The 51,847-nt window shown below is 40.8% G+C and carries 45 protein-coding genes, 5 tRNA genes and 1 pseudogene; 28 read left to right on the top strand and 23 right to left on the bottom strand.

The window, feature by feature from the left end; genetic code table 11:
* The 8 genes from rsxC to AN393_RS15550 form a co-directional block, all read right to left on the bottom strand.
* Window positions 1-1,922: electron transport complex subunit RsxC (rsxC, locus tag AN393_RS15585; RefSeq protein ID WP_055018570.1), on the bottom strand; the 1,922-nt coding region annotated here is incomplete at its 3' end.
* Window positions 1,923-1,930: 8 nt separating this feature from the next.
* Window positions 1,931-2,485: an electron transport complex subunit RsxB gene (gene rsxB, locus AN393_RS15580; RefSeq protein WP_004589479.1), complete on the bottom strand. Its 555-nt coding sequence runs from the start codon at window positions 2,483-2,485 to the stop codon at window positions 1,931-1,933.
* A 1-nt stretch (window position 2,486) separates the two neighbouring features.
* Window positions 2,487-3,068: an electron transport complex subunit RsxA gene (rsxA, locus tag AN393_RS15575; protein WP_004589478.1), complete on the bottom strand. Its 582-nt coding sequence runs from the start codon at window positions 3,066-3,068 to the stop codon at window positions 2,487-2,489.
* 212 nt (window positions 3,069-3,280) lie between these two features.
* A complete protein-coding gene (locus AN393_RS15570; RefSeq protein ID WP_055018569.1) occupies window positions 3,281-5,224 on the bottom strand; it encodes an EAL domain-containing protein in 1,944 nt (647 codons plus the stop codon).
* A 148-nt stretch (window positions 5,225-5,372) separates the two neighbouring features.
* Window positions 5,373-5,449 (bottom strand) — tRNA-Asn (locus tag AN393_RS15565).
* A gap of 26 nt (window positions 5,450-5,475) precedes the next feature.
* Window positions 5,476-5,552, bottom strand: a tRNA-Asn gene (locus AN393_RS15560).
* 21 nt (window positions 5,553-5,573) lie between these two features.
* Window positions 5,574-5,650 (bottom strand) — tRNA-Asn (locus AN393_RS15555).
* A gap of 21 nt (window positions 5,651-5,671) precedes the next feature.
* Window positions 5,672-5,748: transfer RNA gene (locus tag AN393_RS15550), tRNA-Asn, on the bottom strand.
* 1,060 nt (window positions 5,749-6,808) lie between these two features.
* On the opposite strand from AN393_RS15550, the gene AN393_RS15545 reads away from it, so the two are divergent.
* The 5 genes from AN393_RS15545 (at window position 6,809) to AN393_RS15525 (ending at window position 12,928) form a co-directional block, all read left to right on the top strand.
* Window positions 6,809-8,179 (top strand): MATE family efflux transporter, encoded by a 1,371-nt coding sequence (locus tag AN393_RS15545; protein ID WP_055018568.1) that lies wholly within the window; start codon window positions 6,809-6,811, stop codon window positions 8,177-8,179.
* Between the two features lie 4 nt (window positions 8,180-8,183).
* Window positions 8,184-10,178 carry an excinuclease ABC subunit UvrB gene (gene uvrB, locus AN393_RS15540; protein ID WP_055018567.1) on the top strand — a complete coding sequence of 665 codons (1,995 nt, stop codon included), beginning with the start codon at window positions 8,184-8,186 and terminating at the stop codon, window positions 10,176-10,178.
* Window positions 10,179-11,117, top strand: coding sequence for a class I SAM-dependent methyltransferase (locus AN393_RS15535; protein ID WP_055016301.1), 939 nt, complete (start codon window positions 10,179-10,181; stop codon window positions 11,115-11,117).
* Entirely contained in the window at window positions 11,118-11,789 is a 672-nt protein-coding gene (locus tag AN393_RS15530; RefSeq protein WP_055018566.1) for a tRNA (adenine(22)-N(1))-methyltransferase TrmK, read from the top strand.
* 101 nt (window positions 11,790-11,890) lie between these two features.
* Window positions 11,891-12,928: a hypothetical protein gene (locus AN393_RS15525; RefSeq protein ID WP_055016299.1), complete on the top strand. Its 1,038-nt coding sequence runs from the start codon at window positions 11,891-11,893 to the stop codon at window positions 12,926-12,928.
* Here the strand turns inward: AN393_RS15525 and AN393_RS15520 are convergent.
* Window positions 12,925-13,167, bottom strand: coding sequence for a hypothetical protein (locus AN393_RS15520; RefSeq protein WP_055018565.1), 243 nt, complete (start codon window positions 13,165-13,167; stop codon window positions 12,925-12,927). The two genes, AN393_RS15525 and AN393_RS15520, sit on opposite strands and share 4 nt — an antisense overlap.
* 196 nt (window positions 13,168-13,363) lie before the next feature.
* On the opposite strand from AN393_RS15520, the gene AN393_RS15515 reads away from it, so the two are divergent.
* Window positions 13,364-13,813, top strand: coding sequence for an isoprenylcysteine carboxylmethyltransferase family protein (locus tag AN393_RS15515; protein WP_055016298.1), 450 nt, complete (start codon window positions 13,364-13,366; stop codon window positions 13,811-13,813).
* A gap of 70 nt (window positions 13,814-13,883) precedes the next feature.
* Here the strand turns inward: AN393_RS15515 and queC are convergent, their stop codons facing one another.
* Window positions 13,884-14,540: a 7-cyano-7-deazaguanine synthase QueC gene (gene queC / locus AN393_RS15510; RefSeq protein WP_055016297.1), complete on the bottom strand. Its 657-nt coding sequence runs from the start codon at window positions 14,538-14,540 to the stop codon at window positions 13,884-13,886.
* 145 nt (window positions 14,541-14,685) lie between these two features.
* Here queC and queE point away from each other — a divergent pair, with 145 nt between their 5' ends.
* Window positions 14,686-15,351, top strand: a complete 666-nt coding sequence (queE, locus tag AN393_RS15505) for a 7-carboxy-7-deazaguanine synthase QueE (RefSeq protein WP_055016296.1) — start codon at window positions 14,686-14,688, stop codon at window positions 15,349-15,351.
* Window positions 15,352-15,613: 262 nt separating this feature from the next.
* Here the strand turns inward: queE and AN393_RS15500 are convergent, their stop codons facing one another.
* Window positions 15,614-16,168: a hypothetical protein gene (locus AN393_RS15500; RefSeq protein ID WP_055018564.1), complete on the bottom strand. Its 555-nt coding sequence runs from the start codon at window positions 16,166-16,168 to the stop codon at window positions 15,614-15,616.
* Between the two features lie 569 nt (window positions 16,169-16,737).
* Here AN393_RS15500 and AN393_RS15490 point away from each other — a divergent pair.
* The 3 genes and pseudogenes from AN393_RS15490 (at window position 16,738) to AN393_RS15485 (ending at window position 18,067) form a co-directional block, all read left to right on the top strand.
* Complete coding sequence (locus AN393_RS15490; RefSeq protein ID WP_055018562.1) at window positions 16,738-17,271, top strand: GNAT family N-acetyltransferase; 534 nt, start codon at window positions 16,738-16,740, stop codon at window positions 17,269-17,271.
* Between the two features lie 139 nt (window positions 17,272-17,410).
* Window positions 17,411-17,491 (top strand): annotated as a pseudogene (locus AN393_RS20685) (twin-arginine translocation signal domain-containing protein); the annotation flags it as partial.
* A gap of 78 nt (window positions 17,492-17,569) precedes the next feature.
* Window positions 17,570-18,067, top strand: coding sequence for a lactoylglutathione lyase family protein (locus AN393_RS15485; RefSeq protein ID WP_055018571.1), 498 nt, complete (start codon window positions 17,570-17,572; stop codon window positions 18,065-18,067).
* Between the two features lie 95 nt (window positions 18,068-18,162).
* On the opposite strand, the gene bcp is transcribed toward AN393_RS15485, so the two are convergent.
* Both bcp and AN393_RS15475 read right to left on the bottom strand, forming a co-directional pair.
* Window positions 18,163-18,642, bottom strand: coding sequence for a thioredoxin-dependent thiol peroxidase (bcp, locus tag AN393_RS15480; protein WP_055016293.1), 480 nt, complete (start codon window positions 18,640-18,642; stop codon window positions 18,163-18,165).
* A gap of 10 nt (window positions 18,643-18,652) precedes the next feature.
* On the bottom strand, window positions 18,653-19,189 hold the full coding sequence (locus tag AN393_RS15475; protein WP_055018561.1) for a glycine cleavage system protein R: 537 nt from the start codon (window positions 19,187-19,189) through the stop codon (window positions 18,653-18,655).
* 360 nt (window positions 19,190-19,549) lie between these two features.
* Here AN393_RS15475 and bamC point away from each other — a divergent pair, with 360 nt between their 5' ends.
* Complete coding sequence (bamC, locus tag AN393_RS15470) at window positions 19,550-20,608, top strand: outer membrane protein assembly factor BamC (RefSeq protein ID WP_055016291.1); 1,059 nt, start codon at window positions 19,550-19,552, stop codon at window positions 20,606-20,608.
* Window positions 20,609-20,678: 70 nt separating this feature from the next.
* A complete protein-coding gene (locus AN393_RS15465) occupies window positions 20,679-22,049 on the top strand; it encodes a YjiH family protein (RefSeq protein WP_055016290.1) in 1,371 nt (456 codons plus the stop codon).
* A gap of 120 nt (window positions 22,050-22,169) precedes the next feature.
* Here the strand turns inward: AN393_RS15465 and AN393_RS15460 are convergent, their stop codons facing one another.
* Window positions 22,170-22,706, bottom strand: coding sequence for an acyloxyacyl hydrolase (locus AN393_RS15460; RefSeq protein ID WP_055016289.1), 537 nt, complete (start codon window positions 22,704-22,706; stop codon window positions 22,170-22,172).
* A gap of 246 nt (window positions 22,707-22,952) precedes the next feature.
* On the opposite strand from AN393_RS15460, the gene AN393_RS15455 reads away from it, so the two are divergent.
* Window positions 22,953-23,546 (top strand): phospholipid-binding protein MlaC, encoded by a 594-nt coding sequence (locus AN393_RS15455; RefSeq protein ID WP_004589167.1) that lies wholly within the window; start codon window positions 22,953-22,955, stop codon window positions 23,544-23,546.
* A gap of 209 nt (window positions 23,547-23,755) precedes the next feature.
* A complete protein-coding gene (locus AN393_RS15450; RefSeq protein ID WP_055018560.1) occupies window positions 23,756-25,093 on the top strand; it encodes an ankyrin repeat domain-containing protein in 1,338 nt (445 codons plus the stop codon).
* Window positions 25,094-25,206: 113 nt separating this feature from the next.
* Here AN393_RS15450 and AN393_RS15445 read toward each other — a convergent pair whose 3' ends face one another.
* Genes AN393_RS15445 through AN393_RS15425 form a run of 5 tightly spaced genes read right to left on the bottom strand, consistent with a single transcriptional unit; the run spans window position 25,207 to window position 28,727 of the window.
* Window positions 25,207-25,650: a DUF2069 domain-containing protein gene (locus AN393_RS15445; RefSeq protein WP_055018559.1), complete on the bottom strand. Its 444-nt coding sequence runs from the start codon at window positions 25,648-25,650 to the stop codon at window positions 25,207-25,209.
* Entirely contained in the window at window positions 25,647-26,201 is a 555-nt protein-coding gene (wrbA, locus tag AN393_RS15440; RefSeq protein ID WP_055016286.1) for an NAD(P)H:quinone oxidoreductase, read from the bottom strand. The genes AN393_RS15445 and wrbA overlap by 4 nt, the downstream gene beginning before the upstream one ends.
* Entirely contained in the window at window positions 26,201-26,548 is a 348-nt protein-coding gene (gene arsC / locus AN393_RS15435; protein WP_055016285.1) for an arsenate reductase (glutaredoxin), read from the bottom strand. The genes wrbA and arsC overlap by 1 nt, the downstream gene beginning before the upstream one ends.
* A 54-nt stretch (window positions 26,549-26,602) precedes the next feature.
* Window positions 26,603-28,060 carry a M48 family metalloprotease gene (locus tag AN393_RS15430; RefSeq protein ID WP_055016284.1) on the bottom strand — a complete coding sequence of 486 codons (1,458 nt, stop codon included), beginning with the start codon at window positions 28,058-28,060 and terminating at the stop codon, window positions 26,603-26,605.
* Window position 28,061: 1 nt separating this feature from the next.
* Window positions 28,062-28,727, bottom strand: a complete 666-nt coding sequence (locus AN393_RS15425) for a hypothetical protein (protein ID WP_055016283.1) — start codon at window positions 28,725-28,727, stop codon at window positions 28,062-28,064.
* Window positions 28,728-28,874: 147 nt separating this feature from the next.
* Between AN393_RS15425 and AN393_RS20585 the strand changes: the two genes are divergently transcribed.
* The 11 genes from AN393_RS20585 to AN393_RS15370 all read left to right on the top strand — a co-directional run bounded on the left by AN393_RS20585 (window position 28,875) and on the right by AN393_RS15370 (window position 43,902).
* A complete protein-coding gene (locus AN393_RS20585) occupies window positions 28,875-29,093 on the top strand; it encodes a hypothetical protein (RefSeq protein ID WP_055016282.1) in 219 nt (72 codons plus the stop codon).
* Window positions 29,086-30,162, top strand: a complete 1,077-nt coding sequence (locus tag AN393_RS15415) for an AI-2E family transporter (RefSeq protein WP_055016281.1) — start codon at window positions 29,086-29,088, stop codon at window positions 30,160-30,162. Before AN393_RS20585 ends, AN393_RS15415 begins: the two co-directional genes overlap by 8 nt.
* A gap of 126 nt (window positions 30,163-30,288) precedes the next feature.
* Complete coding sequence (locus AN393_RS15410) at window positions 30,289-32,514, top strand: aminotransferase class V-fold PLP-dependent enzyme (protein ID WP_055018558.1); 2,226 nt, start codon at window positions 30,289-30,291, stop codon at window positions 32,512-32,514.
* Between the two features lie 340 nt (window positions 32,515-32,854).
* Entirely contained in the window at window positions 32,855-34,501 is a 1,647-nt protein-coding gene (gene pgi / locus AN393_RS15405; protein ID WP_055018557.1) for a glucose-6-phosphate isomerase, read from the top strand.
* A gap of 267 nt (window positions 34,502-34,768) precedes the next feature.
* Entirely contained in the window at window positions 34,769-36,241 is a 1,473-nt protein-coding gene (gene zwf, locus AN393_RS15400) for a glucose-6-phosphate dehydrogenase (RefSeq protein WP_055016278.1), read from the top strand.
* A 3-nt stretch (window positions 36,242-36,244) separates the two neighbouring features.
* Window positions 36,245-36,955, top strand: coding sequence for a 6-phosphogluconolactonase (pgl, locus tag AN393_RS15395; RefSeq protein ID WP_055018556.1), 711 nt, complete (start codon window positions 36,245-36,247; stop codon window positions 36,953-36,955).
* A gap of 338 nt (window positions 36,956-37,293) precedes the next feature.
* Window positions 37,294-38,001, top strand: coding sequence for a SapC family protein (locus tag AN393_RS15390; protein ID WP_055018555.1), 708 nt, complete (start codon window positions 37,294-37,296; stop codon window positions 37,999-38,001).
* A 124-nt stretch (window positions 38,002-38,125) separates the two neighbouring features.
* Window positions 38,126-39,160: an isoaspartyl peptidase/L-asparaginase family protein gene (locus AN393_RS15385; RefSeq protein ID WP_055016275.1), complete on the top strand. Its 1,035-nt coding sequence runs from the start codon at window positions 38,126-38,128 to the stop codon at window positions 39,158-39,160.
* Window positions 39,161-39,253: 93 nt separating this feature from the next.
* Window positions 39,254-43,141 (top strand): ATP-dependent RNA helicase HrpA, encoded by a 3,888-nt coding sequence (gene hrpA / locus AN393_RS15380; RefSeq protein ID WP_055018554.1) that lies wholly within the window; start codon window positions 39,254-39,256, stop codon window positions 43,139-43,141.
* Window positions 43,142-43,215: 74 nt separating this feature from the next.
* A complete protein-coding gene (locus tag AN393_RS15375; RefSeq protein ID WP_055016273.1) occupies window positions 43,216-43,596 on the top strand; it encodes a PleD family two-component system response regulator in 381 nt (126 codons plus the stop codon).
* A gap of 9 nt (window positions 43,597-43,605) precedes the next feature.
* On the top strand, window positions 43,606-43,902 hold the full coding sequence (locus tag AN393_RS15370; protein ID WP_055016272.1) for a PilZ domain-containing protein: 297 nt from the start codon (window positions 43,606-43,608) through the stop codon (window positions 43,900-43,902).
* A 97-nt stretch (window positions 43,903-43,999) separates the two neighbouring features.
* On the opposite strand, the gene AN393_RS15365 is transcribed toward AN393_RS15370, so the two are convergent.
* On the bottom strand, window positions 44,000-45,190 hold the full coding sequence (locus tag AN393_RS15365) for a class I SAM-dependent methyltransferase (protein ID WP_055016271.1): 1,191 nt from the start codon (window positions 45,188-45,190) through the stop codon (window positions 44,000-44,002).
* A 139-nt stretch (window positions 45,191-45,329) separates the two neighbouring features.
* Between AN393_RS15365 and AN393_RS15360 the strand changes: the two genes are divergently transcribed.
* Together AN393_RS15360 and AN393_RS15355 are read left to right on the top strand one after the other, a co-directional pair.
* Window positions 45,330-45,986 carry an HD domain-containing protein gene (locus AN393_RS15360; RefSeq protein ID WP_055018553.1) on the top strand — a complete coding sequence of 219 codons (657 nt, stop codon included), beginning with the start codon at window positions 45,330-45,332 and terminating at the stop codon, window positions 45,984-45,986.
* A gap of 1 nt (window position 45,987) precedes the next feature.
* Entirely contained in the window at window positions 45,988-46,416 is a 429-nt protein-coding gene (locus AN393_RS15355; RefSeq protein WP_055018552.1) for a VOC family protein, read from the top strand.
* Here AN393_RS15355 and AN393_RS15350 read toward each other — a convergent pair.
* Together AN393_RS15350 and AN393_RS15345 are read right to left on the bottom strand one after the other, a co-directional pair.
* On the bottom strand, window positions 46,413-47,408 hold the full coding sequence (locus AN393_RS15350; protein ID WP_055018551.1) for a two-component system response regulator: 996 nt from the start codon (window positions 47,406-47,408) through the stop codon (window positions 46,413-46,415). The genes AN393_RS15355 and AN393_RS15350 overlap by 4 nt on opposite strands.
* A 9-nt stretch (window positions 47,409-47,417) precedes the next feature.
* Window positions 47,418-50,750, bottom strand: a complete 3,333-nt coding sequence (locus AN393_RS15345) for an MHYT domain-containing protein (protein WP_055018550.1) — start codon at window positions 50,748-50,750, stop codon at window positions 47,418-47,420.
* A 298-nt stretch (window positions 50,751-51,048) separates the two neighbouring features.
* Here AN393_RS15345 and AN393_RS15340 point away from each other — a divergent pair, with 298 nt between their 5' ends.
* A complete protein-coding gene (locus AN393_RS15340; RefSeq protein ID WP_082422757.1) occupies window positions 51,049-51,699 on the top strand; it encodes a M48 family metallopeptidase in 651 nt (216 codons plus the stop codon).
* A gap of 62 nt (window positions 51,700-51,761) precedes the next feature.
* Here AN393_RS15340 and AN393_RS15335 read toward each other — a convergent pair.
* A tRNA-Tyr gene (locus AN393_RS15335) sits at window positions 51,762-51,846 on the bottom strand.
* Window position 51,847 lies beyond the last annotated feature (1 nt).

The following is a 51,847-nucleotide window of genomic DNA, read 5'->3' as shown; positions in this document are numbered from 1 at the left end:
TCATCAGCTGGGGCGATTGCTTCATCGTTTTTTGGCTCAGCGCTTTGCTCTGCTTGCGCCGCTTTTTTCGCTTTAGCACGGGCAATAGCAGCAGCTACCGCAGCCTTTTTGTCATCAGCTGGGGCGATTGCTTCATCGTTTTGTGGCTCAGCGCTTTGCTTAGCTTGCGCCGCTTTTTTCGCTTTAGCACGGGCAATAGCAGCAGCTACGGCTGATTTTTTATCATCAGGTGCTGATGATGACTCGCCCTCGGCAGCTTTTTGTTCTTTATATTTACGCGCTTTTTCTTTACGCAGTGCGCGCTCTTTAGCTACTTCACTGTTATCTGGCTCTAGCTCTTCACCTTGCTGTTTTTTCGCTTTGGCGCGGGCTATTGCAGCGGCTACAGCTGATTTTTCATCGCCATCGGATGATTTGCTCTTAACGCGGGCAAGAGCATCTGCTACTTTTTGTTTTTCATCTGGTGTTTTGGCCGCTGGTTTACGTTTATGGCGATTTTGACGTTCTTGTTGCTCGCGCTCTAGGCGCTCTTTACGGGCGTCAAAGCGCTCTTTTGCTCTATCGGCTTTAATTTTTTCGGCTTGCTGCTCTTTTATTTCTACTTTTGCTACGCGGTAATATTGCACCAATGGAATTTCGCTTGGGCATACATACGCACACGCGCCACATTCAATACAATCAAATAGGTTGTGTTCTTGTAATTTGTCGTATTCTTTTGATTTTGCAAACCATTGTAATTGCTGTGGTAATAACGAAGCAGGGCAGGCATCTGCACAGGCACTACAACGTATACAGGCTTTTTCAGGGCCAGGCTCTGCCAGCTCTTTATGATCGGGCGCTAAAATACAGTTGGTGGTTTTAATTACCCCAATACGCACAGTCGGTAAGGTAAAGCCCATCATTGGCCCGCCCATTACAACGCGCTGCTGGGGTACGGGTGAAAAACCTTGGCAATCTAGCAGGTGCTTAACTTCGGTGCCTAGTAATGCCCATACATTACCTGCATTATGAATGGTGTTACCTGTTACTGTAACAACGCGTTCAATAAGCGGTTTACCTTCGTATACGGCTTGTTGTACAGCAAACAAAGTACCGGTATTGTGCACTAAAATACCAATATCGGCCGGAATACCGCCGCTAGGTACTTCACGGTTTGTGAGTAATTTAATTAATTGTTTTTCGCCACCCGAAGGGTAAACAGTAGGCACTGTTTGAATGACAATATTGGCGTTGTGCTCTGCGGCACTTTTCATAGCTGCAATGGCTTCGGGTTTGTTATCTTCTATACCAACAATACACAGTGTCGGGTTTAGAATTTGTTGCATTAGCTCAATGCCTTGCACTACTTGCTTGGCATGTTCACGCATTAATACATCGTCGGCCGTTATGTAAGGTTCACACTCAACCGCATTAACAATTAAAAACTCAATAGGTTGCTTTATATCGGCTTTTACATAAGTAGGAAAGCCTGCTCCACCCATACCACTTATACCTGCTTGATGAATAATATCGACTAATTCATCGTGGCTAAGCTCACTTGGGTTAGGGGTAGGAGTCAGTTCGCACCATTGATCCTTGCCATCAGGCTCAATAATAATACTTAGCTCAGGTAGAGCCGATGGATGCGCCGAAGGCACAGGGCTAATATCTGTTATAGTGCCAGAGCTGGGCGCATGTACAGGCACAGACCAATTCGCAACAGGCACGGTAAGTGCTTGACCTTTTAATACCTGTTGGCCTTTTTCTACAATTAACTTACCGTTAGCACCTATGTGCTGTTTAATTGGTACAACTAACTTATCTGGCAGAGGGAGCCTAGCAATACGCGCACTGTTAGAGAGTGTTTTTTGTTGTGGTGGATGCACGCCGCCCGGGAATGCCCAAACGGTGCCTTTTTTAATTTGTTCAAGTAACTTTTCCACTCAAACCTCTAATCTATTTGCGTGACAGGAATAGCATCAAGTTGCCATTTCCAGTTTTGTTTTGTTTCGGCTACAGGCAGCATATCAATGCAATCTACAGGGCAGGGCTCTACACACAAATCGCAGCCGGTACACTCTTCAATTAATACAGTGTGCATTTGGCGTGTTGCACCAACAATGGCATCAACAGGGCATGCCTGGATACACTTAGTACAGCCTATGCACTCGTCTTCGCGAATATAGGCCACTGTTTTGATCGGCTCTGCTTGCTCACCACCGGCAAGCGGTTTAGGCTCAACGCCCATTAAATCGGCCAGCTTTTTAACCGTTGCTTCACCGCCTGGCGGGCATTTATTAATTTCATCTCCGTTGGCAATTGCCTCAGCATAAGGGCGACAGCCCGGATAGCCACACTGGCCACACTGAGTTTGTGGTAAAATGGTATCTATTTGCTCAACAATTGGGTCGCCTTCTACGCGAAAGCGAATAGCTGCAAAGCCTAAAATAAGTCCAAAAACAAGCGCTAGCGAGCCAAGCGCTATCAAGGCATACATTAAGGTCATATTAAAACTTCACTAATCCGGTAAAACCCATAAACGCCATTGACATTAAGCCGGCGGTTATCATGGCTATTGAGGCGCCTTTAAACGGGGTGGGAACATCTGCAGCAGCAAGGCGTTCGCGCAGCGCTGCAAATAATACAAGTACTAATGAAAAGCCAACGGCTGCGCCAAAACCATACACCGCGGATTGTAAAAAGGTGTGATCTTCTTTTATGTTAAGAAGCGCAACACCTAATACCGCACAGTTAGTGGTGATCAGCGGCAAAAATATACCTAATAAACGGTATAAAGTAGGGCTAGTTTTACGCACAACCATTTCGGTAAATTGTACCACAACGGCAATCACTAAAATAAAGCTCATGGTACGTAAAAATTCGATGTCTAGCGGCGCTAAAATATATTGATTAACTAAATAGCTTGTAACAGAGGCAAGAGTAAGCACAAACGTGGTTGCTAAAGACATGCCAATTGCGGTATCAAGCTTGCCTGATACACCCATAAATGGACATAAGCCTAAAAATTGTACTAATACAAAGTTATTAACTAGAACGGTTCCAATCAATAACAAGACATATTCTGTCATGTGTGCCTCGCGCTATTAAAATCCCGTGTATTATCCTTTTTTCTGCCCCGATAAACAACATATGCGAGTCGTTATCAGTTAAATAAACACGGTAAAATAATTAAGCGATCACAAAGCTGTAAAATTTATGTGATTTTAAAGTAAGTGAAAAATTAAACAGTTAAAACACAAAAAGAGCAACATGTGCTCTTTTTATGTTTTTTAAGCAGGGCTTAAATGTCTTTTGGTTTTTCTATGTAATAACCTTGCACGCCATCTAGGCATAAGGTTTCTACTATGTGTTTTTCTTCTTGGCTTTCAACGCCCTCTGCAAACACACTCACACCAATACGGTGAGCTAAATCAACCATTAGGCGCATAAAGTATTGATTGTTTTTATCATCTTCTAGGCCGCGCGTGTAACTAGCATCCATTTTAATAAAGTCGGGTTTTAAATCACGGAAAAACTTAAACGAGGTTAATCCTACACCAAAGCGTTCAACCGTTACGCGGGCCCCTACGCGGTGTACCATATCAATAAAGCGTTTACTGGCTTTAATATTTTGCTGTAGGCCAAACTCACTTACTTCAAATACTAATTTAGAGGCTATATGCGTATCTTTTAATAAGCGGCGTTCTAACCAAATAACAAATTGGTCGTTATGTGCGCTTGAGGCGGTCACGTTCAGGCCAAAAAACTTTTCAGACAGGTTGCGGCTTTTAATTTTTTCAAGTGACGAGTCAATAATTAAGCGGTCAATTTCTATGGCCATGTCGAGCTTTTCAGCCATGGCTAAAAATGAGGCCGTAGGAAGCACTTGGTTATCTTCGGTTTTAAAACGTACTTGTATCTCTGCATAAGCCTTAATGCTTTTACCCAGCGGCATAATATTTTGCATTACTAAGTGAACACGTTTTGATTCAATTACTTCGTTAATCACTTTGCGCCAGTTTTGGTTACCAAACCCAGCACTTACATTATTGACTAAATCGGTTTCGCGCTGCACATGCCAAGCATTTACCTGCTTAGATTGCGCCATGCTCATTGCGTTATCTACAACCGATAATAGCTCGCCCAGCGGTTTGCCTTTTTCGTAGCCCACAATGCCCGTATTAGCCACAGAGCTGAGCTCTTGATTTTGCTGGTATTGGGTAAAGCGCGATTGCAGGTTTTCACCAAAACGCTCTGCTTCTTTAAGTGGGGTATTAGGTAATACTACGGCAAAGTCTGAGCTATTTAGCCTAAATACTTGGCTACCTGTGTAGGTACCACTTATATGTTTAATTATATCGGCCACACCTTTAACGTAGTCATCACCTTTTTGATAGCCACGGCTTTGGTTTATCGATTGCAGCTCACTACAGCGCACAAGCGCTAGCGAGCCAAAGGTACTGCGCTCACTGTTTTCGATGTGCTTTTCGTAATATTCAACAAACATATTACGGTTGCCTAATTCGGTAATCACATCTTTGTAGGCTTCTTGCTTAATGCTTAGGGCAGCGTTTTGAATATCATCATTTTTATTTTTTAAAAAATGCGAAAGGCGATTAAAGCTAGGGACTAAATCTTTACCTAGCTTTTTCATTTTACTGGCATCGAGCGCGGTGTTTAAGTCGTCACCAATTTGATTTTGGTTAATGTAAATGTCTATTACATCGGCAACGGTCATGCTGATATTTTTATTTAAGCTATGAAAAATAGACTTCATTAATATGATAGGAATAATCACTAACAACGCTGAGATAAAAATAACAATAAACAGTGAAGTTTGAAGTTGCTGTGCTAAACGCTCTATGTTGAGAGTAAATTCTACTTTTATGTCTGCGGCGTCGTTAACTGCAAATTGCGGGCGAACTGAATTAAAGCTAGATTGAATAAACTCAGCAAACATGGGAAGTTGGGTAGGGGAGTTAACTGAAAATACTTCAGCCCCTTGGTAGTCTCTTAGTATAAAGTTTGAAAACGTTTTACCATCGGCAATCGCTTTTTTTATACTTTCAGGCGAAATCTCGTCGCTTGTTAAGCTGTTAATGTAGTGTGTTACACTGGTTTGTGCCGAAGTTTGTGCTTCACTTACTGCATTATTAAAGCTTACAGATATGAAGTAGCTTCCAGCCGCAACACATACAAGCCAAGACAGGATTTGTATAAAAATAAGTTTTTTAAAGCCAGCCATGTTATCAATCTTTTAATAGTTCAAAAGGAAAGGAATCAAGTCCTTGATCATTCAACTAATAGCAACACATTAGAATAGAGATTATGTTTTAGTTATAAAGCAGAAGAGTAGTGGAAAATTACTGAAATGTCTATGAAATTCTTATGATTGGCTCCCCCTCCCCGACTCGAACGGGGGACCTGCGGATTAACAGTCCGTCGCTCTAACCAACTGAGCTAAGGGGGAACAAATAGAGATGTAATTTTATGATTTGGCTCCCCCTCCCCGACTCGAACGGGGGACCTGCGGATTAACAGTCCGTCGCTCTAACCAACTGAGCTAAGGGGGAACTACATCATAAACATAAACTTGGCTCCCCCTCCCCGACTCGAACGGGGGACCTGCGGATTAACAGTCCGTCGCTCTAACCAACTGAGCTAAGGGGGAAACGTTTATGATTGAAAAACTTGGCTCCCCCTCCCCGACTCGAACGGGGGACCTGCGGATTAACAGTCCGTCGCTCTAACCAACTGAGCTAAGGGGGAAGCGTCATGCCTTTCAACGGGGCGAAATATTAATGATGGAGCCGCAAAGTGTCAACATATAAAAGTCATAAATTTAAAAAAGTGGTTTATTCGTTGTTTTTATGTTCGATCTGCGCATTTTATAACTCTATTTATGCAAATCATAGAGATAAATCTTTATTTAAACTTACATCAATACGAAAAAACAGCGCTCATGAATTAGTCATTGTTTAATTTATGTGTAAAAAATGCCAGTGAAGTAAAAGTTATCGCAGCTAATTAGTAAATTTGTATTTAATCCTATTGTCATAAAACCAAGTATAAATTTAGCTAGCAGAAGTTTTTTAGAAATCCAGTAATGGGTTTTTCTTCTACTGCAGTGTTTTAACATAGCCAATCGAGTAAACACGTTTCTCAGTAGTTTATTTTGAAAAGCTACACAAAAACAAAATTATCAATAAGTTGATAAACAATTAGCTAAGATAAATAAGTGATATATGGAAGCATCCGAGGCAAAATTTTGCTTATCTTAATTTTTTGTTTGCAAGCATTGATAAGTTTTTAACTTTAGCATTTAGCAAAAGGTAAGCTAAAGCTAAATTATAGTCAGCGTGCAAGCCTTTATAAATGCGGGCTGGACTGAGTTATCCACGGTTTCTGTGGATAACTCTGTTTATGAAACTTTAAGAACAGTGTTCCGACCAGAGTTTATGGGCACTACAACGATTTCAAGCTTTTAAATCAATTTTTTTATTACATTTAAAAACATAGGCTTATAAATACATACTGAATTACCATGCGGTGATGAGTAAATTAATTTATTGCAATAATGATTAATACTGTGCTGTGTAAAAATTCAGCGAATTAGCAGGGGGTAATGTTAAAAAAGTGATAAAAATGTTCACTTATTGTTTTTTAGCGCTCTAAGAGTGTATTTATCTACAAATGCTTAAAAGTTCGACTTTACCTAATTTCTATATTGCTGCTTTATTAATAGTACAAAATCCATTGATAAATCCGTGGCTTGAATTGCTATGATGCTTTAAAATGGCAAGCTCAGTAAAAGAGGCTTATTTATTCCATGCGCGAAACTTCACATTCTCAGTCACGCCCAGATTTACTTAACGATCCCATCTTGCCTACATTAAAGAAAATGACCATTCCGATGATCTTTGGCATGATCACACTAATGATGTTCAACATTGTTGATACATTTTTTATTAGTATGTTGGGCACAGAGCCGCTTGCGGCGGTAAGCTTTACGTTTCCGGTAACCTTTACGGTAATAAGCCTGGCCATAGGCTTAGGTATTGGCACATCAGCGGTGATAGCTAAAGCTTTGGGCAGTAATAAAATAGAAGAGGCGCGTTTTGATGCCAGTGTGTCGCTTATTGTGGCGTTACTATTAGTTATTTTACTTTCGTTTGTTGGATATTTACTAATCGACCCAATATTCACTTTATTAGGGGCCGGACAATTAGTGCTGCCACTTATTCATGAGTATATGAATATTTGGTTTATTGGCAGCGTATTTTTAATTACCCCCATGATAGGTAATTCGGTATTACGAGCCAGTGGCGATACTAAAACCCCTAGTATAGTAATGGGTGGGGCAGGGCTTATTAATGCCATACTCGATCCTATTTTAATATTTGGCTGGGGCCCAGTACCGGCTTTAGGCATTCAAGGTGCCGCTATTGCCAGTGTTATCGCTTGGGGCGTTGCTGTTGTTATTATTCTATACGTGTTGGGGATAAAAAAACGACTATTGAGCTTAAAAGCGGGTAATCAAACAGCGCTAAGTGCAATAACAAAAGTGCTTAAAATCGGCTTACCCGCAGCGGGGGCTAACATGCTTACCCCAGTGGCAATGGCTGTAATGACCGCACTCGTTGCTAATCATGGACCCGAAGCGGTTGCCGCTTTTGGTGTGGGCAGCCGTATTGAATCAATTACCTGTATTTTAGTGCTGGCCTTATCGATGACGTTGCCTCCTTTTGTTAGCCAAAACTTTGGGGCGGGTAAATTAGGTCGCGTAAAAGAGGCGTACATTGGTACGTTAAAATTTGTGATGATATGGCAATTTGCTAATTATATTTTACTCATTGCGCTTTCAGGGGTAATAAGCCAATTATTTGGTAAAGAGCAAGCTGTAATTGATGTTATTAAACTCTTTATATACACCATACCGCTAAGTTATGGTTTTCAAGGGGTGATCATTTTATCAAATTCATCGTTTAATGCTTTACACAAACCGATGAATGCATTGTTTTTAAGTATTATTCGTTTGTTTGTTTTTTACCTGCCTTTTGCTTATATAGGCAGTATGCTAGGTGGCTTAATTGGTTTATTTATAGGCGCCGCAATCGGTAATGTATTCACAGGGTTAGTCGCGTACAAATGGTTTGTAAAAGAGCTAGATGCAATATGCAGTAACACGGTAACGGAGTAAATAAATGAGTGATCACTTTGAGCTAAAGTCACAATTTAAACCCGCGGGCGATCAACCCACAGCGATTAAACAGCTTGAAGAAGGCTTAGAAGCCGGGCTTGCGCATCAAACCTTACTCGGTGCCACAGGTACAGGTAAAACATTTACCATGGCCAATATTATTAGCGATTTAAATCGCCCAACAATAATAATGGCGCATAATAAAACACTAGCCGCGCAGTTGTATGGAGAAATGAAAGAGTTTTTTCCTAATAATGCAGTTGAGTATTTTGTATCTTACTACGATTACTACCAGCCAGAAGCCTACGTGGTTGCCAGCGATACATTTATAGAAAAAGACGCCTCTATTAATGAGCACATAGAGCAAATGCGCCTAAGTGCTACCAAAGCACTGCTTGAGCGCCGCGATACCATAATAGTGGCGTCTGTGTCGGCTATTTATGGTTTGGGCGACCCCGACTCATACATGAAAATGATGCTGCTTTTAAAAGTAGGCGAGCAGGTCGACCAACGGGATATGCTACGCCGCTTAGCTGAGCTGCAATATACTCGTAACGACATTGACTTTAGCCGTGGTACTTACCGTGTACGTGGCGAAGTAATAGATATATTCCCGGCCGAGTCAGACACCTATGCAGTGCGTGTAGAAATGTTTGATGACGAAATAGAGCGCCTCAGTATTTTTGACCCCCTTACCGGTGCGGTTGAAAAACACATAGTTCGTGCCACTATTTACCCTAAAACGCACTACGTAACGCCTCGCGAAAAAATTCTTGATGCCATAGAAAAAATAAAAGCTGAGCTTAAAGAACGCAGAGCACAACTACTAAGTGCCAATAAATTGGTAGAAGAGCAGCGCATAGCGCAACGCACTCAATACGACATAGAAATGATGACCGAGCTTGGTTATTGTTCGGGCATAGAAAACTACAGCCGTTATTTATCGGGGCGTACCCCGGGCGATCCACCACCCACATTGCTTGATTACCTCCCTGACGATGCATTAATGATAATTGATGAATCGCACGTCACTGTGTCGCAAATTGGTGCCATGTATAAAGGCGACAGAAGCCGTAAAGAAAACCTAGTTGAATATGGCTTTAGAATGCCATCGGCAATGGATAACCGCCCACTTAGGTTTGAAGAATTTGAAGCCATAGCACCGCAAACTATTTATGTATCGGCAACGCCCGGCGACTTTGAACTTGAGCGCAGCGCAGGCGAAGTAGCTGAACAAGTTATACGCCCAACCGGCCTGTTAGACCCAGAAATAGAAATACGCCCTGTAAGCACCCAAGTAGATGATTTACTCTCAGAAATTTATAAATGTGTAGAAAAAGGTGAGCGAGTACTGGTAACTACGCTTACTAAACGCATGTCTGAGGATTTAACTGATTACTTAAGCGAGCATAACGTAAAAGTGCGTTACCTGCACTCAGACATAGACACCGTAGAGCGCGTTGAAATAATTCGTGATTTACGCGCCGGTGTGTTTGATGTGTTAGTAGGTATTAACTTATTAAGAGAAGGCCTAGATATGCCTGAAGTGGCACTAGTGGCCATTTTAGATGCCGATAAAGAAGGCTTTTTACGCTCGGCACGTTCGCTTATTCAAACTATTGGCCGTGCTGCACGTCACCTTGATGGGCGCGCCATTTTATACGCCGACAAAGTAACTAAATCGATGGAAAAAGCGATTAGCGAAACGCAGCGCCGTCGTGAAAAACAGCATGCCTACAACATAGAGCACGGCATTGAGCCACAAGCCTTGGTTAAAACGATCACCGATATTATGGATGTGGGTGAAGAAGCTGCACCACAAGATAATCTTAAACTAGTGCGTAAAGAGTCTAAAAAAATACTCAGTGCTAAAGAAATTGCCACACAAATTAAGCAACTTGAAAGCAAAATGCATGCTTATGCCAGCGATCTTGAATTTGAAAAAGCCGCGTCGGTACGCGACGAAATACACGAACTACAACAACAGTTGATTAACTAAATGACACCCGATTTTTCGCCTCTAATAAGTGCGCTTGAAGATGCGCCATTACTACAAAACGAACTATGCCGCGTATTCCATGGCCGCGGGCATAGCGTGGCATCGCTAAGCCATATTAATTTAGATTTTTACCCGCCGAGCTTATTTTTAATTTCGTATGATGAAATTGACGACGCCACGTTAAATACACTGACCAATACCCTTTGGACATGGGCGCAGCAGCATCACCCCGAGCTTATTACTGGGCTTGTGTATCAACAGCGCGCGGGTGTACAAAGCAATAATCGTTTAGTGCATGGCAATCTTCCCTCGCCACATGTGGTAAAAGAAAACGGCATCAGTTTTTTAGTGGATTTAACAAGCCGCCAAAATACCGGAATTTTCCCCGATATGCGCAGCGGCCGTGAGTTTGTTTCTGCCAATAGTAAACATGCAAAAGTACTTAATTTGTTTTCATACACCTGTGGTTTTTCTCTTGCGGCAATGCAAGGCGGGGCTGATCATGTAATGAACATGGATATGAGCAAAGGCGTACTTAAAGTTGGTAAGCAAAACCATCAACTCAACGGTTTTGAGCGTGGAGTGAGTTTTTTACCTCATGATATTTTAAAGTCGTTTGGTAAATTAAAAAAAGCAGCGCCGTTTGATTTAATTATTGTAGACCCGCCAAGCTTTCAAAAGGGCAGCTTTATTCTAACTAAAGATTATCAAAAGGTACTGCGCAGATTACCAGAACTTTTATGCGAAACCACACAGCTTTTATTATGCGCTAATAGCCCAGAGCTTAGCGAAGATGCGTTTAAGGCTTTAATCAACGAGCACACCCAAGGCGCAATAGAATTTGTTGAGCGCCTTGCACCCACAGCCCGTTTTGTAGAAGTAGACAGTAATAAAAGCCTAAAAGCGTTAGTGTATAAAACGGCGCACACTTTAACTTAAATGAAACTGAGTAAGCGTTTAAACGCAATTAATGCGTTAATTACTAACCCAGTAGATGTTATTTGGGATTGCTGCTGTGACCATGGTTACTTAGGCATTGCACTATTAAAGCGCCGCGCTGCAAAACAGGTTAATTTTGTTGATGTGGTAGATAAAATAATGGCAGAGCTGAGCGAGCACCTAGTAAATATTAGCCAAACACTGCCAAGTGATGTGCAATACAAAGTATTTTGCCAAGATGTTAGGGAAATAAAACTGGTTCCTAATGAATTAAATACCGTGGTTATCGCCGGAGTTGGCGGCGAATTAATGCTAAAACTTGTCGCCGGCATTATTAAAAACAATTGCGCTGCATCAGTGGCAAGCACCCGCTTTATAGTTTGTCCTATACACCATACTTATCATTTGCGCAGTGGCTTAGCCAAATTAGGCTTTGGCCTTGAAAGCGAGCAATTGATCACTGAAAACAACCGCTATTATGAGCTTATAGAGATAAGTCAACGTAGCGCCACATTGCTTACATCTACTGGCAACAGCATGTGGGATTTAAACAATGCATTGCACAGACAATACCTTAAACAGTTACTCACTCATTATAATAATATGCTTAATAAAGATGAGCTTTATTATCAAAAAGTTATAACAGATTATAAAAACCTCAGCGGCGCTTAAAAATGACTTATTTAGGGCTAATTGTGTGATCTAATTTAAGGCGCTAAAACGTAATATCAACATAGATTATATCGCCTTGCGCGAGTTTATTTGGTTTACGTATGTCAGATAAAAAAAGTCGCATTGAGCCGTTACTCAGTGCAGAGCAAAAGTGGCAAAACAGTTACGAGCAACCAATTTCGTATGCGCCATTAGTGCAACTTGCGAATAAAAGCTGGATAGTTCCACAGCATTTTTTACGCTATAAACACACCTTATCAAGCGTTAATCAGGTGCTTGAAGATATTGATTTTTCGGCGCACTTTAGGGTGCTTGCTGCGCAAAAAAATGAACAACTTTATTTGCAAGTTGCCGTACTTAGCCCCGATAACTACAAAACCAGTAGTTATGCGGGCGAGGGCACCGACAAAAAGCTCCTGTTTGGTAGGCGCTGGATAGTAGAGGATAACTTACCGACCTCAGAACTTATTCAAACAGCGTTTTTAGCGCTTAAAATAGCGCGAGAGCACGAAGTAAGAGAGTTGTTTCAACTTACACACAGCGATAATACAACCAGCACCCCGTTTAATAATCATCATGATTTACCGGTTATGGCACAAAATGCAGAGCTCGTTACTGCGCATGCACCGCCGGGCACCGGGCAAAGACATACTATTGAACAGTTATTAAAACGGGTGGTATTTGCAAGTGCTAAGGTATCGCTAAGTGCTATGCAGCAAATAAGCTCGCAGCAGTGTTTATACACCTTAAAATTACACTGCAACACTTGCCAGCTTGCTGAATTTAATAACAAAACTTTTGCATTTTTAACCAGTGATAGCAGCGAAAATAGCTTTTTACATAGTCTTATCAGTGCGCTGGTTGATATAAGTAATGAGTATGTGAGTGAGCAATTTAAATACCAAGGGTTTGCCCGATTTAGTAAACACAACTGTGTAGAAAAAATAGGGGAGCTTAGTGTCGCAATGCGCTCGCCTAAAGTATTGGGCTTGTGTTCGCTTGGCAAACAACATGCTAATAAACTTAATTTTGAAATAGACAGCTCTCGTGCGCCGCAGGGCTGCGGCCAAGCTATTGATGGGTTTTTAGCTGCTCATGGCATAGAGCAGCCAGAAAACGCTCATTTATATCGTTTTTAAAGGCGGTTAATTTCTTCTTTTGTGGTGTAGCTTGAATCTGTCACTATGGCCTCAAGCGTTTGCACGCGCTCTTTTAAAGCAACCACTTGCGTACTTACCTCGGCAAGCTGTTTATTCGCATCTTGGTTGCTATCTTGCATTTTGTGTTTAAACTCAAGGTGCTTTTTGTACATATCGTAAATAACCCCAGAGCCAACCGAAATAAGCACAATAAGTACTATCATTGTAGTGCCTGACATAACCACTTCCTTTTATATTCATCGCTTTAGTTGTGTAAAGTATAACCGTATTTTAAAGTGGTTAAACCTGACAATTGTAACTTTATTTTTCGATTGTGGCTGTATGAAGCGGTGTTCATCATTGATACATACGGTTTATTGTTTAATACTGATAAAACATAAAGTACGTATTTTATAATTAATACAGTGAGTTGCTATGTTAAATAATAAAATTCCACCGGTTATAGTGGTCCTGTTTTTTGCAGGCGTTATGGCTTTAATCGCGCATTATAGTGTTATTGATTTTACAGCGTTTATTACCTATTTAGCGGCAAGCTTAGTAATCATTGGCTGCGTGTTTTGTATTGCCGGCGTTGTTAGCTTTAAGCTTGCCCGAACCACAGTAAACCCTAATAAGCCCGAGCAGGCATCAAAGTTGGTAACCAGTGGCATTTATAAAATTTCGCGCAATCCTATGTATGTTGGGTTTGCATTTATTTTAGCAGGGTGGGGTATATGGCTGAGTTCGCTGTGGGCACTTTTATGCATCATTGGTTTTATTGTGTATTTAACGCTTTTTCAAATAATTCCTGAAGAACGGGCGTTAACTAAATTATTTGGCCAAGAATTCACTGAGTATAAAAACAAAGTAAAACGCTGGCTTTAACTTTAAGCAATAACAAAAAAGGCTATCGAAATGATAGCCTTTTTGCGTTTTACGCATGTGTTAGTGTAGGTTATTCGTATTCTAACGGGTCAGTAACGTTATTAAGCTTAAATGCTTCTAAACGCTCTTGGCAGGCGCCACATTTTCCACAGGCTTTTTCACGGCCGTTATAACAGGTCCACGTTTGGCTGTAATCTAAGCCCATTTTTATACCGTCGGTTAAAATATCAATTTTGGTGTTATTTAAATACGGGCTAAAAATTTCTACTGCATCGTAGTTTGCAATACGACATACATCATCCATTTTTTTCACAAACTCAGGGCGGCAGTCAGGGTAAATAGCATGATCGCCCGAGTGAGCACCGTAATATACTTGGCTTGCTTTAAGTGATACTGCGTAACCAACCGCAAGCGAAAGCAAAATCATATTACGATTCGGCACAATGGTGCTTTTCATGCTTTCTTCTTCGTAATGGCCTTCAGGTACATCTATATCATCAGTGAGGGATGAACCTCCAATAAGCTGATTAATTGCTGATATATCTACAATTTTATGCGGCACATTAAGCTTTTCACACACTTGTGCAGCTACTTCAAGCTCTTTAACATGACGCTGACCATAGTCAAATGAAAGGGCATAAACATCATGGCCTTGCTGCAAGGCTTTATTTAATACGGTAAACGAATCCATACCGCCGGAATAAATAACAACTACTTTTTGCGTCATATCTGGATTGCTCTTTAGTTTTAATAGAGGTTTATATCAGGGCGCGATATACTACACGGCCGCAGCTTAAATAACAATTTTTGGGCAGCGCTTTTTCGTCTTTTATAGTAGCAATGTTGCAGCTAGGCAGTAAGTGAGATCTCTTTTGTACAAAATTAATGAAGTGTTTGAAACCATCCAAGGTGAAGCAAGTTTTACCGGTACACCCTCAATATTTTTGCGTTTGCAAGGCTGCCCAGTGGGCTGTGCATGGTGTGATACTAAACAAACTTGGGAAGTCGATAACGTGTACAAAGTATCACTTGATGAAACTGTAGAAAAAAAAGCCGATTCAGATCATTGGGCCGATGCCAGCGCTGAGCAAGTGCTTGAGCTATTTAAATCGCGTGGTTATACGGCAAAGCATGTTGTCATTACCGGCGGCGAGCCATGCATGTACGATTTAAACCCAGTGTGTAACTTATTACATGCACAAGGCTTTACTACGCAAATAGAAACCAGCGGCACTTTTGAAATACTCGCCCCTGAGCAAACGTGGGTGACCGTATCACCTAAAATTAACATGCGCGGCGGCTACGAAGTACTTACCAGCGCCATGAAGCGCGCAAACGAAATTAAACACCCCGTTGCCATGCAAAAGCACGTAGAAGAGCTAGAAGAACTATTTACTAAAACAGGTGTTAACCCGAAGCTTGTTTATTTACAGCCAATAAGCCAAAAAGTATCAGCAACCAAATTAGCCATCGACACCTGTATTGCCAAAAACTGGCGCCTATCAATACAAGTACATAAATATTTAGGAATTAGCTAAACTTAAAGAGCAGCTGTAAGTGCTTAGCTGTAAGCGATAAGCTGCTCGGCGTTAAGTTATATTACGTAGATACAAGGTTGGGTTGAGTGAAACGAAACCCAACACCACAACTCCATTACTCACTCTTTATATAAACCACCACACCAGCTTATTTAAACACGTAGGTCGGATAAGCGAAGCGCCATCCGACACAAAAAATTGAATACCGTAAAAATAAATTGGTTTCTGCTAAAAGCTCAGCAAGGGTAGCAAGGCTTTTAATTTAATCTCTCTTTAGATATTCAGCTACCGCAAGCACTTGTTCATGGGTTCCTGTTGGTAAAAGTCTGTCTACATTGTAGTCGTAGCATAAGTACTCTTCTTTACTCCACACTGAAGACGTTTTGCTTCCAACTAAAAGCTTACTGCCACTTGCGCATTGGGTATAACCATTAGCGCGAGCTGCAATTTGCCAAGTAACATAATTCGTAATAAGCATAACTATTGAAGCTACTAGCATTACACCAACAGCTAACCCTAATTTCTTTTTTACTTTTTCATAAATAGGTTTCTTAAATAATGTTGATAAAATATCTAAAACACCGATAAATGACCCCAGCCATAAAACTATACTGCCGGGAATCATTAAAATATCAGCGGTAGACGATATTATTACTGGATAGTTACTATATGGGTATAAAATTCCTTGGATTATTTCCCCAAAAAGGTAAGAAACCATTAGCCAAATAACACCAACACTTAATAGAATTGTAAACACAACAGCAAATAAAAAAGTAGCGTCGATATTACTAAATCGTTGTTTTAAAGTTTTTACCACGGATTAACTAACTCATTCATAAAATCATTCAGCTCTTTTTGTTTTGATCTTTACGGTTCTGATTATTGACTCAGTATTAGTAGGTTGGGTTGAGTGTAACGAAACCCAACACTATATACCTTTACTCACTCTTTATATTAAGCAACACATTAGCTTATTAAACACGTAGATCGGATAAGCGAAGCGCCATCCGAAAAGGCTAGTTAATTTCTTCCCCACAGTGATAGCATTTATTTTTTGGTAGACGATAGTTAGTAGCTGATTGCATTACCTGGTTTTTCTTGCAATTTGGGCAAAAGTAATTAATAACATTCACAATTAGCGCGATTGTAAAAATAAAGCTTCCTATATAAAACGGGTTTGTATAAAACTGGCTACTCACTGGTGAAAACATAAAGCCAATAATACATATAATCAATGCGGCTAAATACACTCTAAACTTGATTGCCTTACTCAAAATTAAATTCTCCTTTTTTATCTTTTTATCAAATAGATTGGTATTTAGCCACTTAAAGTTTATTTTGGGTATTTTAAAGTGTAATTAAGGATATACGGATATCAAAAGTTAAATGGAAAAGTACTTACATATAAAAATGTCAAAAGACATAAAGCTCTCTCCTTTATTAGAAAGTGATGCTCCCGATGTTTTAAGATTAGTTAATGAAAACCGTATTAATTTAGCAAAATATCTTTACTGGGTTAAAGGTGTATCAGACATAGCGTCGGCCCATAAATATATTTTTGAACGAGTAAATAGCGGAAAAAGTGGTCCACGATGGTTCAAAATAAACTTTAAAGGTAAGTTTTGTGGTGTATTTGCTATTAAATCAATATGTCCCGATTCGGCAGTTGCTGAATTAGGCTATTGGTTAGCTCAAAACGCTCATGGTAACGGGATTATTAGTCAAATCATTTCAAAAGCTCCGCAGCTACTCACGAGCACTCATGTTAAATTTATCGAATTTAGGTGCCTAGAGAAAAATGCGGCAAGTATAAAGGTTGCGTTGAAATCAGGCGCTCTGCTTGTAGATGTTATACCTAATTTTTTAGTTGCGGATGATGTATGGCAAAACCTGAATATTTATAGAGCCGCAGTAAAATAATAAATATGTTCCAACCATCATCACAAAACGTAATCATAAGTATCATATTTGATAATTTTTTGTCCTCACTATATTCATTTATTATGGCTAATTAATTCCTTTAATTACTTTCAACGCCCTTGCCGTTAAGGAACATGCCATGAATAAAAAAGAGCTAAACCGTAGAGATTTTATGAAGTTATCGGCTGCTGGGTTGGGTGCTGCCGCGCTGCCTATGCTGTTTACTAGTTTAAATGCTAATGCAAATTCGCTAATGAGTGGCAAGGGTGAGCAAGCTAATGGCTTAGCCGATTCGCCAATGCCTTACCCGCGCACGTTCTCGCATATAGGTGTCTCAGTGCCAAACTTAGAACAAGCCGTTAAGTTTTACACTGAGGTGCTAGGCTGGTATTTAATTATGAAGCCTACAAAAATAACAGAAGATAAATCACCGATTGGTGAAATGTGTACTGATGTATTTGGTGCTGGGTGGGGCAGTTTTAAAATAGCCCATTTATCAACAGGGGATAGGGTGGGGGTTGAGCTATTTGAATTTAAAAATCAGCAAAACCCAAAAAATAATTTTGAGTATTGGAAAACGGGGATATTTCATTTATGCGTACAAGGCCCTGATGTAGAAGGACTCGCTGATAAAATAGTGGCGGCGGGCGGTAAAAAGCGTATGAAAGCGCCGCGTTATTATTACCCAGGGGAAAAACCATACCGCATGATTTACATGGAAGACCCGTTTGGCAATATTTTAGAAATTTATAGCCACAGTTACGAGCTTATATATTCGAGTGGCGCTTATGGTTAATTAATTATGTAACGTGCAACCGTACTTAAAAAACGTCAATAAAAAAGCGTTGCTCAAGAGCAACGCTTTTTTACAGCTTACAGCTTACAGCTTACTTATTCTGCTGCTAAGTAATCTAAAACCACTTGATGGTGATCTTTAGTTTTAAACTTATCAAATAAGTGTTTAATTTTACCGTCTTGGCCTACTAAAAATGTTAGGCGGTGAATACCATCGTATTCTTTACCCATAAACTTTTTGTAGCCCCATACACCAAATGCTTCAGCAATGGCGTGATCTTCATCGGCTAATAAATCAAAATTAAGCTCTTTTTTAGTTTCAAAGTTTTTAAGGCGCTTAATTGGATCTGGGCTAATACCGACAACACGGGTGTTAAATTTAGCAAGTTCGTTCTGTTGGTCACGTAAGTTCTCGGCTTGTACCGTACAGCCCGGTGTAGAGGCTTTTGGGTAAAAGTACACCAGTACCTGTTGCTCTTTTAGCAGCTCGCTTAATGTGACTGTTTCGTCGTTTTGATTTTGTAAGCTAAAAGCGGGTGCAGTATCACCGGCTTGTAGAGGGCTAATTTTGTTCATGCTGTGCTCCTTAGCGAATACGTTTAAAAATATAATCTACGTTAAGAGTGTGCGAAAGGTTTTCAAAGGTCACTTTAAATTGGTCTATATCAACTTCAACAGGGATATTAAACTCAATTTCGCAGCGCATTTTTGTGTCGGTTTCTTCATCGTAGGTGTCTGACTTTAATGAGCAAATGCTAATGTGGTGATCGGCAAAAAAACGCGTTACTTTACTCAGTGTGCCAGGTGTGTCTATCCCTGTGTATTCAAGGGTGTAGCCTGCGCAAAATTCACTCTCGGTGTGGCGAGTGGTGCTGCGCTTCATCATGGTGAGTAGGCCGAGCTCCATGCCTTTAGTGGGCAAGGTATGCTCTATGCGGCTAATGGCCGACATATCGCCGCTTAGCAACATGGTGAAGGTAAATTCGCTGCCTAAAATGGCTATTCGGCTATCTATAATATTGCAATGACAATCACTTACAAGTTGTGTAAGTTCACTTACAATTCCCGGTCTATCTTCGCCAATAGCGGTTAAAACAATTTGATGATTTGAAAATGTAGTCATGAAGTTTAATACCTACGTTTTTTGAATTATAACAACCGAGTTGATATAGCCCGTTACACCTACAATACGATGCACGGCGGCGAAGTTTAACACAAAAAACAGCCTAAACTACATAGGTGCTTAATTAAAGGCGCTTTAAAACGTTGTGTTCCTTGTTTTTACTGGCACAGGAAAGTACCATAGCTTAAATTTGTCTTTTTGCTGTGATTGATTTTATAACACCTAGGTGTGAACTTTATTGCAATTAGACAGCCAAATAATAAATGTAAAGTTAATGTTGATTTTACACTGAACCAAATTCGGTATTACCCACTCATATACGTGTAAAACAATTAAAGGGTATGCTAAGGAGAAATATCTGTGCAGTATTGGATCCCAAAAGCACTTGCAGTGAGTGTATTGGTAAGTTTATCAGGGTGTAATGTTTTTATTAATGAAGCGCACAACGAACGCAATTATCGCACCCATGAAGGTGTTAAAACCCCGCCATCGTTATCTCAACCAGCGCAAGATCCTGTTTATAAAATGGATGTGGGCCAATACGATAACAACCCAGAGGCAACAAACTATCGTCCACCAGCACAGGTTTTAACTGTTGCTAAAGGTAGCTGGGTAGAAGAAGGCGACAAACAAGCGCGTATTTATTTTGATAAAAACGATGGCATTGTTGATTTAGATGAATTTGTATGGGATTCAATTAAAGCGGTTATTGCCGAAAATAATGCAACGACCACAAAAGAAGATAAGCTACTAGGTATTATCGAAACCGATTGGTACGCCATAATTAAAGCGGAAGAAAGCTGGTTGTGGGATGATGAGGTAAGCGAAAACCTGGAGCGCTTTAGGTTCACAATTGAAGAAAAATCGCATCAGCGTACTGCTTCGCTACGTGCTGAACTTATTGATTTTAAAGGTGATGACACATTAACTGATTTACTTAAGCAGCAATTAGAAGTACGCGCACTTAACCAAGTTGTGGCTGAGTTTGACTATCGCTATCGTCAACTAGAAGTAGAAAACCGTAAGCGCCAAGGTATTATTTCTTTAGAAATGGGCTTTGATAATAAGGGCAATGCTGCACTTGTTACTGAGCAATCATACGATGCAGTATTCGATCGCTTCTCAGGCTTTTTAGAGCGCCTATCGTTTACTATTGTTGAGATTAAAACCGATACCGGCTTAATAACTGCCGACTACAACAAGCCAGAGAGCAGCGTATGGGATTCTATTTGGGGCGATGACGTTGCGCAGCTTCCTATTGAAGAAGGCCAATACCAAATTTTAGTCAGCAAAACCAAAGAAGGCGGTACAAGCTTAACCTGGATGGATGATAAAGGCGAAACACTCGAACCTGGCACCATGAATGGCTTACAACAAGCGTTAGAAGCAGCACTTATTCAGCGCGGCATCAAAATTTAATAATTAATTATAAGTTTTTACTACAAAAAGAGCGCTTTGCTCTTTTTGTAGTTTTTATGGATTAAAAAATATGTCTCAGTTACCTCCTCGCGGGCACTATACGTGGCGCACTTGGTTTACTTTTTTAGTACCGTCGTTAATTGGTGTGTTTTTATTTATGACACCCATTCCTACCGCCGACGGAATGACCATTCCTATTGCGTTAATGGCTAAAGGCGTGCAAGCGTTGATGTCTGGTTCAGCGCAAGCAATTATTACCTTAATTATTTGTATTACTGGCGTTATGTCGGTGATCACTAAAGTATTTAAACCCGCCGCTATTTGCCAATCACCCCTGTTAAAACATTTATTTGATGTAAGTGTCGTGTGGTTAGTGGTGCGTTTATTTGGTATGGCGTTTGTGCTAATGACCCATTTAGGGTTAGGTAGCGAGGCTATTACCTCAGCAAACACAGGCGCTTTAGTATTAAACGACTTATTACCTGTTTTGTTTTCGGTATTTATACTGGCCGGTTTATTACTGCCTTTACTAATAAACTTTGGGTTATTAGAACTTGCTGGCACCATGCTTACCAAGGTAATGCGCCCTGTATTTGGTGTACCTGGGCGAAGTGCGGTTGACTGTACTGCGTCATGGTTAGGTGATGGCAGTGTCGGTATTTTAATGACCGCAAGGCAGTACGACCAAAAGCACTACACGCAACGCGAAGCCGCTATTATTGGTACTACGTTTTCGGCAGTTTCAATTACCTTTAGCTTAGTGGTTTTAGGCCAAGTTAAATTAGAGCACTTATTTGCCCCATTTTATGCCACCGTATGTTTAGCGGGTGTGGTTGCCGCTATTATTGTGCCGCGCTTACCACCACTTTGCTTTAAAAAAGATTTGCTTATTGATGGCAGTGAGCCAAATCGCGATGCTGAGACTATCCCAACGGGTAAAAGCTTAGTAGGGCACTCGCTCGATGTTGCATTAGCTAAAGCCAATAACTCATCAGGTTTTAAAGGTACCTTGAAAGAGGGCGTACATAATGCCCTTGATATGGTGTTTGGTGTACTGCCTGTAGTTATGGCGGTGGGTACATTTGCACTTATTATTGCAGAGTACACGCCGGTATTTCAGTACTTAGGTATGCCGTTTGTGCCATTTTTAGAATGGTTACACGTCCCCGAGGCACAGGCCGCGGCACAAACGATTATGGTGGGATTTGCCGATATGTTTATTCCGTCAATTTTGGCAGCAGGCACCATTGAAAGTGATGTAACGCGCTTTATTATTGCTGCAATGAGCGTAACTCAGCTAATTTACATGTCTGAGGTTGGCGCACTTTTACTGGGTAGTAAAATACCGGTAAACATTGTTGAGCTGTTCGTTATATTTATTTTGCGTACGCTTATTACACTGCCGGTTATTGCCTTAATGGCGCATTGGTTAGTTGGCTAGTAGCGTATTTTAATCAAAAAAAGCCCTGATTTATCGGGGCTTTTTTGTGGCTAGTTATTTCAATTTAGCTTAATACTTAACATGATTAAGTGGCAAATTGATACTAGATGCGAATGAAGGTTAAAAACGCCTTGCCACCGAAAGAGTTAAAAAGTTTAAACCCGGGTTAGGGGCTTTAAATCCGGCGTTTGAGTAATGAATAACCCGAAGCGCTACGTTAGTGTGGCCAAAGTCTGCAACTAGGCCTATGCGGTCTTCAAATTGGTAGTGAGTACTAATGTTTTTGCCCGCAAATTTAGTTTCATCAATAAGCGATACACCAATACCTGCTTCAATATAAAACGGGGTATTGTGAAAACTAAAAGCAGGAAACTGCAGCACAGGCGACATAGCCAGCACAAGATTAGATTGCGAGTTGTCACCATGGCGGTACTGCCACATATTAACGCTGGTTTCAAAATAAAAGCGCGCATCGCCCACTAAGTTTTGCAAACTAGGAGCGTGATATTGATAAGCTAGCTTAATACCATTTACGTTGCCTTCGCCTTTGAGCATATCTACGGCGTAACCATGATTAGACTGCGCAAATACAGAGTTACCCCATACAGAAATAATTAAAAATAAAGTAATAGTGAAAGTTTTATATACCGTTTTCATAACTGCCAAATTGGTGTGTGAGTCGAATGAGTAATTAAATGATAAGGGCGGGGTATTTACATTTTCAATGAGGACAAAATACCGCTTGTTTATGGGGTGTTAACAAGGGATGCTTAACTGACTGAAATTAAATAGTTTATTTTATTGGTGCTGTTTTGGCATTAATAAGGTGCATTTTTGTGCCTTTTTTTGTGAGTTAAAATCGCGTAATTTAGCCACATCTTAATCACACACATGGTCACGCTCATGAAACTTTTTAACACTATTTTTATTGCTGCTGCTTTTTTTAGCAGCGCGTTATTTGCGCAAACTGCGCAGTCACCTCAACATATGCTTGAGGGTGTTGCCGATACGCTTTTTAGCGATATTGCAAAAGTAAATGCACAAGGTGATGCAAGCAAAGCCGATATGGCGCGCATTGTAGAGACGCGTTTAATGCCAAACATAGATATTAAGTTTGTGTCGTTTAAATTGCTTGGAAAACACATAAAAGGCATTGAGCGTGAGCAAGCTGTACGCTTTATTGATGCAGTAGAGCATTATTTAACAGGTACTTACGCAGGTGCGCTTATGAAGTACACCGGACAACAAGTAGTCTTTGAACAAGATACCGCTAAAAGCGACTCTGAGTACGCCACGGTTAAAACGCAAATTATTGAGCCAAATGCGCCCGTGATTGATCTGCATTTTAAGCTGCGCCAAGGTAAGGACCAGCAATGGAAAGTATACGACATTGTTGCCGAAGGTATTTCGCTATTAAGTGCTAAGCAAAAAGAGATCATTCAACGTATTTCTGATGTCGGTTTAGAGCAAGTAATTACTGAACTAAAAAATAAATAGTTCCTCGCTGATTAAGACCCCCTCCAACCACAAAAGCAGCCGCACTTGAGTGTATTGGCTGCTTTTATATTTTCTTAATATTCATCTACTTTAAGCTCACAGCAAAAAAAAGGTGTGATAGAATATCACCACGTCGATTAAGCGTGGTGTCAGCTAAAAACTGCTATAACTGACCCCTCATCAAGCTACACTGGAGTTGTGCTGTTTTAATGGAAAATGTACTGATTTGGCCAAAGGAATACCCATTACTTATTAAAGGACTTGTAGAACAAAACGGTGCCTTTATTTTAGATGCTTTAGAAGCTTGGCCTGCATGTCGTTCTACTATTGAAGATGACGGTGTATGCACCACTGTGCTACCACCCATTTACTATTTGATATGGTTAACCCCGCTTGAACCCTTTGAAGAGTGTTATTTTCAGCATATTAGTGAATATGATGAAGATGCGCATGCTTACATTGCTGCTGTTAAAAATCATTATTTAGATAACGAATACACCAACGAATCCATGGCGTTAATGCTGTGCCAGCGCTTAGAAAAATACGCCAGTGTGGCGGCGCAAAATGCTCTTGATACGCCGCTTTCTTTGTTTAGCTTATTATTTAGTAAACGTTATTTTTCATTAATTGAACATGCCCTAAACAGTGGCAGTAAATTAAGTGCACACGACACACTGGCACTGTGGCAAGAGGTCGATTTTAGAGACCGTTTAAGCGCTTTTTTACCCGAATCGGTCGCGGATTTAAATGAGCTTACAGAACTTGCCAGCCAAAAAGTAGCAAACGGTAAAGACTATTTTACGCTGTTAACGCAAGTGTCGCCTGAGGTTGATTCTATAGTATTGCTTGAAAAAGCATTACTAGCTCATTTAAGCCAAAAAGGTGCTAAGCAAACCATGGCTATGCGTTTTATCGAGCAAGGCGCTACCGGTACCTTGGCCGATGAAAACAATAAAACAGCCTTTATGTGGGCGGCCGAAAAAGGCTATGTAAACGTAATAGAAACCCTGCTGGCAAAACAGGATCTAAAAGCGCAAGATACGTTAGGCAATACAGCCTTGCACTATGCGGTGTTAGCCAAAAATGAAACCCTTATGGTGCTATTACTAAAAGCAGGTTACGACTTTAGAGCACGAAATAACGAGGGCCTAAGTTGTTATCGGTTTGCGGTAAGTGTTAAAGCAACCAATTTAGTTAAATGCCTTGAGCGCGACTTTGGTATAAAAGAGCTTTCGCCTGAAGGGCAGTTTAACCGCATTAAAAAGGTGCATGCCTTACACGCCATTGTGACTATTTTATTCCCACTTCAGCTCTATTTCTTTTTTGATGAAAGCATTGCTATTAAAAGTGAGCTGACTTTAATTTTTACACTGATTGCATCGGTGTGTTTTTTCTTTGCGGCAAGCTTAAAACGCTGTGCGCTTTATCCTCATATAAAGCACCCGTGGGGATTATTTGTTCTGCGTGTTTTTTCGTTATTGAGCTTAATAGCTCAGCTTGGATTAGCCAGTATCGTTGCACTTGCTGCGCTGAGCGAATTGGTATAAGGCTTAGCAAACTAAAAGCTTAAAAAAACGCGCTTACATTGTTATGTTAAGCGCGTTTTTTGTAGGTATAAGCTGTTATTTCAGCTTAAATAATTTATTTTGCGAAATTAGTATTATTTAGTATATTCGTTGGCGGCTTTTTCTTCTGCGAGCTCTTCTTTAAGCTTACGTATTTTTAAGCCTTGTTCTTGTCCACGGTGCCTTGCGTAATAGGTGCAGCCTACAAACATCGCTGAGGCAAACATAAGCTCTAATAACACCCATATTAGCTCATCAGGCGCAGCCCATAGCATGGTTAAACCGTGTATAAAGTACAGCATAACAACAAAGTTGGCCCAAGCGTAAGTGTAAGTATTGTCTTTAATAAAGCCTCTAAGGGGTAATAGTAAAGGTATAATAGGCACAAACAACGATACAAAACTTGCGTTGCCGTTTAGTGGCGGGACAAAGTACATCCACAAAGGTAATAAAAGTAATAAACCCACATAGCCAAAAATAGCAGTACGCTGAAACTTTACAGTAATTGGCTTTTTAGCTGGGGTGTTTGCAGTATTCATTGAAGTTTGCTCGCAATGTGAGTAAGGCGTTTACCAACGCTTTGGCATATTTTAATTTCATCTTTACTTAATGTATTTGTATTACTGCTGCCAGCGACATGGCTTGCTCCATAAGGAGTACCACCGGTTTGCGTGGCTAGTAACTCAGGTACTTCGTAAGGTACCCCTAATAACATCATGCCGTGGTGTAGTAGTGGTAATGATAAGTTAAGTAAGGTGGCTTCATTTCCGCCATGCATACTGCTTGAGGACGAAAATACACAGGCTGGCTTATCTATTAATTGACCTTTTAGCCACAGATCGCTGGTGGTTTCCCAAAAGGTTTTTGCCTGCGATGCCATCATGCCAAAGCGGGTAGGGGTGCCAAAAGCAAGGCCGTCACAATTTATTAAATCATCTTTGGTGATAACAATATCGTGCGGGTTTTTAGCTACAAAAGTGCGCAGCAAAGCGGTTGCACCTTGTTGCTCTATTGACTCTGCTATTTCATGGGCCATGGCTTCAACCGACCCATGGCTTGAGTGGTATAGCACCACAATTTGGGTGCTCATTATAATACGCTTAATACGTTTTCAGGTGGGCGACCCAGCGCGGCTTTATTGTTGTTTACAACAATTGGGCGTTCAATTAATTTTGGGTTTTCTACCATTGCAGCGATTAATGCAGACTCGCTGTTTTCTTCTTTTAAGTTAAGCGCTTTGTATGCATCTTCTTTTGTGCGCATCAGCTGGCGTGCTGAGCTAAAGCCTAGTTGTCCTAAAAGCTCTGTAATTTGTTCATGGTTAAGCGGTGTTTTTAAATACTCTACTACGCTGGGAGTTACATTATTTTGCTCAAGTAATGCTAAGGTTTCACGCGACTTTGAACAACGCGGGTTATGATAAATAGTCACTGACATACAATTAATTCCAAAATGTAATTTGCCACTATTTTAGGGCAAGCGCTTGCAGACTTAAAGTCTTGCAAGCTCTTTTTGTAAACGGCGATACTGAGTAAGCAAGGCTTTTAAACGTTGCTGTTTAACCAGCTCTGTGGGTTCTACGAAGTTAAGCGCTTTTTGGATTTCGTCTGCGGCTTTAATGTAAGCACCATATTGGGCAAGCACATCTGCATTGGCTTCGTGATAAGCAGCGAGCTTGTCTTGTTTTTTGTAGGCGTCGGCTAAAAGCTGTTTGCCTAAGTTATGGTCGGGCTTTTCAAGTAAAAAACTTTTTAAAATGTTTTCCGCTAATTCAAACTGCTCAGCCTCTAATGCCGCATTTGCATAGTTTAAAGTAATAACTTGGTTGTTAGGGCGATAGTCGTTTAGTTCAGCCAAAAACGTTACAGCTTCGTCGGCTTTTTTTTGCGCTATGAGTAAATCGGTATGGGTATCAATATAAAATAAATTTTTAGGGTTTTGCGCAAGCAGTGGCTCTAATATTTCTGCGGCTTCATCGAGTTTGTCTTGGTCAAGCAAGCTTATACCCAAGCCATATTTAAGCGCGGTGTTGTTATAAGTGTTTTCACGCATTAACTTTCTAAATAGCGCCTCGGCGTTTTCAGGCTTATTGGCATAACGGGCGAGTACACGGCTTTTTGCTAAATTAAACTCAAGGCTTGGGTTTAAGTGACGCACAGGGTATTGCTCTGCACGTAAGCGTACATCAGACACACGGCTCTCTGGCAATGGGTGGGTCAGTAAAAAAGCGGGTGGCTTGTACTTATACCTTATTTGCGCTGCAAGTTTAGTTAAAAACTCACTCGAAGCACGCGCATCAAAACCAGCGTTATTAAGGGTTTGCATACCAATTCTGTCGGCTTCTTGCTCGGCGGCACGGCTGTGTGTGAGTTGGCTAAACGCAGCTTGGGTTTGGTTAGCCGAAATAATAGCAATGCCCGCATCAGGGGCCACCACTGTTGCTAATATACCGGCTATCATACCTGCAATAGTCAGTGCACTGTTGTCTTGTTGTTGCTGAATACGACGCGCTAAATGGCGCTGAGTTACGTGCGCTATTTCGTGCCCAAGTACAGAGGCAAACTGGCTTTCGTTGTCTGACTGCGCAATAAGCCCAGTATGAACACCTACATGTCCGCCGTAAAAAGCAAAGGCATTAATTTCGTTGTTATTGACCCAAAAAAACGAAAAAGGAAAACGCACGTCGTTTGCATTAGCGACTAGTTTTCGGCCAAGTGTGGTTAAGTATTCGTCTAAAACAGGGTCGTTTACTACCGGTGATGAGCCTCTTATTTGCATCATCATCACTTCGCCAATGGCTTGTTCTTTTTCAAGTGGCAAAACTTGTAGCGCAGACGTGCCTAAATCGGGTAGCGTAAAGTTTGTTTGTGCCTTTAACGGCTCACTAACCAGTAGGCTAAAGGTAAGCGCGGCACTGCATAAAGTGATAAAGGCTGATTTTAGCTGCATTTTATTCCTTGTTTATTTGTTCACCAATGGCAATTTTTGCTATGTCAATTTCGTCGCTGCTTGCACGGCTGTCTTTTTCGCACAATTGGTAGAGTTCTTTTATTGTGACTCCATCAAGCTTTACAACGTTCAATTCCTGCTGCAAAAATTTAATAATTTTATGTACTACCTTATGTGCATGTAAAATAATGGCTTTATCGGCCTTGTCACCGCGCTCAAAATAAAAGCCAATAAACTTATGGAGCTGATTTATGCGGATCAGATTTTTCATTGAATGCGGATCCCATACTTTAAACTCCATAAAGCGGTTATCTTTAACGTATTGATCAATAATAATATCTTTAGCATAGGGTTGCGCCCACAGCTCAAACCCGCGGTCAGTAAATACTTGGTGTAGTGCAATACGGGGCTTATGTTTGGTATGTATTTCGCCAAAGTTATCTTCATAGCCTTCAAGTAAGTCTAAGTTCCAATTGCGTCTATTGAGCAGGCTTTTTACAGCGTTATCAAACCCGTGCTCCAATATTCCCTCAGCTTCGCTGACCGAAGAAGCAACGAGGTGATAAAAAGGCGGAAGCTCTCCCCAGTTTATCTGCTTTTTATACCAATTAATCTCTTTGAGAGTTGGATTACTCGGTAGTTGCGCTTTATTATGCGTGCCAGGCATTAACTTATCCTTACTGCTAATTATGTTATAAGGATAAACCATTGCTGGAATGGTTTTAAGAAAAAGTTACTGCTGTTCACATTTTATAAATAGAATGACCGACAGTATACGACTTATTATTCATTTTACTTGGCGAGTAAAGTAGTTATGTTAGAGTGCGACTTAAAAAAATTTAAATGCCCACAACAGTTTGTACAATTTAAATTAGCGCTTCGAAATGCGCAGGCATCAAATCAGGCAATAACGTTTAGTATTAATAACAATGAGAGCGCTGATGATATTACGCGTTTTTTAAGCAAAAATGCATATACATATAAATTTGACCAACACCTAGGACTATTACGAGTGGAGCCATTGCATGTTTGAATACGTTAAAACATGGTACGAAAGGAAGTTCTCAGATCCTCATTCAGTCACCTTACTTTTTTTACTTATTGCCTCAGTGGCATTGCTGTACTTTTTTGGCGCGTTAATTGTTCCTGTATTAGTGGCATTGGTAATTGCTTATTTACTTGATTGGCCGGTTGTACACTTAGAGCGCTTTGGGTTAAAACGCTTTGGCGCCACGGTCATTGTTATGCTGATATTTACCGGGGTTATGCTTACCCTTATTTTGGTTATTGGCCCTGTGCTTTGGAAGCAAACCAGTAATTTAGTACAAGAAACCCCGCACATGGTAGAGCAAGGTAAGTCATTTTTAATGGCCCTACCACAGCAATACCCCAGTTTAATTAATGCCGAGCAGGTTCAAGCTATTGTAGCCAGTGTAGAGGCCAAGGCGCTCGAATTTGGCCAAGTTATTGTCTCGTTTTCACTCACTTCGTTAAAAGATGTTGTGGCTTGGCTTATTTATTTGGTACTTGTCCCTTTACTGGTATTTTTTATGCTTAAAGACAAGCTTGAGCTTACCAGCAGTGCCGCTACGCTTATTCCGCGACAGAGACGGTTAATTTTGCAAGTGTGGCACGAAATGAATCAGCAAATAATGAATTATATTCGAGGCAAAGTATTCGAGATTTTAATTGTCGGTGGCACCTCGTTTATTGCCTTTACCGTACTTGATTTACGTTATGCAGCATTGCTTGGCGTGCTGGTTGGGTTTTCGGTGTTAATTCCGTTTGTGGGGGCGGCGTTGGTTACCATACCTGTTGCAGCGGTGGCATTATTTCAATTTGGTATCGAAACACAGTTTTGGACCGTATTAGTAATTTATGGGATCATTCAGGCGCTCGATGGCAATGTATTAGTGCCTTTGTTGTTTTCTGAGGCCGTTGATTTGAACCCCGTGTTTATTATTGTTGCAGTGCTATTTTTTGGCGGTTTATGGGGGTTTTGGGGCGTGTTTTTTGCCATTCCGCTCGCATCGCTCGTAAAAGCGCTAATAAATGCATGGTCATCCACCCATGGAGAAATAACAAAAGAGCTGCCAGAGTAACGTATTTTTAGTTTAAAAAAGCATAGTAAACGCACCTAAGTTACTAATTGATTATTACCCAATGTGAACAAACTTATGTACTATTGGGTATAAGATATATTTTTTAGTAATAAAGGTGCGTTTTTAATGTCTAAGTTTTTATTGCACGATGAACAAGCAGCCCAGGTTTATCTTGATGCAAACGCTACAACACCTGTTTTACCCTGTATTGCCGACGTGGTGTCGCACACCATGCAAATTTGTTTTGGTAACCCCTCAAGCCCCCATATAAGCGGAATACAAGCTAAGTATTTATTGGAACAGACAAGACAAAATGCACGAAATGTTATTGGAGCGCCTAAGGGGGATATTCTTTTTACTTCAGGCGCGACAGAAGGCATACAAACAGCCATTGTTTCAACGCTCATTCATGCTAAAAATCATACTATCCAAAACCCAGTATTATTGTACGGAGCCACAGAGCACAAAGCGGTACCTAACACGTTAAAACATTGGAATAGCGTTTTAGGCATTAACGCCCAATTATTAGCTATCCCTGTGGATAGCAAAGGGATTTTAGATTTAGCGTTTATTAGTAAGCACATTAATAACGCGCTGATGATTTGCACTATGGCGGTTAATAACGAAACCGGAGTTTATCAAGACCTAAACGCTATTGAGCATGCTATTCGTAGTCGTAATAAATCGGTTTCGTGGATGGTTGATTGTGTACAAGCTTTAGGTAAACAAGCACTTAAACTTAGTAGTACCAGTATAGACTATGCCCCATTTTCGGGCCATAAGCTGTATGCACCTAAAGGTATTGGTTTTTTATACATTAAAAATGGCAGTGCCTACACACCATTTATTGCAGGGGGCGGGCAAGAAAGCGGCATGCGCTCTGGTACCGAAAACCTACCAGGCATAGCAGGGCTTAATAAACTGTTTGATTTGCTGCTAGATAAAAACGACGACACGTTTAAATCGATGGAGGTATTAAATAACTACAGAGCGCAACTGCTTAATGCGCTGCAAAGTACCTTTGGGGGTATTACTTTTAATCATGACTTTTCTCAGTCTGTCCCTACCACCCTTAATTTTGCTGTCGATACGCTTACCTCTAAAGAGGTGATTGATTTATTTGACGCAGCTGGCATTAGAGTCAGTGGTGGTTCAGCGTGTAGCACAGGCGCAACACGCAGTTTTGTGCTTGATACAATGGGCGCAACCGATTGGCAAAGCGAAAATGCGATTAGACTTTCGTTTGGCCCAGCCGCTACTCAAGCACAAATAGATCAAGCGTGTGCACGTATTAGCTCTTTAAAAGCCGTGCTAGAGGCTAACTGCTTAATTGTTTCTGACAGTGCGTCGCCAAAGCAAGAAGTGTGCGCGCTGGGATTAACACAATTTAGGCATAAAGGAGCGTGTAGCTGGTTGTATGTAAGTAACGACAATAGCGCCGTTATTATTGACCCCGTATTAGAGCTTATACCGCGCTTTGAAAAAATAGTGAGCACACAACAGCTCAATGTAAAAGCAATTTTAGATACGCATAAGCACCAAGACCGTCCAAGCGCAGTGGCTTTATTAAATGAAGTACTGGGCACAACGCATGTGATGCAAAATAGCATTGACCTGGGCACAAAAACATTAATTACAGTGCCAACCCCAGGGCACAGTAAAGACAGCGTGAGTTATTTATTAAAAGAGCGCTCCACAGATCATATCGATTATTGTTTTTGCGGAGATTTAATTTTACCTGCAGGGCTTGGCAATACTTCGCTTGAAGGGGGCAGTGCAACGCAAATGGCACACTCACTTATTAGCCTTGGCGAGCAAATAAGTGACGATACGGTTATTTGTTCGGGGCATGACTATCAGCAATGCTTTGCCATTAACTGGCAAACTGTACGTGCACAAACGCCTTTACTTAGTCCATTATTAAATAAAGAAATAAGTACGACGCAATTTGCACAGCTAAAAGCGCAACACGATCAGGTGCATGTGCAAACCAGTAACCAATTGTGTGGCTATGTTCAAGCGGCGGTTCAATCTGACATTAAGCAGCTAGACTTTGCGCATGCTAAAATGTTGCTAACGCAAAAAAATGTGTATTTAATTGACACCCGTGAGCCTTATGAACATGGTGTTATTAATGTAGCGGAGCTTTTTGCTGCGCCTTTAGCTAATACGCTTAATATTTCACTGAGTCGTATGGCTAACGCTATAGTCCAAAATCAATTAAACCCGCAGCACACCTATATATTACTGTGCAGAAGTGGCAATCGTTCTAAAATTGCAGCGGCAAATTTACAGCAATTAGGCTTTGCGAATATTTATAACGTAGCGGGTGGCTTGGCGTTGGTAAGCTAATTATTGGCCTAGTTTTGTGGGTGTTTTAACCACCTATAAAGCGAGGCGAGTGTAGCTGATGCATTTTATGCGTAATTCATGAATATTTAATAAATGTTGATTAAACTGTTAAATGGTTAAAATTTGTGGGTAATTAATTCATAAAATTTTTATGATACCGGTGTCAAAAGTAAAAAATTGCGTTATTATCTGCATCATAAATTATAAAAACAGCATTTTTATTGCTTTTTTCGTTATACTAGGCGCTTGCTTTTTTACTAGCACTACGCGCAATAAGCGAAGTCTTTTTACCTAAAACTGTTTTTAAATCATTAGTTTAAATATTTTAGAGGATATTTACATGTCTAATCGTTCGCAATTAGCAAGTTGGCAAGCACTACAAAATAGTGCCGCGCAGATGAAACACACCCATCTAAAAACGTTATTTGCACAAGATGATACACGATTTGATGCATTCTCTACTCAAATTCCAGGTGTGTTGTTTGATTATTCAAAGCAACGTATCGATAAAACTATTTTTGCACAACTGATCGAGCTTGCTAAAGAGTGCGATATCGCCTCTTGGCGCGACAAAATGTTCAGCGGTGAAAAAATTAATATTACAGAAGAGCGTTCTGTTCTTCATACTGCTTTACGTAATCGCGCCCATACACCTTTAGTTGTTGACGGCGAAGATGTGACCAAAGCGGTTGATAATGAATTAGCAAAAATTAAAACCTTTGTAGAAAAAGTACGCAGTGGTCAGTGGCTTGGTTACACAGGTAAAACAGTAAAAGATGTGGTAAGCATTGGTGTAGGTGGTTCAAACTTAGGTCCACAAATGGCTACCGAAGCGCTAAAAGCACTTGCTGATGACACTTTAAATGTTCATTACGTATCTAATGCTGACGGTGTTCAAATTGCCTCTGTATTAAAAGCAATTGACCCAGAAACAACATTGTTTGTTATTTCATCGAAAACATTTACCACATCAGAAACCATGACCAACGCCAAAACGGCCGTTGATTGGTTTTTACAAACAGCAAAAGATGACAGCGCCATTGCCAAGCATTTTGTTGCTGTGAGCACAAACTTAGAAAAAACTGCAGCCTTTGGCATTAGCGATGAAAACGTATTCACTATGTGGGATTGGGTAGGGGGTCGCTTTTCACTGTGGAGTGCGATAGGCTTACCTATTGCGTTATACCTAGGTTATGACGCGTTTGAAGCTATTTTAGAAGGCGCATTTGAAGTAGATGAGCACTTTAAATCAGCGGCATTTGAGCAAAATATTCCGCTGATTATGGCACTATTAAGTGTTTGGAATACCAGCTTTTTAGGCTTTACGTCGCAAGCTATTTTACCGTACGACCAAGCGCTTCATATGTTACCTGCGTATTTACAACAAGGTGAGATGGAAAGTAACGGCAAACACGTCAATTTTGCAGGCGAAACGGTACCTTATACAACGGTACCTATTATTTGGGGTATGACCGGTATTAACGGCCAACATGCGTTTTATCAGTGTTTACACCAAGGTAATGTAATTGTACCAGCTGATTTTATTGCCTCAGTTAAGCCGCAGGTAGCCGTAGATAAACATCACGATATTTTATTATCTAACTTTTTAGCGCAAACAGAAGCAATGATGAGCGGTGTAGATGCACAGCAAGTTACAGAAGATTTAGCCGCTAAAGGTAAAACACAAGCACAAATTGATGAGTTACTAAATCATAAAATTCATCAGGGTAATCGTCCTACTACATCTATACTGCTAGATACAGTTGATGCAAAAACAGTAGGACGCTTAATTGCGCTGTACGAACATAAAATTTTCTGCCAAGGCATAATTTTAGAAATTTGCTCTTTTGATCAATGGGGTGTAGAGCTTGGTAAAGGGCTTGCCTCTAAAATTGAAAGCGAACTAACCGATGACAGCGTAAAACATGCGCACGATAGTTCAACAAATGGCTTAATTGCGTACTACAAGCAGCACCGTACGCAGTAATATATTCGCTTATGTAATAAGCAAACCGAGTACCTTTGAACGGGTAGCGCTGGAGTTCTTAGGGCCTGTATTTTTGTGAGAGGATTTACAGGACTCCTAAGACTCATTTAATTGTGCAAAGAGTCAAATAATAAACACAACAACTTAGCGTAAAACATTCAATAGGCTTTTATTAACACTAAGAGCCACTGTCATTCAAGCACTAAACCTGCATACCAAGTGGCTTATGGAAGTCGCTTTTAGGTATTACAAACGTAGAGAGTAACTATGCTTAATCCTTTTGATATTATAATTTTTGGGGGCGGTGGTGATCTTGCGTTACGCAAATTGCTACCTGCAATGTACAGAGCATATCAAGAAGGCAACTTACCAGAAGGCTCGCGCATATTGCCTACAGTGCGTGAAGAAAGTAAGCGCGCTGACTACATAGAAACAGCCCACAACGCACTGAAAGAATTTTTAAGTAAAGGCGAATATAACGCTAAAGATTGGAAAGCATTTTCTACTTACTTAGTGCCTGTAGTAAGCAACGTAACTGAAGCTGACGACAACTGGGATGTACTTAAAGGCATTTTAGATGAGCACGACAGCAATAAATCTCGCGTATTTTATTTATCACTTCCGCCTGCTGTTTACGGCACATGTTGTGAAATTTTATCAACGAAAGGTTTAATCACACCCACTTCACGTGTGGTTGTTGAAAAGCCAATTGGTTACTGCGGCGAATCAGCAGAAGCTATCAATGGTAAAATTGCAGAGTTTTTTGACGAAGAGCAAATTTTCCGTATTGACCACTACTTAGGTAAAGAGACAGTACAAAACTTAATGGCGCTGCGTTTTTCAAATTCACTGTTTGAAAACATGTGGGATGCTAAATCTATTGATAATATTCAAATTAGTTTATCTGAAACAGTAGGTCTTGAAAGCCGTGCTGGTTTTTACGATAAAGCCGGTGCATTGCGTGACATGGTGCAAAACCACCTTTTACAGCTATTGTGCTTAGTGGCCATGGAATCACCTAATAAACTAAACGCAAATAGCATCCGTACTGAAAAACTTAAAGTATTAGAAGCTCTTCGTCCGCTACTTGAAGGTGACGTAGATGAAAATATCGTTCGCGGTCAATACGTACCAGGGGATTTAAACGGTAAAATTGTACCGGGTTACTTAGAAGAGCTTAACGAAGGTTCAAGCAAAACAGAAACCTTTGTGGCTATTCGTGCACACATTGATAACTGGCGCTGGGCAGGGGTACCCTTTTACCTTCGTACTGGTAAGCGTATGGCTAAACGTTGTGCAGAAATTGTGGTTGAATACAAAAAAGTATCGCACAATATTTATGAAGAAAACGTGGGTAATATTGAGCCAAACCGCCTTGTTATTCGCTTGCAACCTGAAGAGACAATTCAATTAACGCTTATGTCTAAGCGCCTTGATAACTTGGAAATGCAATTAGAGCCGGTAACGATGAATATTGAGCTTTCTCAAGCATATAGTAATGGTTTCCATTCTGATGCGTACAAACGCTTGATGCTTGATGCTGCCGCTAATAACCCATCGTTATTTATACACCGTGACGAAGTTCGTCAAGCGTGGAAGTGGATAGATCCAATTATTGAGCGCTGGCAAACCAAAGGCAAACCTGCACTTTACCGTGCTGGTAGCTGGGGGCCAGATGATGCTGATGAATTACTAGCTGAAAACAATCACGTGTGGTTTAACACAGGCGATAAGGCGTAAAGTATGGCAACACTTGTTGAAAAATTTTTTGACTCAAAAGATGAGTTAACCGCTGAGCTATCTCAGACGCTTGAGCAGTCTTTACGCGATGGCATAAAAAGTGATGGCCGAGCCGTGCTTATGGTATCGGGCGGTTCGTCTCCGGCGCCGGCGTACAAGCACTTATCAACGCTTGATTTAGATTGGCAAAATATAGATGTAGCCATGGTTGATGAGCGTTGGGTTGAGCCAAGCCACGAAAAAAGTAACGAAGCGTTTATAAAAAGCACCTTGTTACAAAATCATGGCAGGGCCGCACATTTCATTACCATGAAAAATGATGCAGCAACGGCCGAGCAGGGCACACAAGTATGTGAAGCCGCTTATAGCGCTTTAAAAGCACCGTACGATGTAACAATTTTAGGCATGGGCCCAGATGGCCATACAGCGTCTTTATTTCCGCATGCACAGGGCCTTGAGCACGGTTTAACAACACAGCAAACTGTGTGCGCTATTAATGCAATTGAAAGTGAAGTAACGGGTAGCATCACAGAGCGTATGACACTTACGTTAAATGCAATAGCTAACTCTAAAGTGGTTAAACTCCTGATCAGTGGTGAAGAAAAGCTAGCGGTTTACAAGCAAGCTAAAGCGGGGGGCGATGTAAACGACATGCCACTTCGCGCTGTGCTAAACCATCCAAGCATAAATATTGAAGTGTATTGGGCGCCTTAATTTAGCCGCTTGTTTACAGTTTAAAAAGGCAGCTTAATTAAGCTGCCTTTTTATTTGCTTAAATAACGTACTAAAGCTATTCAAAAAATACGGTTAAACTGTTAACCAATGTTAACGGGCTTTATGGGGCTGTATTAAAATCACTCGTTATTTGTACTGTTTTTGAGCGTATTTTCTAAGTTTTTATTGTCTGTTTTTTAGCAACGCACAGATTTAGTTAAACTTTATTTTTTCATGACGGTTGTCATAAAACTTTCCCTTCCTTTTTTCGTTCAAAAGCATTAGCCTAAAGGCATTAACAATGAAACATATATATTAAAAATAAACGGAGCAGTAACATGGCGGAGCAACAAGTACAGCCTTTACACAACGAAAAGCATGCCAACACTAAAATTCAAAACGGCATCAACGTTGAATTTATGAAAACTCAACATTTAGTGCCAGTCGTTGCACATGAGTTTGCACGCGTAGCAAATGAATTCCCAATGTCTTTTGTTAAAAACAACGAAAGCGGTACTTTTCAAGCAGTTGCAATGTTTGGCCTAGAGCCAGGTGAAAACCTGTTTGTAGAAGATGGTAAATGGACAGCAGCTTTTGCACCTATGGCATCTACACGTTACCCATTAGGTCTAGTAAAGCACCCTGAGCAAGATCAGTACGGTATTGTTATTGATGAAGCAAGCTCGCTTGTGGGTGAAGAGGAAGGCAACGCATTATTTGAAAACGGTGAAGAGACAGAGTACTTAAAGCGCCGTAAAGAGTCTTTAGTGTCTTTCATTGAGTTTTCTCAAGTAACAGAAGCATTCACTAAATACTTAGCTGATAAAGAGCTACTAGTAGCGCAAACGCTAACTGTAGATATTAAAGGTGAGAAAAAAGACATTAACGGTATTTACCTTATCGATGAGAAAAAACTAAACTCACTAAGCGATGAAGACTTTTTAGAGCTTCGTAAGCGCGGTTACTTAGCACCTATTTATTCGTTCTTAACATCTACTCACCAAGTAGCACGTTTAGCACGTTTAAAAGCAAAGCAAAGCGCGTAATTACATACACGTTTAATAAAAAGCGCCTAATGGCGCTTTTTTTATGCCATTAACCTTGCTTTAGTTGAAATTTTTGTTGTGACTATTCACATTGTTTTTAACCTATATGTAAAAAGAGCCCACGATGAAAAAAACAGTCTTATTATCGGTTTTAGCCAGCAGTTGCTTAACATTCAGTACACTAGCGTTAAGTGAACAAGCCCCGTTTGCCATTGCGATTCATGGTGGCGCAGGCACAATTGAAAAAGCCAAGTTTACCCCAGAGAAAGAAAAAGCCTACCGAGCTAAACTAGCCGAAGCAGTAGAGGCTGGTTACAGTGTGCTTGAAAAAGGCGGCGAAAGTTTAGATGCAATAACCACTGCCATTAAAGTATTAGAACAGTCACCTTATTTTAATGCCGGGCGCGGTGCCGTGTACACTTATGATGGCAGCCATGAACTAGATGCCTCAATAATGGATGGACGAAACCGTCAAGCAGGTGCAGTTGCTGGTGTAAAACACATAGAAAGCCCAATTGAATTGGCTCGCTTAGTAATGGATAACTCAGTACACGTAATGCTTAGTGGCCAAGGGGCTGAAGAATTTGCCAAAGAGCAGGGCGTTGAACTGATAGAAAACAATATATTTGATACTAAACATCGTTATGAAGCGCTTTTAAAAGCGAAGCAAAAATTAGAAAAAGAGCAAGCAACCAGCAAAAACTACCAAGCTGCACATAAAGCCCTGCCAACAAGTTATAAAATGGGCACAGTAGGGGCCGTGGCTCTGGATAAAAATGGTAATTTAGCGGCAGGTACATCTACAGGTGGCATGACCGCAAAACGCTTTGGCCGTATTGGCGATGCCCCTGTGATTGGTGCGGGTACCTTTGCTGAAAACGAGACGTGTGCGGTGTCGGCCACCGGTCACGGTGAGTATTTTATTCGCTACAGTGTTGCCAGTGATATTTGTGCACGTGTTAAATATCAAAATAAAACCATTGAGCAGGCAGGGGATGAGGTTATTAACCAAGTGCTTGCGCCTATAGGTGGTACAGGTGGTGTTATTATTGTGAATGCTAAAGGTCATATTAGTATGCCATTTAATACCTCGGGTATGTACCGAGCGAGCAAATCGAACACGCAAGCAACCTTTGTAGGAATTTTTAAAAACCAATAGCGATATATAAGCCTTATAGGGATTGTAGGATTAACGCTGCGCGTTTATTTTGATACTATTAGCCCTCATTTATTAAATTTATAAGGTGTGCGGGTGGTAAACCTAGGTCAGTTGTTTGGCGAGCTTAAAACGTGCTTAAAAAAAGATCAGTTTATATTTAAAAAACGCTTACATGGCGTAAAAAAAATACAAGACGAGACTAAGCAGGCCAATGTCCTTGAAAAAATAGCGGCTGATATTACCCGCAGCCAGCAGCTACGTGAAAAACGTTTAGCTGAGCTGCCCGCTGTAACGTACCCTGAACAATTACCGGTAAGTCAAAAAAAGGACGTCATTAAAGACGCCATTGCGAATAATCAAGTGGTGATTATTGCTGGTGAAACAGGCTCAGGTAAAACCACGCAAATACCAAAAATGTGTTTAGAGCTTGGCCGTGGGGTTGATGGCTTTATTGGCCATACTCAGCCAAGGCGTTTAGCCGCGCGCAGTGTAGCTAATCGCATTGCTGAGGAAATGAAATGTGAGCTCGGCCAACAAATTGGTTTTAAAATACGTTTTAGCGATCAGGTTTCTAATAATACGTATGTAAAACTAATGACCGACGGTATTTTGCTCGCCGAAATACAACAAGACCGTTTTTTAAATCAGTACGACACCATCATTATTGATGAAGCCCATGAGCGCAGCTTAAATATCGATTTTATTTTAGGGTATTTAAAAAACTTACTGCCAAAGCGCCCCGACTTAAAAGTTATTATTACCTCGGCGACCATTGATCCTGAACGTTTTTCAAAGCACTTTGATGATGCGCCCATTATTGAAGTATCGGGACGTACATTCCCCGTTGAGGTGCGCTATAACCCAATAAGCGATATAAATAAAGACGCTATGGAAGCCGAAGGCGACCAATTGCAAGGTATTTTTGATGCGGTAGATGAACTGTGCGCTGAAGGGCCTGGGGATATCCTTATATTTTTAAATGGCGAGCGCGAAATACGCGATACCGCAGAGGCGCTCTCTAAACGTAATTTAAAACATACCGACGTACTACCACTTTACTCGCGCTTATCTAACGCAGAGCAAAACCGTATATTTGCCCCGCATTCGCGCCGCCATATCATTTTATCAACCAACGTGGCCGAAACCTCATTAACGGTGCCAGGTATTCGTTATGTAATAGACCCAGGTACAGCGCGTATTAGCCGTTACAGCTATCGTACTAAAGTACAGCGTTTACCTATTGAGCCAATTTCTCAGGCAAGTGCCAACCAGCGTATGGGGCGTTGTGGCCGTGTTGAAGCGGGTATTTGTATACGTTTATACTCGCAAGATGACTTTATATCTCGCCCAGAATTTACAGACCCAGAAATACTGCGTACCAATTTAGCCTCTGTTATTTTGCAAATGTTGGCATTAGGGCTTGGCGATATGAGCGAGTTTCCGTTTGTACAAGCGCCAGATAGTCGCAATATTAACGATGGTTTAACTCTACTTGAAGAACTACAGGCGATTAAGCCGAGTAAAAAACGCCATCAAACGAGTTTAACGCAATCAGGTCGTGAGCTTAGCCGCTTACCGGTCGACCCGCGCCTAGCTAAAATGGTGCTCACGGCTAATAAGCTCGGTGCACTGCGAGAAGTTATTATTATTGTGGCTGCGCTGTCGATTCAAGACCCTAGAGAGCGCCCGCAAGAAAAACGTGCCGCTGCGAACGAAAAACACAGCCGCTTTGACGACCCTGACTCGGATTTTATTGCTTTTTTAAACCTTTGGAATTACCTAGAAGAGCAGCAAAGTGAGCTGACCAATAGCCAATTTAGAAAGTTGTGCCAAAAAGACTTTTTGGCTTATATGCGTATTCGTGAGTGGCAAGACATTGTTTATCAAATAAGCACTGTGTGCAGCGAAATGAAAATTAAAGCCACCACCCAAGTGGCTGACTCTGAGCTAATTCACAAAGCGCTACTGAGCGGCATGTTAAGTCATATTGGCTTTAAAGACGAAAAGCAAATATATAAAGGCGCTCGTAATAGCCAATTTCATATCTTTCCGGGGTCTGGATTATTTAAAAAGAGCCCCAAATGGATTATGTCGGCAGAGCTGGTAGAGACCAGTAAACTATACGCACGTATTAATGCCAAAATAGATATTAATTGGGTAGAGCCCCTTGCACAGCATTTAGTAAAACGAAGTTATTCTGAGCCGCATTGGGAGAAAAAACCAGGCGCTGTTATCGCGTTCGAGCAACAAACTTTATACGGCCTATTAGTGGTTAATAAACGCCGCTGTGTGTATAGCAATATAGACCCTAAAATTAGCCGTGAGCTGTTTGTACGCACCGCCTTGGTAGAGCAAGAGCTTGGCTTAAATGAGCAGTTTTTAGCGTACAACCGCGAGCTAATAGAAGATATTCAGGTGCTTGAGCATAAATCGCGACGTCGCGATATTTTGGTTGATGAGCAAACGTTATTTGAATTTTACGATAAAAAAATACCTAAAGAAATCAACAACCGTGCAGCCTTTATAAAGTGGTATAAAACGCAAAAACAAAAAGACAAACGCTACCTATACATGACCCGTGAACAGCTTATGCAACACGGTGCAAGTAATATAACTGAGTTTGATTACCCTGATACATGGCAGCAAGATAATATTATTTTACCGCTGAGCTATCATTTTGACCCTGGACAAGCCGTTGATGGGGTGGCTGTACAAATACCGGTCGCACTTTTAAACCAAGTGCAAGAAACTGGGTTTGATTGGCACATACCCGCCTTTAGGCATGAGCTAATAAGTGGTTTAATAAAATCGCTGCCTAAGTCGTTACGTCGTAACTTTGTACCTGCTCCTAATTACGCTGATGCTGTACTGGCAGCCATTGAGCCTATGCAAGGCAGCTTACTCGATGCACTTACTACACGCTTACTAAGAATGACAGGCGTAAAAGTAGAGATAGAAGCGTGGGATTTAAACGCACTGGCGCCTCATTTACGCTTACAGTTTGAGGTACGTGACGAGCACGATAAATTGCTTGCACGCGGTCTCGATTTAGCAAAACTAAAAGCACAGCTGCAAGGCAAAGTAACCGATACGCTGTCAAAAGTGGCCGATAAAGGCATTGAAAAAGCCGATTTAACACACTGGGATTTTGGCGCTTTGCCTGCCTCATACGTTAAAAAGCAAGGCCAATACGAAATAAAAGCTTACCCAGCGCTGGTAGATAAAAAATCCACTGCGGCAATTGAGCTCTTTGATAGCGAAGAAAAAGCACAGCAAGCACATCAGCAAGGTTTACGTCGTTTAGTATTATTAAATGTACCCTCACCAATAAAGTACCTTCAGCAAAACTTGCCCAATAAAGCTAAGCTGGGCTTGTACTTTAATCCGTTTGGTAAAATTGCAGATTTAATTGACGATTGTATTGCAGCCGGTGTAGACAGCTTATTATTAAAGCATGGTGATATACGCGATGAAGAGGCTTTTGATAAAGTTAAAGAGCATATTAGGGGCGAACTAGGCGATGCTGTGGTAGAAATTGCCACACAGGTTGAACAAGTTTTAAGCATTGCTCACGCGTTACATAAAAAAATGAAAGGGCGCGTCGATTTAACTATGATAACTGCCCATGGCGATATAAAATTGCAGCTTGAGTCTCTTATCTTCAAAGGGTTTGTGAGTGCTCACGGTGCAAATAAAATGCCTGACCTAATTCGTTATTTAAAAGCGATTCAGAAACGTTTAGAAAAACTGCCTGTTGATCCTAACCGCGATAGACTGTGTGTTTTAGAGCTTGAAAAAGTAGCGCAAGAGTACAAAAAGCTCGTAAATAAAATTCCAAAAGGCTTACCTATCCCGCAAGAGGTAGAGGCTATTTTTTGGATGCAGCAGGAGCTTAGAGTATCACTGTTTGCGCAAACCTTAGGTACCCCATATCCTATTTCTGCAAAACGCGTTATGAATGCGATAAAAGAGATAGAATAAAACTTGCATTTTCTATTAAGCTTAGTACCTTAATAGAAGGATTTATTTTTGGTTGAGAAGGAAGCGACATACCTATGTCCTCATCGGTTGAACATAAGATTAAGCGGTTGTTAGTTGTAGATGACGAGTATTTTAATTATGAAATGCTTAAATCTGCGCTGACTTCAAAATTTGAAGTTAGTTATGCCGACTCAGGCAAAAGCTGTTTGGCGTCTGCCATTGCTAACCCGCCGGATATTATTTTGCTTGATGTATGTATGCCAGGCCTAGATGGGTATGATACATGTCGGATGCTTAAGCACACGCCTGAGACTAAAAATATACCCGTTGTTATGGTATCGGGATTAGAGTCGCCTTCGGAAAAGCAGGCGGGGTTTGATGCAGGGTGTGATGCCTATGTGGTAAAACCGTTTTCGATGGGTACTTTATTTGAGCAAATAAACACGGTTGTTTAAAGGTGATGCATGTTTACTGAAGATAAGCGCAATTTTAGACGTATGCAGGTTAATACGCCTGCGCAATTAACAACAATAGAGCCTATTGCAGGGCTAAATTATACCGCAGAATGTGTGGATTTAAGTGCCACTGGTTTATCACTTCATTTAGATGATTTACTTGAACTCGATACTTTGCTACAGGTTAATATAGAGTCAACTCACCCAAGTATTGCCTCTTTAAACGCAACGGCCAAGGTTATACGTGCTAGCAAAGAGGACGATGGCACTATTACAGCAGGATTAGAAATAGTCCAGTTTAACTAAATTAAATAAGCACCTAGCTGGTGGCTTTTGCTATTGCGGGAGTTAAATTACGTTCGATTTTTATTACCTACGTCCTTGTAGGTAATTACAATAATTTTTAGTAAACCTTACAAATTAAGCCCTTTAAGTAAAAGCCTTCAGGGTAACTGCCCGCAATAGGGTGATCGGCCGCTTGATTTAAACGTTCCATAATCAATAGCTCTTTACCCGCATCTAGCGCAGCGTCTGCTACCACTTTTTGAAACAAATTTTGCTCCATTAATCCAGAGCACGAAAAGGTAAGTAATGTACCGCCTGGCTTTAAAATTTGCATAGCAATCATGTTTATATCTTTATACCCACGACACGCTCCAGTTAACTGTGCTTTGTTATCTGCAAACTTTGGTGGGTCCATCACAATAGTGTCAAACTGTTTGCCTTCATCTCTATACTGGCGCAATAGTTTAAACACATCTTGTTTTACAAAATCGACTTTATTTAAATCTAAGTTATTGTGCTCTACATTACGCTTAGCGGTATCTAACGCTGGTTGCGATACATCAACATTAGTAACGTGTTTACAACCACCGCGTAAGGCATACAATGAAAATGTACCTGTGTAGCTAAAGCAATTTAATACGGTTTTATCTTTTGAAAAACGCTCAAGTGCTGCGCGGCTATCACGCTGGTCAAGGTAAAAGCCTGTTTTGTGACCTTCTAAAATATCCACTTCAAGCTTTAGGCCATTTTCTTCAATAAGCACAGGTGCTGAAGGCTCGTTTCCCCACAAAACGCCTTTGATGGGCTCTAAACCTTCTTTGGTGCGCACGTCTACATCAGAGCGCTCATAGATATTTGCACCAGGAAAAATAGCCATTAATGCGCCTACAATTTCACCTTTATGGCGCTCAGCACCAGCACTTAATAGTTGACATACTAAGGTGTTATCAAACTTATCAATAGTAACACCAGGTAAATAGTCAGACTCAGCAGCACATAATCTAAATCCAGTTAAACCGCCTTCGGCGATTGCATGCTCGCGCGCGTGTAAAGCACGGCGTAAGCGACGCTCAAAAAATTCTTGGTCTATTAATTCTTTTTCATCAAAACTCCACACACGCGCTCTTATTTGTGAATGAGGGCTATAAGCTGCGGTGGCAAGAAATTTACCTTCACTGTCGTGTATTGTTACCGTATCACCTAGGCCTGGTTTACCTTTAATTTTTTTGATGGCTTTAGAAAATAACCATGGGTGTTTTCTTTTTAATGATTTTTCGCGACCAGCTTGGAGGTAAACGGCAGATGACATAAGGCTTCTCAGTAGTAATAAATAAGCGCTGTATTTTAGTCAAGCATAGGGCAACATACAATGAATGTTTTGCAAGGGAGGTGTAAAGCACGGTAAAGTATGAACAATTTTTATATTAATTTGTTTTTGGAACATAACTGTGGCCAACTCTGTTTTAACCCCTGAGTTACAACAACTAGACTCTCAATGTCGTACATTTATTACTTCGCTAATACATGCTGATGTAGCCCACGACATAACACATATAGAGCGCGTAGTACGTGTTGCTATTCAATTGTGTCACGCCGAGCAAGCCAATATGAATATTGTTTTGCCCGCTGCATGGATGCATGACTGTGTTGCAGTGGCAAAAAACCATCCTGACAGAGCAAAAGCGTCAACCATGGCGGCAGATAAAGCCATTGCGTTTTTAAAGTCAATTAACTATGACGCGAGTTTGTTTGATGATATTCATCATGCTATTGCCGCCCATAGCTTTAGCGCCAATATAGCGGTTAAAACTTTAGAAGCTCAAATCGTGCAAGATGCCGATAGGATGGACGCACTCGGTGCAATAGGTGTCAGCCGTTGTATGAAAGTAGGGGGTTCTATCAGTCGCTTACTGTACAACCCTGATGATCCGTTTTGTGTTAACCGCGAAGCAGATGATAAAACCTATACCCTTGATCATTTTTTTATTAAATTGCTTCATATTGCTAAGAGCATGAATACGCCCTCAGCTAAAGCTGAGGCAGAGCGACGCACAGCGTATATGTATGCGTTTTTAGAGCAGTTAAAATCAGAAATTGGCCAATAGTATGAGCGCTCCATTATTATCGGGCATAGATCACTGCCACCTAAATGTTGAAAACATCCAAGAAGCGCTAAAATGGTATAAGCGGGTACTAGGCTTTAGCGTAGTTGAAGAGCTTGCCTTTTGGGATGAAAATGGCAAAGGGCCACTCACACTTGAAGATACCGCAAAAACAACGCGTTTAGCGTTGTTTGAAGCACAAGGTCGGAGTAAAGGGATTGCGTTTGCTGCCACCGGCGCACAGTTTATTTGCTGGGTTGATTATTTAAATGGCTTAAATATAAAAACAGTACTGGCCGATCACGGTGTTACGTTTTCACTTTATTTTAAAGATAACAGTGGGAATAGCCACGAAATAACCTCTCGTGACTACCCGCACATAAAAGCGGTATATGGCGATGTAAAACAAGGCTCGCACAAGCGCAATACTTAGTCTTGCTCTTGATATGTATTTTTAATTGCGATTATAGCATCGAGCTTATTTACAAATAAATTGATAAGGTGGGGGTCAAAGTGTTTACCCGCTTGTGCTTGCATATGCTCAAGTGCTTCTTCTACACTCCAAGCCTCTTTATACGGGCGTTTTGAGGTAAGGGCATCAAATACATCAGCAATAGCTACAATACGCCCTTCAACCGATATTTGTTCGCCTTTTAAACCATGAGGGTAGCCACTGCCATCCCACTTTTCGTGGTGTTCTATAGCTAGTTTATGGGCAAGTTGTAATAGCGGAGATGAAGAATTTGCTAAAATTTGTGCACCAATAACCGCGTGCTGTTTCATGTGGTCAAATTCTTCAGAGGTTAATCGCCCAGGCTTTAATAAAATAGCATCCGGAATACCTATTTTACCTACATCGTGCATGGGGGCTGCTTGGCGAAGTAGCTCGGCTTGGTGTTCATCCATACCAAACTCTAATGCTAATAATTTACTGTACTGGCTCATCCTAGCAATGTGCTCGCCAGTGTCTGTGTCTTTGTACTCTGCAGCGCGACCTAAGCGATGTACTAAATCAACATGGGCTTGCTTTAATTGCTCGGCCTGCACAAGCGACAAATGTGTTTTAACTCGGGCGCGCACAATCGCAGGGCTAATGGGTTTAGTTATGTAATCAACAGCGCCAAGTTCAAACCCCTTAAACTCATCGCTTTCATCGCCCAGAGCCGTTACAAAAATAATTGGGATATGCGAAAGAGCGGGTGTACTTTTAACTATTTCGCATACCTCAAAGCCATTCATATCGGGCATCATGATATCGAGTAAAATAAGTTTAGGCTGTTCTTTTTCAAGCAGTGTAAGTGCTGCATCTCCCGATTTAGCAAAAGACATACGGTATTGATTACCTAATACTTCTCGCATAACTTTTAAGTTCGCAGGTTCATCGTCAACGATTAATATACGTGGTTTGTCGTTGCTAAAATCCATTCACTATTCTCATTCTTGGGTAAACTCTTTAATTAAATCGTTTAGCACATGTTGCGCCTGATCAAAGTCAAATTCATCAAACGCGTTTACAACCTCATTTATTTGAGTTTGTAAGTGTGCAGGGGCGTTATTTTCAAGCTGTGCAAGTAAATCATCGTTGAGCTCAGCACTTTGTGCTTCATGGTGCAACGTTTCACATAGTGACTTTAATTCAGCCGCGCTTAGCGAGCTTTTTTGCTCAGTATCTTCACTCTCAACACGCGTGATTGGTGCACATTCATCGCCTGATATTAATTGGGTTATTGTCTCTAACTCGTCTTTTATTTGAGTTACTAACGTTGTAGATTGTTCAGATGTCTGTTCGTGCTCTAAGTTGGCTAATAAAGTCATTAATGTTGTAAGGCCTAAATTACCTGCGACTCCTTTAAGGGTGTGTATCAGGCTATGCTCGTTTTTAATCTGCGATAATTTAGTATTAAATAAAATATCAAATCGTTTATTACTGTCATTTATAAATTTGGCAATTTCGGTTAACTGCTTGCATTTATTACCCCAAAGCATCACACCTTTTTCAAAGTCGATGTGCTTAGACTCTGGGTCTGATTGGCGAATCACCATATCTTTTGCAATACCTAAGCCAAGCACCTGCGCAATTTCTTGGTTAAGCTGATTTATATCTATAGGCTTATTAGCAAAGCCGTTCATGCCAGCTCGTTTAGCTGTAAGTTTATCCTGTTGTAGGACGCTGGCCGTTAGGGCAATAATAGGGGTGAATTTCAACTGTCTTTGTTTTTCTATGGCTCTAATTTTTGTGGTTGCTTCTATGCCATCACACTCAGGCATATGAATATCCATCAGGATGACATCAAAGCTTTGCTTTTCGAATATTTCCACAGCGTCTAAACCGGTGCTTGCCTTGGTAACTAAATGCTGATCTTTAGAAAGTAACAAAGAGAGTAACTCGGTGTTTTGCTCGATATCATCCACCACCAGCACTCTTAGTGAGGGTAGCTGGGTGTGTAGGCCATCGAAATGATCTATTTTCTCTGCATCGCCTTGTTTAAGAGGTAAAGAGAAATAAAAGCAGGTACCTTTATTTTCTTCACTGACTAGGTTTATGGTGCCGCCCATCAGCTCTACTAATTGTTTACTAATGGTTGTGCCAAGTCCTGTACCACCAAAGCGACGAGTTGTGGTGCCATCGGCCTGAACAAACGGCTGAAAAATAGCTTTAACACGGTCTTTAGCAATACCTATACCGGTATCTTGCACTTCAAAAAAGAGTTGCTCGGTTTGTGTGGTGCTTACAGTGAGCTCAACCGATCCTTGCTCGGTAAATTTAATAGCGTTACCGATTAGGTTGGTTAAAATTTGCCTTAATCTATCTGGGTCGCCATAGTAGGTGCTGGCAACAGAGTCTTTAATGTTTAACTTTAAGCGTAGGTCTTTCTTTTTTGCTTCAAGCCAAAATGTCGAAATAATGCTATCGAGTACCTGTTTCAAACTAAAGTGTACTGGTTCAATCGTTAACTTTCCGCGCTCGAGCTTTGCGGTATCAAGCACTTCATTAAGGAGTCTCAATAATGAACGCGCCGCATTATTGACTGTAACCAAATGTTTTTGCTGTTCTTGGTTTAGCGGTGTGTCCATGAGTAGGTCGCTAAAACCGATAATAGAATTCATTGGTGTGCGAATTTCGTGGCTCATATTAGCCATAAACGATTGCTTAGCGTGCGCAGCTTCTTCAGCTTGCAATTTAGCTTGTTCTAGTTTGTCTTCGTATTCTTTTTGCTCTGTAATATCTACTAATACCCCATCTATCCACTGCGGGTTATTCTCTTTATCAAGGGTTATACTGCCTTTATCGAGTACCCAGGCGACTTTACCGTTGCGGTGGCGTATACGGTATTCTACCGAGTATTTTAAGCTTGAGGTCATGGCTTGTGCTACGGCTTCGTTAACCGTTGGTTGATCTGTTTTTAAAATGAGATCATTAAATTCAATGCAGCTTTCTGTGAACTCTTCTGGCGTGTAGCCAGTGAGCTCAGTTATGGTCGGGCTGATAAATAACATGCTCCAGTTTTCATCGTATTTACAACGAAAAGCAGCGCCAGGCATATTATCCATCAAAGAGCGGTACTTTTGCTCTTTTTCAATAAGGCTTTGTTGCAAGGCGCGTTGTTCGGTTAAATCTGTAATAAAACCAACATATAATGGCATCTGGTCGGGCTGGTTAACTTCTCCTATGCCTAAGCGTATTGGGAAGAGGTGGCCATCTTTGTGCTTAGCAGAGACATCTCTATTTATACCAATTACCTTACCAAGATCTACATTTTTGGCGTTAGACAAATAGCCATCGTGGTGGCGAGCGATTTCATCGGCCATCAGCATTTTTACATTTTGCCCCTGAACGTCACTTTCTCGCCAACCAAAAATTTTGCTGGCCGCTTCGTTAAAGCTCAATATAATGCCGGTGTGATCTATAGTTACAATGCCATCAATAGCAGTGCCTAAAATAGCATTTAAGCGCGATTCATCCGCCGATTTCTCCTCAAGCAATAAGCGGTATCTAACCATGCCATTTATAACTGCAATAACACAAGTTATAGCAACCGTCGCGGTAGCTACGGCAATAGCCACAAAAGCAAGCTCAGTGGTTGACTCTTGATAATCAGGTAAAAGCGGTGTGGTTGCAACAAATCGGGTAGCGGCCATACCCATGTAGTGCATGCCTGCCACTGCTGAACCTAAAATAATAGCGGTAATAGCACGCGCTTGTATCTGTGATAAATTAGGTAGCAAACGCGTTAAATAATAACGGGTAAAAAGTGCTATAAACGATAAACCAACAGCGACTACAATCGATAAAGCAAACATGGCAGGGTCGTAACGTAGTAACGGTGCCAGCTCCATAGCAGCCATGCCACTGTAATGCATTGTGCCAATACCTGAGCCAAGTAAAATAGAGCAAATAATAAGGTGTTTGAAAGAGCCTTGCGATTTTACTAAAATCGAAAAGGCATATTGGCATGCAATAAATGCAGGTAAAAAAGATAAAAGGGTTATCAGCGGATCATAACTTATATCTGTGCATAGCGAAAAAGCCAACATACCTATAAAGTGCATGCTCCATATGCCGGCCGATAAAACAGTGGCTCCGGTTATATTGGCTAGGCGTTTATAGCTTTCGAACTGTGTTTGCTTAGCTACATCAACTAACCATACGGTAAAAAAGGCTGCAAAAATAGCGGTAACGACCGATAAACTAACCAGTATAGGGTTATATGCACCATTGATAATAAGGCTCGGATCTTGATCGGTTATAAAAAATGCAGAGAGCATAACGACTCAAATTAGTATCTTTATTAAACTAGTTTAATAGATTTATTATATAAATAAACTGTTAATCTAATAATTTATACTATAAATCTGTGAAGTTACTTTTTCTTGTAAAAATATTAACATACGCAGTGCACTTCATTAATAAAACGTTATTTTGAGTTAGTAAAAAATACTGAACCTATTTATTTATCGTTAAATAACTACATTGAATAGATAAGGCTTTATAATAGGCTTTTTTAGATTTTGAGCATACACCTTGTTTGAGTATCAGTTAAAGCGAAGTACAAGGCGTAAAACAGTGGCAATAAAAGTGAGCCAACAATTAGTTACTGTTTATGCACCTACGCACGTATCAAAAATACATATAGAACAATGGCTGCTCAGTAAAAAAGAGTGGGTAGCTGCGCAATTACATAAACAACTTAATGCTATTGATGTTCAGCAACACCCATTTAAAAGTCAGAAAGTTACGGTGTTTGATAAACCATATACTATTACTTTCGCTAAAGGGACACGCGCATATGTTCAGCAGTCCGACAGCGAGTTTATTATTTACACTTCTAAGCGAGTAAAAAAACAGCTCGAAAAACGTAAGCAGCTACTTTGCCTTGCTCTTGAAGAAATGCTAACAAACTACATTGAAATGCGTTTAGCTTATTATTGCCAACAGATGTCAGAAGCATTACCGACTAAATTGACGATTGGAAGTTATAAACGTAAGTGGGGGAGTTGTAATTCTCGACGAGAACTAACCTTTAACCTAAACCTTGTTGGGGCACCGCATCATATAATTGATTATGTTATTGTGCACGAATTGGCTCATTTAACGCATTTAAACCACAGCAGCGCTTTTTGGAAGCGCGTAGCTAAATTCTATCCCGATTATAAATTGGCATCAGCATGGCTTAAAAACCATGGGGCAACATTACAGTGGGTATTTGATAATTAGTCTAAAAATGAAATTTAAATAGTGATGAAAAAGAGATAGAAAAAGATACTTAAGATAAGAAGTGGTGGAGGGAGCTGGATTCGAACCAGCGAAGGCTGAGCCGTCAGATTTACAGTCTGATCCCTTTGGCCGCTCGGGAACCCCTCCA

Source organism: Pseudoalteromonas sp. P1-25 (assembly GCF_001401805.1).
Lineage (GTDB): Bacteria > Pseudomonadota > Gammaproteobacteria > Enterobacterales > Alteromonadaceae > Pseudoalteromonas.
This window is presented reverse-complemented; position numbering and strand designations above follow the sequence as displayed.

Coding starts and splice junctions, on each gene's coding strand:
- rsxB (WP_004589479.1), bottom strand. CDS start 2,485: ATGACCTTAATGTATGCCTTGATAGCGCTTGGCTCGCTAGCGCTTGTT.
- rsxA (WP_004589478.1), bottom strand. CDS start 3,068: ATGACAGAATATGTCTTGTTATTGATTGGAACCGTTCTAGTTAATAAC.
- AN393_RS15570 (WP_055018569.1), bottom strand. CDS start 5,224: ATGGCTGGCTTTAAAAAACTTATTTTTATACAAATCCTGTCTTGGCTT.
- AN393_RS15545 (WP_055018568.1), top strand. CDS start 6,809: ATGCGCGAAACTTCACATTCTCAGTCACGCCCAGATTTACTTAACGAT.
- uvrB (WP_055018567.1), top strand. CDS start 8,184: ATGAGTGATCACTTTGAGCTAAAGTCACAATTTAAACCCGCGGGCGAT.
- AN393_RS15535 (WP_055016301.1), top strand. CDS start 10,179: ATGACACCCGATTTTTCGCCTCTAATAAGTGCGCTTGAAGATGCGCCA.
- AN393_RS15530 (WP_055018566.1), top strand. CDS start 11,118: ATGAAACTGAGTAAGCGTTTAAACGCAATTAATGCGTTAATTACTAAC.
- AN393_RS15525 (WP_055016299.1), top strand. CDS start 11,891: ATGTCAGATAAAAAAAGTCGCATTGAGCCGTTACTCAGTGCAGAGCAA.
- AN393_RS15520 (WP_055018565.1), bottom strand. CDS start 13,167: ATGTCAGGCACTACAATGATAGTACTTATTGTGCTTATTTCGGTTGGC.
- AN393_RS15515 (WP_055016298.1), top strand. CDS start 13,364: ATGTTAAATAATAAAATTCCACCGGTTATAGTGGTCCTGTTTTTTGCA.
- queC (WP_055016297.1), bottom strand. CDS start 14,540: ATGACGCAAAAAGTAGTTGTTATTTATTCCGGCGGTATGGATTCGTTT.
- AN393_RS15490 (WP_055018562.1), top strand. CDS start 16,738: ATGGAAAAGTACTTACATATAAAAATGTCAAAAGACATAAAGCTCTCT.
- AN393_RS15485 (WP_055018571.1), top strand. CDS start 17,570: ATGCCTTACCCGCGCACGTTCTCGCATATAGGTGTCTCAGTGCCAAAC.
- bcp (WP_055016293.1), bottom strand. CDS start 18,642: ATGAACAAAATTAGCCCTCTACAAGCCGGTGATACTGCACCCGCTTTT.
- AN393_RS15475 (WP_055018561.1), bottom strand. CDS start 19,189: ATGACTACATTTTCAAATCATCAAATTGTTTTAACCGCTATTGGCGAA.
- AN393_RS15465 (WP_055016290.1), top strand. CDS start 20,679: ATGTCTCAGTTACCTCCTCGCGGGCACTATACGTGGCGCACTTGGTTT.
- AN393_RS15460 (WP_055016289.1), bottom strand. CDS start 22,706: ATGAAAACGGTATATAAAACTTTCACTATTACTTTATTTTTAATTATT.
- AN393_RS15455 (WP_004589167.1), top strand. CDS start 22,953: ATGAAACTTTTTAACACTATTTTTATTGCTGCTGCTTTTTTTAGCAGC.
- AN393_RS15450 (WP_055018560.1), top strand. CDS start 23,756: ATGGAAAATGTACTGATTTGGCCAAAGGAATACCCATTACTTATTAAA.
- AN393_RS15445 (WP_055018559.1), bottom strand. CDS start 25,650: ATGAATACTGCAAACACCCCAGCTAAAAAGCCAATTACTGTAAAGTTT.
- wrbA (WP_055016286.1), bottom strand. CDS start 26,201: ATGAGCACCCAAATTGTGGTGCTATACCACTCAAGCCATGGGTCGGTT.
- arsC (WP_055016285.1), bottom strand. CDS start 26,548: ATGTCAGTGACTATTTATCATAACCCGCGTTGTTCAAAGTCGCGTGAA.
- AN393_RS15430 (WP_055016284.1), bottom strand. CDS start 28,060: ATGCAGCTAAAATCAGCCTTTATCACTTTATGCAGTGCCGCGCTTACC.
- AN393_RS15425 (WP_055016283.1), bottom strand. CDS start 28,727: ATGCCTGGCACGCATAATAAAGCGCAACTACCGAGTAATCCAACTCTC.
- AN393_RS20585 (WP_055016282.1), top strand. CDS start 28,875: ATGTTAGAGTGCGACTTAAAAAAATTTAAATGCCCACAACAGTTTGTA.
- AN393_RS15415 (WP_055016281.1), top strand. CDS start 29,086: ATGTTTGAATACGTTAAAACATGGTACGAAAGGAAGTTCTCAGATCCT.
- AN393_RS15410 (WP_055018558.1), top strand. CDS start 30,289: ATGTCTAAGTTTTTATTGCACGATGAACAAGCAGCCCAGGTTTATCTT.
- pgi (WP_055018557.1), top strand. CDS start 32,855: ATGTCTAATCGTTCGCAATTAGCAAGTTGGCAAGCACTACAAAATAGT.
- zwf (WP_055016278.1), top strand. CDS start 34,769: ATGCTTAATCCTTTTGATATTATAATTTTTGGGGGCGGTGGTGATCTT.
- pgl (WP_055018556.1), top strand. CDS start 36,245: ATGGCAACACTTGTTGAAAAATTTTTTGACTCAAAAGATGAGTTAACC.
- AN393_RS15390 (WP_055018555.1), top strand. CDS start 37,294: ATGGCGGAGCAACAAGTACAGCCTTTACACAACGAAAAGCATGCCAAC.
- AN393_RS15385 (WP_055016275.1), top strand. CDS start 38,126: ATGAAAAAAACAGTCTTATTATCGGTTTTAGCCAGCAGTTGCTTAACA.
- AN393_RS15375 (WP_055016273.1), top strand. CDS start 43,216: ATGTCCTCATCGGTTGAACATAAGATTAAGCGGTTGTTAGTTGTAGAT.
- AN393_RS15370 (WP_055016272.1), top strand. CDS start 43,606: ATGTTTACTGAAGATAAGCGCAATTTTAGACGTATGCAGGTTAATACG.
- AN393_RS15365 (WP_055016271.1), bottom strand. CDS start 45,190: ATGTCATCTGCCGTTTACCTCCAAGCTGGTCGCGAAAAATCATTAAAA.
- AN393_RS15355 (WP_055018552.1), top strand. CDS start 45,988: ATGAGCGCTCCATTATTATCGGGCATAGATCACTGCCACCTAAATGTT.
- AN393_RS15350 (WP_055018551.1), bottom strand. CDS start 47,408: ATGGATTTTAGCAACGACAAACCACGTATATTAATCGTTGACGATGAA.
- AN393_RS15345 (WP_055018550.1), bottom strand. CDS start 50,750: ATGCTCTCTGCATTTTTTATAACCGATCAAGATCCGAGCCTTATTATC.